Consider the following 57,671-nt stretch of genomic DNA (forward strand, 5'->3'; position numbering starts at 1 on the left):
CTATTGAGTCACTCAAACGTCCAGATGCTTTGACGTTTAAAGAGAAGCTATTACAGCTTCCAGCGAACCTCAACAAAGTTTCGAGCTTCAAGGGCTTGTCCGTTGACGATGTTATTGCGCTCAAACCGAAGCCTATGGCAGTGAGCACCGCAAATGACACAATGACAGACGTCGGCTCCTTCTTAGACTGGTGCGTGCTAAACGAGTATGCGACGAAGAATGTCTTTAAAGGACTCAAAGTTAAGACCAAGAAAAAGGCATCTGATGAGCGTTGCGAGTTCTCCAAGTCTGACTTAGAGACCCTATTTCAGCATCCGTACTTTCATGGTGGCGAGCGCAAGCATCCTCACTACTACTGGCTACCTGTTCTAGGACTCTACACAGGAGCTCGCCTCAATGAGTTATGTCAATTGCATGTGCGTGATGTTCGTCGAGATGATGAAAACAACTTGTGGACAATAACTATCACCAACACTCAAGAAGACCAAAACACTAAGAACTTCAGCTCAGTGCGCACTATACCACTACATCCAAAACTGATTGAACTAGGCTTCATTAAGTACGTACAGAGCCTTAATCATGAGCGCGTCTTCCCCGAACTGAAGAAAGGTCGTGATGGTTATGGGCAAGCTCCGTCCAAATGGTTTGGTCGCTTGCGTGACAGCGTTCTGCCTAACGCCAAGGACGAGAAGAAAGCTTACCACTCTTTCAGACATACTTTCATCAACGCCTTGAAGCAATCAGGCGTGTCCTACAGTCACGCAGCAGCTTATGTGGGGCACGGTGACGGAAGTGAAACGTTCGGACGTTACGGTAAAGCTTATGTCGCATCCGCTCTTGCGCCTGTCTTGGACTACATAACATTCGACTTCGACATAGAACCCTACGTACTACCTAACTAGTACAAATTAAAAGGTAACACCTGACGTCTACCCAAGTGTTACCTTTCATTTTACATTTTACCTTCGGCTGCTTGTCTCGCTAAGCAGTCTGAATGCTCATTACCTTTGACGCCAGAGTGACCAGCTACGTGCTCAACGCTAACACGTGGACGAATAGCTTTAAGCTCATCTATCAGCATCCATAAGTCCTGATTAGCGACAGGCTTCTTGCTTGAGTTGCGCCAAGCGTTACGCTTCCAGCTATCAAGCCATTCATTGAAGCCCCACACACAGTACTGACTGTCACTAAAGACATTGTCCCCCTCACCTGCTACAAGTAAGGCAATGATGAGAGCCAGAAGCTCAGCCCTTTGGCTGGTAACACCGCCAGTCCTGCGAACCGAGGATGAGTACTCATAGACGCATTGACCAAGAGCGTCGTAAACCGCGATACCAACACCCCCTTGAAGACACCCGTGCTGATTGTCTGGTGCTGAACCATCGCAATAGATACTTAGTGGGTGCTGAGCGTTGTGTAATAGATGTGTCGTTTGAAGTTGTGTATTCATATTGAGCCCTTAATCGTAAAGCCACACCGAAAGCCCCACATAGCCAACTACACCAACGAAAGACTCGTAGTGACTAGCTGACAGCATGGCTTTGCGGTTAAGCGTTGGGTTTGAAGTGAAGTAGACCTTGTGGTGGCCTATTGTGGGTTGTGGAGATCTGAGGGTTAATCAGGCAGCTTGGAGTGATAGCGCTGATGTGGCATGTATCGAGCGTTTAAAGGTAATGCTGTAGTTCGCACCTTCATCACCACCTAAACACACGATATAGCCGTGGTGGTCAAGCCGCTTTAGCGACTCTCGAATAGTACGAGGCTTGAGCCTTAGAGCTTCTTCAAGCGTCGACATCGACACGATAAGATACTTTGCCCCTTTCGGTAGCATTCGTTCAGCAACAGTAAAGACTCGCTTGTCGCTAACACTGAGCCTGTACTGAGACTCACTTTCAGGGATTGTTGTCTCATGACGAGGTATCCCATACATTTGTGCTAACTGAGACGCTACCTTACGGCAAACAGATAAGTACAACGCAATGGTGCGCTTTGAATACGACTCGCGGCTTAGTGCTTTGAGACTGACATTAAGACGCCTTTCGAGACTGTCATAGGTAAGTGTATCGAGCGTCTGAAGCAATCGAAAGATTCGGCTTCTAGACAGCCCTCGACCTACCCCAGACAAACGACAGGCGTTATCAAAGACGGCCATCTGGCGACGACTAAGGTCTGAGTACTCAAGTGCACAAGCAAGCTTAGCTTTCAGCTTTGAGTTGTTTACATACGTCATATCAAGTCCTTTAAAAACAATCAATTACAGAACAATCCTGCAAGACTGCAACATATATAAGAAAGGCATTGAGTAGTTACTTAGGGTTGGGTAGAAAGGACGATGATTGATAGGAAGGCGCAGAGCTTAAAGTCTCTCTAAGAACTACTTTAAGTTAAGCTCTAAGTAAGTGATTGTTATTGTTAATAACTACAATCACATCTTAAAGACAGACTTTAAGTATCCACGCCCTGCACCAGCACGTCTTACAAGCTTAAAGCTTCTCTTAAAGAGAACTCTTAAGCTTTGCGTCTGGTGCATGTGTTGCTCTTTGTCTCTCTGCTTGCCCAAGGCATTAAGACTCACTCTCTATGAAGCCGAGAGGTTACGAGGTGATGGCCTTGAAGCCCACTCAGTGCGTGACTCTGATATGTGACTTCTTGCTGTGGTTTGGCGGCTACAGTCCGCATTGGGTTTGTTCTTATAGGCAGTCGTAATTACAGGTTATTAACATCCTGTCAGACTCACCGTATCGGGCAGCGCCCTATAGGCAGTCGTAATTCGATTGGCATTGCGTTGAGACTCAAAGAGAGCGTAAAGGCAGGGGATGAGAGCGTTGATACCTCGATGGTTTGACCCAACTAAAACAGACAAGGGCAGGCGTTGCACCCGCCCAAGTGACCTAGATAAGCTCGGCGTTAACCTCCGCCATGTAAGGCGCTAAGACATTCTCAATGCCATTTGTAGCGTCCTCAAAGACACCAAGCTCTACTAACGCTTTAACATGTCCCCACACCTCTTGGTGAAGCTGCGAGTCTTGCGTTGTAAGCAGCGTTTGAGTATCAAGATGATTAGAGGCTTTAATAGTTAAGACGTCGTTCATATCAATGCTCCTTTGTGCTTAAGGTGAGCTAAAGATACCGAAACTCAACTTGGTTGTGTTATGTGTAGTCACTAGTGAGTGCAATAACTTGAATATGGTCACGCAAAAGCTTGCTAAGTGAGCACTTATTGTTCAATCAGCCGACACTTAGAACACGGTGCCAGCTTCAACCGCCTTCTTCTTCACTCTCTGTACGGTACTTGCATTACAGCCAAGCTCCTGAGCGACACCACGGATAGACTTTCCCTCAAGTAACAACTCAATGATACGCTGATGCTGCTTGGTATTAGCTTTGCGTCCTTGGAACTTCTCAGCCCACTTCGCAGGGTTAGCTTTAAGCGCTTGTCTTCCAGCCTCAGCCGACGCTAAGCGATTCTTACGCTCTGCCGCAGCCATAGCCGTGAGCATGGTAATCTGGATGTCAGTGACCATGTTCTGCATGTCATCATCTTTGTTTGAGTATGAGAACGTCAGACCTTGGTTGATAGTCTTAATGCACACACCCCTGTCGAGAAGCTCACGTATAGTCGATTCAGCGTCTCGATAGTCACGCCCTAAACGGTCAACCCACCATACGACTAGAGTATCTCCTTTACGTAGCTTACCAAGAAGAACCGATAGCCCAGCCCTCTCTCTAGCTGGCACAGTACCCGACACTTTCTCTGTCGTAATCTCCGCATCAGGGTAAAGCTTTGAGATGTCACTCAATTGGCTGTCCACGTTCTGCTCCTTAGTCGACACACGGACATAAGCAAAGACCATTGAGTTACTGTCATTGGATTGAGTTGTCATTGTCATACCTCGAACGAGTGCTTTAGGTTACTGTATGCTTAACTTATTGTGTGCATATCGACAAGTCAACACCTAAAACACACAAAAATAACACCCTTAGAGTGTATGCATTTGGGCATAACCTAAGACATACACCGAAAAATAAAACGTGGCACTGAGTCTAACTAGCAAGAATGACTACTTTCGCTAAAGGGGTTAGGGGGGGGGGATTTGAGGACAAGACATATAAACAATGGCTCCAGAAATTTTTTTTGCAAAAATTATTCGACCATCACACATCACTCCGTCACATTTTGATTAAAGCGCCAAGATGCATATAGTAAACCTTATGAATCACTCGTGAGAGCATATATGAACCTTGATGAATTCGTGAGCAATTACCTCACCAACCTATCCAGTCAGCTCGATGCATCAAACACCTATCTAACAATTTTTGCAGCAGTCCTTGGTGCTGTTCTAGGTATTGTGCTTTCCTTACTTGTTGGCTGGTTTGGAGGTAAGCTTAAAACTCTATCCTACAACCGTATTGTGCGTCAGCAATTAATAGGTCTCACTGAAGACAACCTCATGCGGTGTCGGGCTAATATAGGGGTACTCAACAACGAGTTATTGAGGTTAAGAGGCATAGACGGAAAAATGACTTTGAGTGGTATTGCTGCACTTATTGACTACCCCACTCAACTTCTGCACTTGCCTGCGAGCTTTCGAAGCTCTGAGTTATTCCTACTACGGATGCAAATCTCAGCCTTAAACGCCCATCATGCCCAACTCATCAACGTTGTACATTTGCGAGAAAGCCTTAGCATTGAAATCCGAAAAGCACCTGTAGGTCAGCAAGAATGGGAAATTGTGGGTCTTAGACAAGAATACAATAGGCACCTCAAAACGAAGTACTTGGAGATAATCGAATTTACGCAAGCCTTACAAGACTACCTAAGCATAGGGGCTTGGAAGCGATTCCTTATGAACTTCATACCCACACGTAAGTTTAGAAAAATGCGAGACTCTCAAGCTGCAATACCCACCCAAAACAACAACGCCTCCAATTCAACTCCCCAACAGGGAACTGAACCGAACTAGCAGTGTTCTACAAGGTGTGCTACATTTCGAGTAAACCACTGGTGTACCTTCCTTGTATATCAGAGACTTACAGAGGAAAAGGCGACGAACTCTCGAATCCCGCCAGCTCCACCAAACGTTTGGAAAAGGCCACCTCCGGGTGGCCTTTTTTGTATCAACAATCATATTGTCTTCTTTTCTCAGGCACTCATACTACCTGATGACTTATCACAAGCATTACTGCGTAACTTTACAACCTATGCTGATAAAAACTCGTTGAGTATTAAATAGCAGACTATACGCTCATAAGTACAACACCAACCACACATGAGAATTCAAAAGTACTCATTAAAAGATAGAAAGTGTGTACTTACTATATGCTTTTCAATTTAAAGTTTTCTAAGCTTTTGGAATATCAGGTACTTCATCCGGTTACAAGGTACATGCAGGTTTTGTAAATCTCTTCAATACAATAAAGCCACAACTTGCAGCATGCATCGCTGGTTATTCGAAAAAGAACATAAAAGCACCAAAGGTAATACACTGCGTAGGTTATAGTTTAGGTGGTGCTCTTGCTTCATTAGCAACAGATTGAGTGAGTAAAATAGTCTCTTCAATTTTGACCTTACTACGAATTTCAGGTTTGGTTCGTATAACCCAACAAAAAATGCGAAGCTATTTAAGCTTCGCATTTTTATTATGGATTAGAATTATTAGAAATATTAGAATCTATATTCCACACCTAAAGATGCTTGTTTAAAGTCTGTATTTGTATTCGCACCATCAAATACATTTTCTGCATTCAGTTCCACATCGTACCAAGTGTATTCTGCGTTAACTAAAAAGTTATCCGTTACTTTAAAACCTACACCAGCACCAGCAAATACCCCTTCGTCATCTTTGTTTCCATGGAATCCAGCAACGTTATAATCTGTCGAGTACCACATTTGGCCACCTTTCGCGTACACATCCACTCTATCGGTGATTGGAGCCGTCACTTTCAATGCTGCGGTATAACCATCCGTCTCTGCATTAGCCAAGTTGTTACCATAACTACCAAAATCAATGTAGCCACCTTCCAACGCTAAGTAACGGTTAAAGCGATACCCCACCAATGCTTGCATTGCATCGCTGTCGTCATCGAAATCATCTTGTCCATCAACTTTTAAATAACCGTAGTTCGCACCTACATAAACGCCATGATCTTTGGAGTCCGCTGCGTAAGATAAAGTACTAAACGTTGCTAGAGAAAATAGACCAACCAGAGTAACAACATTGCTTTTCATTTCGTTCTCCTAAATTAACTGATTATCGAAAGTTCCAATCATAAGTAGCAAAAGCAATGCCAATATTAAATTAATGAAAAACCAATTTATTTAATAAGATTCTGACAATTAGCTAAAAGCACTCGTACAAAAAACAAAATACCGGCTATTTATTTACCTTACACAAACAATATAAATTTAGGATAAATATAACTAATGAAAAAGCTTCTCGCTAATTTGTAGTTTTTTCAAAATAAAAATACACAGCGTGAATATTCTTGAGCCATTAAGCAGTCATTGAAATATCGCGTTGCGTGTTTACTAGAAAGGAAACCAATCACACATCCGTCGTGCCTTGCTTTGCTTAAAAGCACAAATCCTCTACTCTGTGCCTAAGCAAATTCAATGGAATTGAAAGAATGATAAAAGGCAGTGAGTACCCTTCCATTCGTGCATTGAGGACTTTTGTTGCTGTGGCTAACTATCTCAGCTTTTCTAAAGCCGCCGATGACCTATGCGTAACACAAGGAGCGGTCAGTAAACAGATGGCATCTTTAGAGCAACTCGTTGGGCTTCCTCTCATTCATCGAGGGTTAAACGGCGTGGAGCTAACAGAGGAAGGAAAGCGCTATTTACCCCAAATAACAGAAGCTCTGGAGCTCATTCAGCAGGCAACCGCCAGCCTAATTCAGACCAATACCGATCAAGAGCTGTTGGTTGTCGATGTCACACCCTCATTTGCCAGTCTTTGGCTGGTGCCAAATATCGATGATTTCCACCAGCGCCATCCAAATATTCGCGTGAAAATTCTTACCGGAGATGGCGCAGTTAAAAACATTCATGGTGAAAGTGATCTGCATGTGCGGTGTTTGCCTCTTTCTACTCATTATGAATATAGCCAGCTCTTATGTGAGGAAACCTTGTTGCTGATTGGCAACACCAACCTACCAAAACTGTCAGACAACCAAGCTATCAGCCATTACCCATTTATTCCGCAAACGACTCGCCCGCAGCTGTGGGAGCAATTCAAACAGGAGAACGATTTAGAGTGCCCAATCACCTATCACTCCGTCGGGTTTGAGCATTTTTATTTGGCGTGTGAAGCCGTGAGAATGGAGAAGGGCTTGGCTTTGCTGCCCGATTTTATGGCGCAATTTTCTATTTTACGTGGTGACATCCAACATATTGGGAATCTAAAGCTTCACAGCGGCTATGGCTATTATGTGGTGATCCCAAACTTCCGGTTAACGTCAAGAAAAGTGGCACTTTTTCATGACTGGTTAAAAGACAAACTTACCCATCATACATAAAGCTACCGATATGAAACCAGTACAAATATGAAGATTGTGCAGAGCCTATCACCTACCGCGCCTCAAATGTAAGTATGGTTAAATTTGTGGCATTCTCATCCATACTATTTGAAAAGGATAAATGGATAGTAGGATATGGACAGCAACACGCCAAGACTCTCTTTACGTACCATTGAGCCGACCGATTACCCAGAGCTCGCGGAATTAATGGACCTCGTTTTTCCTGATGTGGGCGGCTCATGGCCACGCCTGACCATCATGGATCTCATTCATCAGTTTCCCGATGGACAAATCTGTATTGAGGATAACGGCAAAATTGTCGGCGCTGCGCTGACGATCAAAGTGGACTACAACCGATTTTCACTTCCTCACCTGTACACTGACATCATCACCGAAAATAACGTCATTCAGAACCAAGTGACAGGCGATGCCATGTATGGCCTAGATGTGTTTGTTCACCCTGATTACCGTGGGCTTCGCTTGGGCCGACGTCTTTACGACGCGCGCAAAGAGTTGTGCCGCAGCAAAAACTTTAAAGCGATACTAGCCGGTGGCCGCATTCCGAATTACCACCAATACGCGGATGAACTGAGCGTTGCAGAGTACATCGACAAAGTAAAACGCCGCGAATTGCACGACCCGATCCTCTCATTCCAGCTTGCGAATGACTTTGATGTTAAACGCATCATGCGTGGCTATTTGCCAGAAGATAACGCCTCAAAAGGCTACGCCACGTTGCTAGAGTGGGATAATTTTTTCTACGAGGAAGACATTCAATCCGTTCACGACATCGAGAAAACCTTGATTCGCATTGGCGTGGTGCAATGGCAAATGCGCGCGATGAACGATTTGGAAGACTTGCTCGATCAAGCCGAGTTTTTTATCTCCTCTCTGGCCAACTACAAAGCCGACTTTGCTTTGTTTCCTGAGTTCTTCAATGCTCCGTTGATGGGATTGCAAAACGATCAAAACTCAGTTGAAGCTATTCGCTTTCTTGCTAGCTTTACAGAAGAGATCAAAAACCGTTTCTCACAAATGGCGGTCACTTACAACATCAATATCATTGCTGGCAGTATGCCGCTCATCGAAGATGGCAAGCTCTACAACGTAGCGTACTTACTGCAACGCGATGGGGAAATTAACGCTCAGTACAAAATCCACATCACGCCACACGAACAAAAAGACTGGGTAATTGATGGCGGTGATAATGTACAAGTGTTCGAAACCGATGCTGGTAAGGTCGGCATTCTGATTTGTTACGACAGCGAGTTCCCTGAGCTGGGTCGTATGCTCGCCGAGCAAGGCGCGCAAATTATCTTTGTGCCATTCTGGACCGATACCAAAAACGGCTATCAACGTGTGCGGATCTGTTCTCAATCTCGCGCGATCGAAAACGAGTGTTATGTAGCGATTGGCGGCAGTGTCGGCAACTTACCGCGCGTGGACAACGTGGACATTCAATATGCTCAATCAGCGGTGTTCTCACCTTCAGACATTTATTTCCCCCACGACGCCACATTGACGGAAGCCAGTGCGAATACGGAAATGATCATCTTTGCCGATGTTGACTTAACCAAGCTGAAACAGCTCAACACCGAAGGCTCGGTAACGAACTTGCGCCATCGACGCCTCGATTTGTACGGTGCGTTCACAACACCAAAAGAGTAGCCTGAGACCCAAGCCATGGTAATGGCCGCTCGCCGTCGCGAATCGAACGGCGAGCGGAATCCAGCGCAACAGCGCATCAGGTAAACACAATTATCAGAGGTATGTCAGTTTTTCTCGGGAATGAGAAACAAGAATTGACCAGAGAAAACAACAGGAGTATCACTCCAATTTCCTTCCGATTTTATTAGAGGAAAGCATTTGGAACACATTAACGCTTTACTCATATCCATGAAGCCTCTGCTGGAGCAGTACGGCTACCTTGCGCTTATTGTCAGCATCTTTTTTGAAGGTATTGGCATTCCCATGCCTGGGCAATCTTTGATGATCGCAGCGTCAATTCTGGCCTCAGAACAAGTCATGAATCTGAGTATGGTTATGGTTATATCTTGGCTCAGCTGCTTTTTAGGCAATACTTGTGGCTACTTACTTGGCTACTACTTTGAAGGATGGCTAGATAAAAAAGGTTACATCTCTGGCCCTAAAATGCAGAAGCTCCAAAGCACCATTCAAAAATATGGCCCTGCTTGTCTGGTGGTCAGCCGATTTATTGAAGGGATGAAGCAATTTATGCCTCTGGCGTGTGGGATAGCAAAAATGCCACGCAGAGAGTTTTTATTCGGCAACGCACTCGCTGCCACCATTTGGGTTTTGGTATTCAGTTTACTTACGCATTTTGCATTTGAGCACCTCAGCGCACTCAGCCATTTATATAGCCACTACAAATACGCAATCTGGGCGAGCGCCGCGGTTGTGTTCGCATTGATGCTCCTAGGCTTACTCAAGCGAAAAAAAGCAAAATCGTCGCTATAAATGCACTTTCAATAAAGGCTCATGGTATCAGTAAGATAGATGCCATGAGCTTTTTTCTTTCCTCCAAATACAAAAATTACGCAGCCATTTAGACGTCTAGACGTTGACAATAAAAGTCGGTGAGATTAGTCTGCTCACTTCTCTTATTATTATCTTTGTCGTTTACATGTCCGGTTCCCAACAAACTACTAAAACAGTTGCACCGTCTGCGGTCGCTCTGATCCCATTGATCGTATTCCTTGCGCTATTTATTGGCGTAGGCACGTACTTATCTTTGCAAGGCGTTGAATTTGCCTTCTACCAGCTGCCAGCACCAATTGCGGTATTACCAGCCATCATCATTGCGTTCCTTCTCAGCAAAGAGAAACTTAACCGCTCTATTGAACATTTTATGCGTGGTGTTGGTCATCAAGACATCATCGCAATGTGCATGATCTACTTGCTTGCAGGTGCGTTTGCTGCCGTTGCAAAGGCTTCTGGCGGTGTCGATGCTACCGTAAACTTAGGTCTATCTGCCATTCCGACCAGCATGATTTTGCCTGGTATTTTCATGATCTCAGCCTTCATTGCGACAGCGATGGGCACTTCGATGGGCACCATCGCTGCCGTTGCACCTGTGGCTTTGGGCATTGCTCAATCTGCAGGTATGAGCTTGCCATTAACCGCTGGTGTTGTGCTCAGCGGCGCGATGTTTGGTGATAACCTTTCTATCATCTCTGACACCACCATCGCGGCAACGCGCTCTCAGGGCTGTGAAATGAAGGACAAGTTCAAAGAGAACATCCGCATTGCACTGCCCGCAGCACTGGTTGCTATGGGTATTTTTGCGTTCAACAGCACTGCGACTCAAGTGCCAGAGACAGGCCCAATTGAATGGTTAAAAGTGCTACCGTACGTCACCATTTTGATTTTGGCGGTTTCAGGGCTTAACGTATTTGTTGTGCTGACTATCGGTATTTTACTGGCAGGTGGCGTAAGTTTGGTTTCGATTGACGACTACGGTCTAACGAACCTAGCACAAGACGTGTACAGCGGTTTTGGCAACATGCAGGAAATCTTCCTACTATCGATGCTGATTGGTGGTCTGAGTGAGTTGATGCGTCGTCAAGGCGGTCTTGCTTTCCTAACCAACTTAGTGAGCAGCATGATCCACGCGTTTGGCTCTAGCCATTCAAAACACGCGAACAGCCGCGCAAGTGAGCTAGGTATCGCGGGCTTGGTTTCTATGGTTAATGGTTGCACGGCAAATAATACGGTCGCCATCATCGTATCGGGTAGCGTGGCGCGCCAGTTGGCGGAAGAGAACAATGTCTCTCCTCGTCGCTCAGCAAGCTTGTTGGATATTTTCTCGTGTGTGGTACAAGGCATTTTGCCTTACGGCGCGCAAGTATTGTTGCTAGGCTCAGTATTTAACCTTTCTCCATTAGAAGTGGTTGCCAACTCTTACTACTGTTTCGCGCTGGCAATTGCAGCCATTGTGGCGGTGTTTATCAAACACCCAGCACGCCAACCCGCAGTGCAAACCGAAAACTAACGACAAATACCTAAAAGGCTCCGATGGAGCCTTTTTGCTTTCCGTTCTTCTTTATTTTCCTTGCTTCAAACAGATTCACTTTAAAACTGAACGCAAACTTTGCGCACTGTGTAAAGGAATCGCGAAGCGATGCGCCACATCGCGTAGAGCCTCCACCTGATCCGCGTTACTGATTGCTAATTCGCCTGCCACATCGAAGTGGTTATTCTCAAACCCCACTCTCACATCGAATCCAAGTAACATCGCACTCGCTAAACAGTCTTGCTCTCGCGCGCCAAAAGCACAAATGGCACATCGAATTTCTTCCTCGTCAAAACGCGCCAAATTCAAACCTCGTAAATCCCATGGCGAAGACTGTTGAGCTTGGTGATAACGCCCTAACACCACTAATGCATGCTGATACGTTTTAGGTAACACGCACGCATCGCGTAGTTGGAAATAACGTTCAATGTCGGTTGTATCGTAGAGAATAATTTGGCTCACGATGCTGTTCTCTGCCAACCAATGGAAAAAGGCATGCCCTTCTTTCTCACTTGCGCGATCGGGGATTAACTCCCTCAATGCGAAAGAAGCAGCTTCAGGTTTCACAGCTTTGACTAACGCCCGCTGTTGTGGCGGAGAATATAAACCCACCGCTTCTGTGGTGAGCTGAACCATCATGGTTTCTCCCACCGCTTCTTTCACGGCATGGTAAATTGCCATGTTGTCGTCGATGTCTAATGAATGACGTCCGTTGGCGTCTCTAGCATGCAAATGGATCATGGCAGACCCTGCCGTTTGACAAGCGATAGCCTCTGCAACCAGTTCGTCTTTTGTCATGGGTAAGTTGGCGTGATCGTGCTTAGTTTTTCTAGCACCGTTTGGGGCCACGATAATGGCGATAGGTTCTCGCAAATATTGGTTTGCTACTTCCATGTCTCCGCCACCTCTTTTAACGTCAGTGAGAGTTTACCGACTAGTTCATCAATATGATGAGACTGAATAATGAATGGCGGTGCGAGCAAAATATGGTGCCCATTAACGCCATCAATCGTCCCGCCCATTGGATAGCACATTAAGCCATTTTCCATTGCTCGCTGTTTGATGCGTTTGTCTGCCAATGAGGCTTTACTCAGAGGCGCCTTGCTTTCTTTATCCGCCACCAGCTCAATGCCAAAAAACAAGCCTTTACCACGAATGTCGCCAATGTACGGTAAATGGGCCAATGCAGAAGTAAGCTCATTACGCAGCAAAGCACTTTGCCGATTAACCGCCGTTAATAAGTCATCTTGGAAGATGGTTTGAATGGTTGCCACGGCAGCAGCGCACGCCACAGGGTGCGCCATAAAAGTATGACCATGTTGGAAAAAACCGCTTCCATCAGCAATAGCTTGGTAGACTCGATCATTCGCAACCACCGCACCAATAGGTTGATAACCCGCACCAAGCCCTTTAGCCATACACACCAGATCGGGCTCTGCCTCTTCTTGCTCAAACGCAAAAAAACTGCCACTGCGTCCAACGCCACACATGACTTCATCCAAGATCAATAACACATCGTATTGGTCGCATATTTCGCGAATACGCTTGAAATAACCTTGCGTTGCAGGCACAGCTCCAGCGGTGGCTCCCACAATAGGCTCGGCGACAAAAGCCATGACATTGTCAGCCCCCAACTCAAGAATTTTTGCCTCTAGTTCATTCGCCGCTCGCAATGAGTAACCCAATTCCGACTCATGACTCTGCTGATAACGATAAGCATAGCACGGGGCAATATGATGACTCGGATGCAAGATGGGTTTGAACGGTTCACGTCGCCATTCATTACCACCGACCGCCAGAGCTCCCAACGTATTGCCGTGATAACTTTGCTGACGCGCGATGAATTGCTTTTTCTCTGGCTTACCTGATTCTACAAAATACTGCCGCGCCATTTTTAGTGCCGACTCCACCGCCTCTGATCCGCCACTGACTAAATACACATGGTTGAACTGCTCAGGCATATGCTGACAAATCAATTCCGCTAGTCGCTCACTGCTGTCACTAGTAAAAAATCCAGTATGAGCAAACGGCACTCTCTCGAGCTGTTCCAACATGGCTTTTTTAACGGCTTGATGACTATGGCCAAGGTTTGATACCGCAGCGCCACCACAAGCATCGAGATACTGTTTTCCTTGTTTATCGAATAGATAAACACCTTCACCTTTATCGATGATTGGCAACGTGGCATGGCAATGACGGTGAAATACGTAAGACATTTGAGTCCCTTCCAATGTATAAGATTTGCACATATCATCAGGAACAAACCCAAACGCGACAAGGGAATAAATTTCACCCACCATGAGCTTTTGGAATACCACAACCCAAAAACAATAAAGCCTTTGATATTTAAACAATAAAACAAATAAAGGCCAGCTTTTTTAAAGGCTGGCCTATAGGTAACCAAAAGCTAAAAAAAGAATCGTTTTACGCGTTTAGTGCCTGTTCTAAATCGGCTAGGATATCGTCAATATGCTCAATACCCACAGATAAACGAATCATCTCTGGTGACACACCAGCTTGTTTTTGTTCTGCTTCGCTCAACTGACGATGAGTCGTCGATGCTGGATGACAAGCCAATGATTTTGCATCGCCAATGTTCACCAAACGCTTAAAGATTTTCAGAGCGTCATAAAAGCGCACTCCGGCTTCATAACCGTCTTTTAAACCAAACGAAAAAATCGCAGAAGGCTTACCTTTCATGTATTTTTCGGCGAGGTTGAAGTGTGCTGAACTTGGCAAGCCGGCGTAACTCACCCAACTGACTTTGTCATGCTGTTCCAAGAATTCAGCCACTTTGAGAGCATTCTCAGTATGGCGTTCCATACGCAGCGGTAACGTTTCTAGCCCTTGCATAAGCATAAATGCATTCATCGGTGATAATGCCGAACCGGTATTACGCAATGGTACGGTACGCGCGCGCCCGATAAATGCTGCCTCACCAAACGCTTCGGTATACACGACTCCGTGGTAAGAAGGTTCTGGTTGGTTGAAAACAGGAAAACGGCCTTTGTGCTGCGACCAAGGGAATTTACCGGAATCTACAATCACGCCACCCAATGTGGTGCCATGCCCTCCAACGTATTTAGTGAGAGAGTGAACTACGATATCCGCACCGAACTCGATGGGTTTGCACAGCACTGGCGTCGCGACGGTGTTATCCACAATCACAGGCACGCCTTGTGCGTGAGCAAGCTCCGCCACACGTTCTAAATCAATGATATTACCCGCAGGGTTACCAATGCTCTCGCAGTACACCGCTTTGGTATTTTCATCAATTAACTCGGCCAAACTTTCTGGCTTGTCATCTTTGGCAAACTTCACTTGAATACCTTGATTTGGCAGCATGTGCGCAAACAAGGTGTAAGTACCGCCATAAAGTTGCGGCGTAGAAACGATGTTATCGCCTGCTTGCGCTAAGGTCAGAACCGCATAGTTAATCGCTGCACTCCCCGCACTCACAACCAATCCAGCAATGCCGCCTTCTAACGCCGCCATGCGTTTTTCCAGAACATCGTTAGTCGGATTCATGATGCGAGTGTAGATATTACCCGGCACTTCCAAGTTAAACAGATCAGCGCCGTGCTGCGCGTTATCAAACTCGTACGCGACCGTTTGATAAATCGGCGTCGCGACAGATTTAGTGGTAGGGTCAGTTTCGTAACCAAAATGGATGGATAGCGTTTCGTCTTTCATGTTCTTCCTTGAGCGTCATCGAGATAAATCGTGGACTTATCATGCCGACTTTTTAACCTCAGAACCTCGTTATGGGTCACATTGCCCAAGTCCAGAAACGTTTATGAAATGGGAAAAGGTAACATTTTTGATATTCATCGGTAGGTATAACTTGCGCTTGATTGAAAGTCTTTAATCTTGTTGATAATCCTCCTTCAATATGAACTAAAGTGAATGTGACCTATTGAGTTCTCAAACTCATTGAGATGGGAGCAATAGGCAAAAAACTTACTCTGTATGGAGATGACCGATGAACAAAAACTGGATCCCCATTGCCCTATCTGGGCTTGCTTTAACGGGGTGTTTTTCTGAAGAAGCGAAAGAAGTAGAAGCCGTCGCCGAGCCACTCAAAGTAACCGCCGCAGACAAAATTTATTATGGTGGCGACATCCTAACCATGGCAGGCGATAAGCCAGAGTACGCCGAAGCCGTCGCGACATTAGGCGAGAAAATCATTTATGTCGGCAGCAAAGATGGAGCGATGGAACACAAGTTCGGTAAAACACAGTTGGTCGACTTAAAAGGCAAAACTATGTTGCCTGGCTTTGTTGATCCGCACAGTCATGTGTATGGTGTTGGTCTGCAAGCCATGGTCGCAAACGTGCTGCCATCTCCTGATGGCGAAGCCGATACCGTTGCGAAAATCATCGAAACTCTGAAAAATGCCGAGAACAATAATACGCAACGCCTATTCATTGAGAAAACCGGATGGATTTTAGGTTTTGGTTACGACGACGCCCAACTGGATTACTACCCTACCAAAGCGGATCTTGATAAAGTCAGCACAGATAAGCCTGTATTGATCATCCACACTTCGGGGCATTTGAGTGTCGCAAACAGTAAAGCGTTAGAGCTAGCAGGCATCACATCAGAATCGGAAGATCCAAAAGGTGGCATTATCCGCCGAATGGAAAACAGCCAAGAACCAAATGGTGTCCTAGAAGAAAACGCGCACTTTGCAATGCTGTTCAACCTCAATAAGTTGATTGATTCTGAACTTCAAGATCGCATGTTAGAAGCCTCGCAAGGTTTGTACGCGAAATATGGCTATACCACGGCTCAAGAAGGACGAGCAACATCAGAAGGTTATGAAGCGATGAAACGCGCGTCGAAAAACGACAAGCTGATGATCGACTTGGTTGCGTACGCCGATATGGTATCGAGCAGTGATTTTATGGACTCGGAATACAACACGCCAGAGTACACAAACCATTTCCGTATCGGTGGCGTAAAGCTGAACTTTGATGGCTCTCCACAAGGTAAAACGGCATGGCTAAGTCAGCCTTACTTCCACCCGCCACATGGACAAGATAAAGACTACGCTGGCTACCCAACCTTTGAAGATCAACAAGCTTACGATTACGTAGAAACGGCCTTTAAAAATGAATGGCAAGTGCTGACGCATGCCAATGGTGACGCTGCGATCGAGCAATTTATCAACGCAGTGACCAAAGCAAATGAAAAGCTAGGAAAACAAGACCGCCGACCTGTACTCATTCACGGCCAAACCATGCGCCAAGACCAAGTGGATCGCTTAGCGGCGCAAGGCATCTTCCCTTCTCTATTCCCAATGCATACTTTTTATTGGGGTGACTGGCATGTGGACTCGGTGCTCGGCCATCCTCGTGCCGATTTCATTTCACCAACTCAAGCGGTGAGAAAGGCAGGGTTAAAGTTCAGTACTCACCATGACGCACCTGTTGCGCTGCCAAGTTCATTCCGAGTATTGGATGCGACCGTCAATCGCACCACCAGAACTGATAAAGTACTGGGTGCAGATCAGCGCGTTGACACCTACACCGCGCTGCAAGCCATGACCATTTGGCCAGCTTACCAACACTTTGAGGAGTCGTATAAAGGTTCTATCGAAGTAGGTAAGAATGCGGATTTAATCATCCTCGATAACAACCCGATGAAGATTGAACCTAAGGCGCTAAAAGACCTAAACGTGGAAGAAACAATCAGCAGAGGTCAATCGGTTTATCAACGACAGTAATCCAAAATAAAACACCGCCGCTATCGAGGCGGTGTTTTCTATCTGACTCACCAAGCACTTTATCTATTTGCTCGCCACTAGCTTCGCTAACCAAGTAGGAAACTTTTCGTATTTAAGAATAAACCACACCTAAGCAAAGGAGGATTAATCAAAATCAGAAGGTCGTTTTGAGGGCGGCTTTAACAGCCTGATTCAACTTACTTAGCACCAATTCAAACACCCAACGAATAAAGGAATAAGTAAATTTGATCGCGATATTTGCACCTTTCCCCGCAAATACCAACATGTGGCCAAGTAAACCTTTTACGCGTTCAGAAAATTCGCTAGAGAGTTCTGAAATTTTGACGATTGAACGAGCAATCGCGTCATATATAGTAGCAATAGCAGAACCTACATTTTGCAGGGCAAAGACTGACGCCGCAGCCCCACCATCAACTAACAACGTAAGGAGCGCTGCCGAGATCTTATCTGCCCAATCAGCAGAAGGTGTGGCTTGAAGTCGATTCTCATAGTTTAAAACTACGCGTTTAAAAGTGGAGCTTGCCTTTTGAAAGCCAAGGCTATCCCAGGTTGCAGTCTGTGTATAAGAACTGTACTCCGCCATAAAATGTGCGCTAGGAAAAAGACCTTGAGCACGATTCAATATGTACTCCGAACCATCATAAGGCACATGATAAAAAGGCCATACTGGCGCTTTTGTTACGGGGTCCGCACCATTGACACAACGGAAGTGAGTCGATATTCGAGATGATGAGTTGATCGAAAAAGATTTCATTCCGACTCTTGGTGAGCCAAAAGTATATAAGTTAACTCTGCCTTTAAACTCTGGAGAAGCAGAAATCCAATTAGCAACCAGAGTCGCTAATGCACCACCTAAACTGTGTCCAACACAATGTATAGTACCGTTAGCGGTTACCGGATTATCACGAAGAAAACGAGTTAAACCTTTTCTCATAGAATAGAACGTAGTTTGGAATCCCGAATGGACGGTCTCTCCGGTATCTGTTCCTTTCCCGCTACACGTTAAGTCGGTAATCCCATCAGCTAATCCTGCTGTACCTCTAAAAGCTAAGACAAGGTCATTTTTATAACGCTCACTTTTTCCCTTTCCTAGCAGAGCAAACCCTGTTTCAGGACGAAAGAAAAAACCACCACTTGTACCTACCGCTACTTTCGAAAAACCAAAGTGATTATCAACAACAGCTGGCAGTTTCACACGTTCAAGATTGTGCTTCACTTCGTATGCAATATTACATAGTTCACTCGCCATAAATGGAGAAATAGTGCTCATTAGTTGTTTTTCCTTACTCTTTATTTTTTCAATACGTGGGTATCAGTAGTTTCGTCATATTCGTATGTATTTATTCTCTCGCTATTCCAATCACATACAGAATGAACAGGAGTTCGCCTTGTGCTTTCTGGTGAAATATCAACTTCGTGGATTTGCTTGTTGTTCGATAACTCACAGTCAATATTCATCAGCATCCATCTCAATGAGTCTGCGCCTTCTGTTGGCACCCACGCCCCCCAGACTTCTTTCTTTTCAGACTCGCAATCAACGCAGACATATTGATACACCTTCAAACTCCCGCCAAATATGTCTCCGGGAGCTCGTGACCGAACAGTAACGCCAGGAAAGAAAAACTCACCTAGTTCATTGGTTTGGGCTTCATCCTTTAGCGTTTTTCCTTTTTTATATCCTTCATAAAAAAGTTCTCGATGAACCGTTAGCCCAACTTGTGGTTTACCATCAAGCTTAATAACACCACGTACTTCTGGTGACATTTCCACATCGTATTTTTTAAACGGCCAAAACATTGCACTTGCTCCTACCGAAAATAGAGCTAGGACCAATATAAGCGAGTTTTTTTTAGCCATAGCCTTTCTCTATCCATTAGTTATTTTCTAGGATGATATGGAAAAAGATGAGTAAGAGAGAGAAGTTAATAAAGTGAAGATAATTTGTGGGAAGTGGCTCAAGATAATATGTAATTAAGAAATTTATTTTTATTATTTCTTAAACACTTAAATCATCGTCGTGACTCAATCTGCTTCAAAAGCCACTCTCTAAACCGCTCAGTTGACTGGCTTCTTGTATTCATGATCAAGTAATACCCAGCATTGGCAGGAATTGGGGCGAATGGAGAAACCAAACGTTTCGTCGTCAATTCATCCTCAATCAACGCCATGCGCGCCATCGCGATCCCGACTCCAGCTTCCGCCGCAGACATCGCCATGTCTGTTCGATTGAAAAAGTGACCGACATCGGTTTTAAAATCCAATCCCATTGCCGAAGCCCAATACAACCACTCATAGTCACGTGTCGCTTTTTCCCACGGCATCGCGTCGTGCAACAACGTAGCCGCTTGCCATTGATTCGCAGACATCGACGATGTTTGATCACCAAAAGGAGTTTTTAGCCACCGATGATCCTCAAGGTATTTAGGGCTCATCACTGGCAGCAATTTTTCATCGAGAATCAACTCGGCATCATGGTCTCGATAAGGGTGAAGACCGTAGTCAATGGCGACGTCATAGTCTTTCAAATCGCTGTTGACTAGCGCTCCTTCCGCAAAGATCTGCACTTGAATTTCTGGGTTCTCTAGTTGAAAGCTTTCGAGTTTAGGCACTAGCCACTTAAAGGCGAATGAGGGAGTGAGCTTCAAGCGAACCTCATTGATATGCTTTTCTACTCTCAGATCATCAAGCAACTTGCCTAACTCAGAGAAATGCAACTGCGTGGCTTGTTGCAGTTGTATTCCCTTTTCGGTGAGGCGGATCCCTCGAGAGTGGCGTTCAAAAAGAGTAAAACCTAACGACTCTTCTAAGTGGATTATTTGTTGGCTTACAGCTCCTGTCGTAAGGTGTAGTTGCTTAGCAGCCCCCGTAAAACTGGCATGTGCCGCCACTTGGTTAAACAACCATAAACCACTTATCACGTTACTTCTCATCACTAAGCCTATAGTTTTTCTAAACGCTGTATGTAATTTATATCGATTGTTAATAAAAGGTAAAGAAAAGAAACTAGCCGCTACTGATAAATGTGTGGAGTACCTCAATGGAAGTCATCGTATTAGGCAGCGGTGTTATCGGTTTAACCTCTGCTTGGTATTTATCTCAAGCAGGCTATCAAGTCACGGTCATCGATCGCCAACCAAGCAGCGCGATGGAAACAAGCTTTGCCAATGCAGGGCAAATTTCTTATGGCTACTCATCCCCATGGGCGGCTCCGGGTATCCCGCTCAAGGCGATCAAATGGCTGATGGAAGAACACGCTCCACTAAAAATAAAGCCGTCGCTCAGCACAGACATGATCAGTTGGGCAAGCAAGATGGTTGCGAACTGCACCTTGCCTCGCTATCAAATCAACAAAGCTCGCATGCTGTCTATCGCCAACCACAGCCGAGCTTGCTTAGAACAATTACGTAATGAGCACGCGATTGAATACCAAGGACGCCAGTTTGGTACCTTGCAAGTGTTCCGCACAACTCAACAGTTAACCGCAATCGAAAAAGACCTCAAGCTGCTTGAGCAAAGTGGTACTCGATTTGAGTTGATGGACGTTGAACAGTGCCTTCGACAAGAACCCGGTTTAGCGCTGGTTAAAGATAAAATCGTAGGCGGGTTGTATTTGCCTGATGATGAAACAGGTGACTGCTTTCAGTTTTGCCAACAGCTGACAGAACTTGCGAAAGCGCATGGTGTCACGTTTAAATTCAATACCGAAGTGAGTAATTGGGTTACTGTAGGCAAAAAGATCATAGGTGTCCAAACGAACCATGGTTTGTTTAAGGCAGACCAATTTGTCGTTGCTTCTGGTAGCTTTTCCACTGCGCTTTTAAAGCAGCTCGATATTGATATTCCAGTGTATCCGGTTAAAGGATATTCACTGACGCTACCGATAGAAAATGAAGAATACGCACCGCGCTCTACTGTCATGGATGAGACTTACAAAGTCGCTATGACTCGATTTGATGACCGCATACGAGTGGCTGGCACCGCTGAACTTGCAGGTTTCGACCCATCCTTGCCACAAAAGCGCAAAAACACGATTGAGATGGTGGTTCGCGATTTGTTCCCTCGCGGCGGTGATTTCAGCCAAGCAGAATTCTGGACAGGATTTCGCCCAATGACGCCAGATGGCACACCAATCATAGGTGCAACGCCATACGACAACCTCTTTACTAATACCGGGCATGGGACGTTAGGGTGGACAATGGCATGTGGTTCAGGGCACTTATTAGCCAATATCATGACAGGTGAAAAAGCCAAAATCATGGAGAACTCAGAGCTCAACTTACTTCGTTACGCGTAAATAATCGCACAAAAATCAAACAGACCTTTATTCCACATACTGCATAGTAGTTAGCATTTTTAACTCATCGAATATGCAGCACATTAAAATGACAACGTGCTGCATATTTAATCAAACCAATTAATTCCCCATCTAATTGCGCACAATAATCAACTAGAACCAAATTTTAACAACATCAAGCCATTCTGTGCCCACCATCACGCTATAAACGATTTATAGACAAAAAAGTTAACAATTGTATTACAAAAAGGGTAATGTATTGTTTGAAAAATAACCACAAACACAACTAACAGGGAAAATACTCATGCAGTCATTAGTTGATTTTCTGAATGGAATTATCTGGAGCCCAGTACTGATCTACCTGTGTCTTGGGGCGGGTTTGTTCTATTCGATCATGACACGCTTTGTGCAGATTCGTCATTTCTTTGAGATGTGGCGCTTGCTACTTTCGGGCAAAAGTTCAACCAAGGGGATCTCATCATTTCAGGCGCTTGCCGTTTCGCTATCTGGCCGTGTAGGTACAGGTAACATTGCCGGTGTTGCTGCGGCTATCGGCTTTGGTGGCCCTGGCGCCGTATTCTGGATGTGGGTTGTTGCCTTCTTTGGCGCAGCAACAGCATATGCAGAATCCACTCTCGCTCAAATCTACAAAGAAGAAGATGAAGGTGAATTCCGTGGCGGCCCTGCTTACTACATCGAAAAGGCAATGGGGCAAAAATGGTACGCATGGATCTTTGCTATCTCGACCATCTTTGCGTGTGGTGTGCTACTTCCTGGCGTTCAATCCAACAGTATTGGTAACGCGGTAGAAGCAGCATTTGGCTCTGGTGACATGATCGAAACCGCTATTGGTACCTTCAGTTTTGCTAAAATTTTCACTGGTACGGTTGTCTGTGTCATTCTTGCCTTCATCATCTTTGGTGGCGTAAAGCGTATTGCGAACTTCACTCAGATCGTTGTGCCATTCATGGCATTGGCGTACATCATCACCGCTTTCGTTATCATTCTTCTAAACATCGGTGAAATCCCACGCATTATCGGCATGATCCTAGGAGACGCGTTCACTCCTATGGCTGGTGTTGGTGCTGCCATTGGTTGGGGTGTTAAACGTGGTGTTTACTCAAATGAAGCAGGCCAAGGTACCGGCCCTCACGCAGCAGCGGCAGCAAGCGTTGATCATCCTGCACAGCAAGGTCTGGTTCAATCATTCTCAATCTACATCGATACACTACTAGTATGTTCGGCAACTGCGTTTATGATTCTTATCACAGGGGCGTACAACGTACACGGTGCGGTTGAAGGTGCATTCCTTGTGCAAAACCTACCAGCCGATATTGGGGCCAATGGTCCAGTATTCACGCAAATGGCGATTGAAAGTGCTCTACCTGGAGTTGGTAAACCGTTCATCGCTGTTGCACTGTTCTTCTTCGCATTCACCACTATCTTGGCTTACTACTACATTGCAGAAACAAACATTGCCTACATTCGCCGTACCTTTAAAGTGAACGGTCTGATGTTTATCTTAAAACTGGTACTTATCTCAGCCGTGTTTTACGGTACAGTAAAAACCGCAAACCTAGCATGGGCGATGGGTGATGTTGGCGTAGGTTTGATGGCTTGGCTGAACATCGTGGGTATCTTGATCATCTTCTTTATGTCGAAGCCTGCTCTGAAAGCGCTAACCGACTACGAAGAACAACAGAAGCAAGGTGTCACAGAGTTTACGTTCAACCCAGTTGCGCTAGGTATCAAAGGGGCAGATTACTGGGAAGAGAAATACAAACGTAAAACGGGTCAAGCACCAACGACTGAAACTACCGCAACAGACACGGTAGAACAGCCTTCGACCTAAGTTTCTTTCCTTAAAAATAAGAAAAAGCAGTGGTCCGTTCTTCGGACACAACAAAGGGGTTAACCAGTGGTTAACCCCTTTTTATATCAGTCAGATTTGAAATCTTACTTGGTCGGATACACTTGCTTCCAATCGTTTTTCATATCAGCGATTAACCAACCTTTCGCTTTCGCTTCATCCAATCCTTTATCTAGCTTACCAATGCTAGAGGTGCGGTCATATTTCCACTCACGTTGGTCATCCGTGTGATGAACGTACATTGCTAAACGAGGACCAGTACCTGACGTCGTCCATTGCAGCATTTGTAGGTCACCATCTGAGTTGCCAAACGAAGCTATTGGGCGCTTACCAATGCGCTGATAAATTTGCTGCGGTTTTTCCGCTTTGTCGTTATTCACTTCAATGCCCGGTACGCGCTTAACTTGGTAACTACCATCAACATTAACGAACTCTGTAGATAGACGAGTACCAATGATACGCTCGGATGGGATGTTGTAGACATCCGTCGCCCAAGCTCGCATAAAGGCATTGCCACCACCAGACACAATGAAGTTTTTAAAGCCATTGCTATCAAGATAATCCAACAGTTCTAACATTGGTTGATACACCATGTCGGTGTATGGGCGGCCCGTTACGGGGTGCTTAGCCGTACTTATCCAAGCCTGTACAATAGAAGTGAACTCATCGCTGCTCATTCCTGAATGCGTTTTTTGCACCATAGTTAGAACATCTTCTAAGCTCAGCTTATCTATCTGCCCGCTTAACACTAGTGAGTATGGTTTAGTCGTCTTCCAATCAGGGTGGCTAGCCGCTTGCTCTTTAATTTGGTCGAGCATAAACAAGATTTGGAAGTACATCGGCTTTTCTGACCACAACGTTCCGTCGTTATCAAAAGTGGCAATACGATCTTGAGGAGCAACAAAATTGGGAGAGTTAGCGTCAGTAACATCACTGACAAATTGGATAATTGCTTGTTTGGTTTGACCGTCGTTCCACGAAGGCAATGGGTCACTATTTTGCGCCAAAAGCGGAAATGAAATCACCGCGACAGCGAGCGTAAAAACATTCAAGAGGTAATTTTTCATCAGTTGTAAACTCTTTATATAGGGGAGTTTAATAATGGAGCATTCTCGAAGAAAAAATTCGCTCTTGGTCACAACAATGTCTTATTCGGAATATTCCTACTTGAAAGCCCAAAAGATTCATAAAATTCAATGAAATAAAAAAGCGGACCTATTGGCCCGCTTTTTCAATGAGTTCGATTTAACGCTTAAGCTGCGACTGCTTCAACTTTACGAGCGATTTTTGCTTTACCTACAGGTAGAACTTCACGACCAAATTCGTTGTTTAGTACTTGCGCCATTGCGAAGTAAATAGCGCTTGCGCCACAGAAGATACCTTCGAAGCCAGCGATAGCACCGATAACTTCGCTACCAGTGAAATCACGAGCAGCAAGCAAGAAGAACAGGATAGTTAGAGAACCAAATACCACCTGCTTCGCTGTTGGGTAACATAGAGAGCCAATGAACATGAAACCAGTGAAGATACCCCAAAGTGCTAGGTACCAACCCATAAAGCTTGCTGGGCTTGCAGGAAGACCCATGTGAGGCATTACGATTAGACCAACCAATGTTAGCCAAAATAGACCGTAAGAAGTAAACGCAGTTGTGCCGAACGTGTCGCCGCGTTTAAAGCACATGATGCCAACGATTACTTGGCTAAGGCCACCGTAAAAGATGCCCATCGCTAGAATCATAGAGTCAAGTGGGAAAAATCCTGCGTTATGAATGTTCAGCAGAATAGTGGTCATACCGAAACCCATCAGACCTAGCGGTGCTGGGTTAGCCAGTTTTGTCGACATGTACAAATACCTTTTTCAAAAATGTTGATAAAAAATGCGCGCGAATTTTAATGGACACCCAATCAAAAGAGAAAAGCCGTTATTGAAAACTTAGATTCCACAAATAAGCAACAGCACAAATAAAAAAGACCCTGCTAAAAAGCAGAGCCTTTATAAAGAGTTAAATTATTTATTGGCAGGAAATCTCATCCCAGAACCAGTTGCTCTGCGTTGGGCTTTCCCACACTCCAGGGCCGTTTTTTGCGACAAAGCATTTGTTTTGGTACGTCACTTTATCACCGTTAGCCACTTGAGTTACGCCTGGCTCCCACTGAATGAAGCTACCTGTTACTGGTGGCACTGGCTCAGTGACCGGAGGCTCTGGTTCTGTGACTGGCGGTTCAGGTTCCGTTGTTGGCGGCTCCGTAGGAGTGCCTGAAACCAACTTCCAAGGGTCTCCTTTCGTTGGCTCATTACCTTGTGACCACCATTTCGCTTCGTAAACAGCACCTTGGTAAGAAACTTGATCACCAGTGTTGTAGACTTTGCCTGAATCCCAAGCTGCCACGCCACCTACAGGCGGATCGACCGGATCTACAGGGTCTAACTTGTCAACCACACGAACTTCAGGCCAACCCGCATGAGATTGGTAGAAGTTAGTTACACACTTCTCGTAATCACCCGCAACTAGCGCAGAGTAAGCCGTTTGGAAACCAACCAGCTCACATTCAAACGAATGACCTCCAGGGCGATCTGAGTAGTATTTCCAGTTACCATCCCAGTTAGTGTAAAGCACGTCAGTTGCGCCATTTAGGTTTAGGCTGCCGTAAGGCGTTTGCTGCCAACAAGTGTTCTTCTCGTCAGCTTCAATTGGAATTTGGTAGTGTGCCGCCAAACCTTCCCAGTAACGGATACGGTTAACAGGCTGACCTTTATCCTTGTTTTGCTCACCACACTCAATACCACCATTGATCACGTTGATAGTGGTACCGAAGCCGTAACCAATGCCTGCATCAAGTTCACGTTGTGAAGGAACCCAAGTACGGTCAATTACATGTAGCATTGCTGGTTTAGGTGCTTGTGGGGTTAGGAAGAACCAGATGGCCGATGCCAAGTTCAGCCACGAATCCGCAACCAAACCTGGATTTTTCAGTAATACGGATGCATCGCCATCAAACATCACTTCAGAGAACGCGCCATAGTTAAAGTGGTAAGAAAGCTGTTTAGCACCACGTCCAAAGTAACCTTGTCCCGGTTCACATGGCCAACGTTTGTTTTGCCAGTCATTCTGACCACAACCTGTCGTGTAACCTTCTTGACCTTCTGACCAGCCCATTTCACGTACGTGAACCAAAGCTTGCTGCCACTCTTCCAATCCAAGAGGATTATCCGATACGTTATCAATCGAAATATGACCACCAGTTTCCTGTGCAAAGTGAGCAAAGGCTGTCACGATCGATTTTTTACAAATCGAATCCGAATCACGGCCATCAGTGTACTCACCACAGAATGCTGGGAATTTACCAATCGCACGTAGGAAACGCGTGTAAGTGTATTCTGGTGCTGCCATTTGAGTCAGGAAGTCCCACTCACTTTCAGGGAACACGCGCTCTACACGCTTCACGTTTTCTGGGTTGGTTGCCGCTCCAGGAACAATCGCTTCGACGACTGAGTTAGGACGCGTTTCTAGTGCTTGTGACCAAATGGCATACATAGGGTCAGAGGTTTTGCTTTGCTCCATAGCTTGAACGTCACCACGAGCAATGACATAACCATTCGGATTTTGCGGATCAGGCTGGATATTCATACTTGCATTCGCTTGTGCCGCTAGGACACAACTCAATGCAATAGGAAGATGTTTGAGTGCAAACATGTCTAGTCTCCGGGTTTAACAATACAATAGACAAGGAATAACTAGACATATAGTGGATCATATATAAAAAACGCCGAGCGAAGTGAGTTCATTCTGCGAGACAAAATGAATAAATAAGTCCTTGCACACATTTTGTCACAAGAAAAATGTTACCTTGACTCAAAAGAAAAGCGGAGGCTGACTACGCCTCCGTTTGATGATATTTCTATCTCTATTACTCTGCTGAAACAGACTCAAGTTGCTCGGTTGGCTTCTGTTTTGATAGCACATAGTAAATAGCTAACTGAGCGACAATCGCCGCAAGTACAATCACAGGTGAGGCAGCAACGCCTGCCAAAAGAAAGCACCCAAGTGCAATCAAGCCATTCAACATCGCGTAAGGCAACTGTGTACGGAAGTGCTCATACTGTTCACACCCCGCTCCTGTTGACGACAGAATCGTGGTCTCAGAGATTGGAGAACAGTGATCACCAAATAAACCGCCAGATAACACGGCACCAATGCAAACTAGCAAAGGAGCATCAATCGCAACGGCCGTTGGGATCACTAATGGCATCATGATGGCGAACGTGCCCCAAGATGATCCCGTAGCAAACGAGATAATACCGGCAAGCAAAAAAGCAACGGCTGGCAATAGCCAATACGGGAAACCGGCTTGAGCTTGTTCAGCAATATATGCAGCTGCACCTAATTCTTTCCCAACAGAGCTAAGCGCCCAAGCCAATACCAAGATAACCGCGACAGACATCATGTTTGACATGCCTTTGAGGTACACTTGGATACCATCGGAAAGCTTTCTGACGCCATAAAACGCCATCAGCGCAATTAGAGTGAAGGCCGCGAAGAAGTACGCCGAAGAGAGTGCAGCCCTAAACGTTGAGCCTGCCACTTTTTGAAATGGAAAACCGTGTGGCACCAGGATGGTACATAGAACCACCAGCATAACGAGCAAAGGTGCCCACACAAAACTGGATTTTGCATTTTTATGCGTAAACACATTCATCGACTCCTGCACTTTCCCAAAGTCGGAACCCTGTTCTGCTAACTGCTCAGCCTTCGCCATCGGTCCGAAATCTAACTTGAAGAAAGAGACAATCGGCACAATCGTGATCGCAAGAAAGGCATAAAACTGATACGGGATCGCGCCAATGAAAGCATCCCAGTCACTCATACTGACATTCAGGGCAGTAAACTCTTTTTGAATCAATCCCATGATGTAAACGCCCCACCCGATAAAAGGAATCAAGATTGCGACGGGAGAGGAAGTAGAATCGATAATGAAAGCTAATTTTTGGCGTGATACTTTTAACTTATCAAATAAAGGGCGAAAAACAGGGCCAACAATCAGTGGTGTACCAAGGTCTGAGAAGAAAATAACGACACCACCGAACCATGCTGATAGTTGAGCTTGGCATTTACTCGCCACCCATTGGGTAACCTTTTTAGCAAAGGCGACACCGCCGCCGGACTTTTCCATTAAAGCGACGAAACCACCAATAAACACTAATAACAAAATCACACCAGCGTTGTAGCTATCCGTAAGTTGCGGCAGTAGATAGCTTTTCATCAACGCACTAAACGAGTCTAGTGGTCCTTTTTCAACAAAGGTGCCTTCAAGCATAGCGACGCCACTGACCACACCGGCGAACAAACCAACGACGACATTTCTCGTAGTCAGCGCGAGGAAAAGAGTAATAAGGATGGGAATGAGAGAGGTAACGTCAGCCTGTTCCATAGCAATACCATTTTTAATATTCAAACAATAAAAATGAATATATATCTAATTTTAGCGCATGTATATATTTCTCAAGAAAAAGTTGAGCCACCTCTTCACAAATTGGAAGTACAAAAAAACCAGCCCGAAGGCTGGTTCTTGTAAACTCAACAATCTAGAGGAAAATTATTCCCACTCGATTGTCGCTGGTGGCTTACCAGAAATGTCGTAAACAACTCGTGAAATACCTTCAACTTCGTTGATAATACGGTTAGATACCTTACCTAGGAAGTCGTATGGTAGGTGTGCCCAATGCGCTGTCATAAAGTCGATAGTTTCAACTGCACGCAGTGATACCACCCAATCGTATTTACGACCGTCGCCCATTACGCCTACAGAACGAACTGGTAGGAATACCGTGAACGCTTGAGATACTTTGTCGTATAGGTCTGCTGCGTGAAGCTCTTCAATAAAGATAGCGTCAGCACGACGTAGCAAGTCACAGTATTCTTTCTTGATCTCGCCAAGAACGCGAACACCTAGACCAGGACCTGGGAATGGGTGGCGGTAAAGCATGTTGTACGGAAGACCTAGTTCTAGACCAATCTTACGAACTTCATCTTTGAACAACTCACGTAGTGGCTCAACTAGACCCATTTCCATATCTTCAGGCAGACCGCCAACGTTATGGTGCGATTTGATCACGTGCGCTTTACCCGTCTTGGAGGCAGCTGACTCGATTACGTCCGGGTAAATTGTACCCTGAGCCAACCATTTCGCGTTTTTCAGCTTCTTCGATTCTTCATCGAATACGTCTACGAACACGTGACCAATGGTCTTACGCTTGTCTTCCGGATCTGACTTGCCTTTCAGCGCGTCAAGGAAACGGTCTTCTGCGTCAACTTTGATGATGTTCAGACCGAACTTGTCGCCAAACATATCCATTACCTGCTGACCTTCGTTTAGACGTAGCAGGCCGTTATCAACGAATACACACGTTAATTTATCGCCAATCGCGCGGTGCACCAGCATAGCAACAACGGATGAATCCACACCGCCAGAAAGGCCCAGGATCACTTCGTCATCACCCACTTGCTCTTTAATGCGAGCAACGGCGTCTTCGATGATAGATTCCGATGTCCACAGACGCTCACAACCACAAACGCCAAGAACAAAGTTCTCCAACATTTGTAGACCTTGTTTGGTGTGCGTAACTTCTGGGTGGAACTGAACGCCGTAGTATTTCTTCTCTTCGTTCGCCATAGCTGCGTAAGGACAAGTCTCTGTCTCACCGACTTTTACGAAGTCTGCTGGAATTTCTACAACTTTGTCACCGTGGCTCATCCAAACGTCTTGAGTCGCTTCAAGATCTTTGAAGATCGCAGATTCGCCAGAAACTTTTACTTGTGCGTAGCCAAATTCACGTTCGTTTGAGCCAGCTACTTTACCACCTAGCTGTTCTGCCATGGTTTGCATGCCGTAACATACGCCAAGTACAGGAACACCTGAGTCAAATACATATTGAGGAGCGCGAGGAGAGTTTTCTTCTGTAACGCTTTCTGGGCCACCAGAAAGGATGATGCCATCTGGGTTGAATTCGCGAATATCCGCTTCTTCTACGTCCCAGCTCCATAGCTCACAGTAAACGCCGATTTCGCGTACGCGACGCGCAACTAATTGAGTGTACTGAGAACCGAAGTCCAAGATCAGAATACGTTGGTCATGGATATTTTTAGTCATTTTGAGCAGTCTTTTAAGGCTAAGTGATTAAAACCGAGGCGAGTGTACTCGCCTCTTCTTAATGCTTCAAGGAAAAAGCAAACGTTTACGTTAGGCTATTAGTTACCTAGGCGGTAGTTTGGCGCTTCCTTAGTGATCTGAACGTCGTGTACGTGAGATTCTTGCATACCCGCACCAGAAATACGTACAAATTCAGCTTTAGTACGCATGTCTTCGATAGTTGCAGAACCCGTAAGACCCATGCTTGAACGTAGACCACCCATTTGTTGATGTACGATCTCTTTTAGGCGGCCTTTGTATGCGATACGACCTTCAATGCCTTCTGGTACAAGCTTGTCTGCTGCGTTGTCAGACTGGAAGTAACGGTCAGAAGAACCTTGAGACATCGCGCCTAGAGAACCCATACCACGGTAAGCTTTGTAAGAACGGCCGTTGTAAAGAATCACTTCGCCCGGCGCTTCTTCTGTACCTGCGAACATAGAACCAACCATCACACATGATGCGCCTGCTACGATTGCTTTACAGATATCACCAGAGAAACGGATACCGCCGTCAGCAATTACTGGGATGCCGTATTCGTTAGCCACTTCAGCCGCGTCAGCGATTGCTGTGATTTGAGGAACACCAACACCCGTTACGATGCGAGTCGTACAGATAGAACCTGGGCCAATACCGACTTTCACTGCGCTCACGCCAGCTTCGATCAGTGCTTTCGCGCCAGCACCTGTTGCGACGTTACCGCCGATGATGTCTAGATCTGGGTACGCAGCACGAGTGTCACGAATACGTTGTAGAACGCCTTCTGAATGACCGTGAGAAGAGTCGATAAGTAGTACGTCAACGCCTGCTTCTACAAGTGCAGCAACACGTTCTTCGTTACCCGCACCAGCACCAACAGCTGCGCCAACACGTAGACGACCGCGCTCATCTTTACATGCGTTTGGTTTACGTTCTGCTTTGTGGAAGTCTTTAGCAGTGATCATACCGGTTAGTTTGAACTCATCGTTCACTACCAGTACTTTTTCAACGCGTGCTTCGTGCATTTTCTCTTGAACTTCTTCACGAGTTGCACCTTCTTTTACAGAAGCTAGACGCTCTTTCGGCGTCATTACCGCAGACACTTTCTTAGATAGGTCAGTCACAAAGCGTACGTCACGACCAGTGATGATACCCACTAGCTCGTTGTGCTCTGTTACTACAGGGAAACCTGCAAAACCGTGCTTTTCAGTCAGAGCGACTACATCGGCGATGGTTGCATCAGGATTCACAGTCACAGGGTCTGTTACCACACCAGCTTCGAACTTCTTAACTTTACGAACTTCTGCCGCTTGCTGCTCAATAGACATGTTCTTGTGGATAAAGCCAATGCCACCTTCCTGCGCAAGAGCGATAGCTAGACGGGCTTCCGTCACGGTGTCCATCGACGCAGAAATCATAGGGATGTTCAGACTGATGTTTTTCGTCAACTGAGTGCGAAGATCAGCTGTGTTTGGGAGAACGGTGGAGTGTGCTGGCACAAGTAGTACGTCATCGAATGTCAGCGCTTCTTTGGCAATTCTTAGCATTTGCAATATCTCACAATTAGAGGAGTAAAAAGAACAATCCAATCTCATCGTTTCGCATAATGAGGGTAACTGGTTTTAGGTAACAAGTTACATTTGGATTAGATATTGCGGAGGGATTATACGTTCAACGCAATCGCTTGACTACAAGTTTTTTAATTTTTTTCTTGCAATTACCCCCTTGATATGTATTATATTGCCGCTAATTTCCATACTCACGTCTAAGAGATTAGCTGTGCTCTCCAAGACCAATCAGAACATCTTCACTGTTTCTCGTCTCAACGCAGAAGTTCGTTTACTCCTTGAAAACGAAATGGGGATCGTTTGGCTTGTCGGAGAGATATCCAACTTCTCTGCTCCTGTTTCCGGTCACTGGTACCTCACCCTTAAAGATTCTCGTGCTCAAGTAAAATGTGCCATGTTCCGTGGTAACAATCGTCGCGTTACTTTCAAACCTGCAAACGGCAATCAAGTTTTAGTTAAAGCCCGTCTGTCTCTTTATGAGCCACGTGGTGACTACCAATTGATCATCGAAAGCATGCAGCCTGAAGGCGATGGTCGTCTGCAACAAGAGTTTGAAGAGCTTAAGATGAAGTTGGCAGCGGAAGGTTTGTTCGCTCAAACCAACAAACTGCCACTACCAGAGCATCCAAAGCGTGTTGGTGTCATCACTTCTAAAACAGGTGCGGCGCTTTACGACATATTGGACGTTTTAAAACGCCGTGATCCTTCCTTACCCGTGGTGATTTATCCGACTATGGTTCAAGGTGATGACGCAGCCATTCAAATTGCCCAAGCAATCGGTCGTGCGAATAGCCGAAATGAATGTGATGTATTGATTGTTGGTCGTGGCGGCGGCTCTCTAGAAGACTTATGGTGCTTTAACAATGAGATCCTTGCTCGCACTATTGCTGCAAGTCAAATCCCGATCATTAGTGCTGTGGGCCATGAAGTTGACATAACGATTGCCGATTTTGTTGCCGATGTGCGAGCTCCTACTCCATCAGCTGCCGCTGAACTGGTTAGCCGTGACAACAGCCATAAAGATCAATCGCTTGTAGCGAAACAGCATAAACTAGCTAGTGCGATGCGCTACTACTTAGCACAGCAAAAACAGCAATCTGCGCAACTTCTGCATCGCTTAGAACGCCAACATCCAAGTTATCAGTTGCAGCGTCAGTCACAGCAACTCGATGAGCTGGATATGCGTTTGCGTAGAGCTATGCAACGCTTCATCGATACACGCCAACAAGCCGTTGAGCGTAAACACCATCGTCTGCAATTAAACTCTCCTATTAAACACTTAGCACAACAAAAGTCGAGGCTTGAACGTGTTGAGCACAAGCTAATGGACGCAATGGATCGAAAACTACTGACGATGCGTCATCAGTTAGCGATTGCGGCAGAAAAGTTAGATACCGTCAGTCCCCTAGCGACACTCAAGCGTGGTTACTCCATCACGCAAACGGATCAAGGTAAGGTCGTTACAAGCGCAGATGATGTAAAAACGGGCGACCTTTTAGTCACCCGTTTGGCTAATGGTGAGATTCACTCTACCGTTAGTTAGCCGACTTTAAAATGAGCTTAGTCAGCTGATTTTCTGAAACTCAAATCGCACACGAGATTTGGATTTGAGTTCATTACAGGTATTGCAGAAATAATTCGCAGCCCCACAAGCCTGAAGCTTTTCTAACTCAGCACCACAGTCCGGGCAAAAACCTACTTTTTTGAAATCGGATTCACATTGGCCACAATGATATTGACCAGTCCATTCTAGTTCTACTTCGCAATCTGGACATTTGTTCTGTTGCATATCTCTCACCTTACTGTTTCACTCGCTCCAGTATTCACATTTTCTAACCGCTAACCTTGATGTATATCACCATATGCAAGGTAATGGGTTTACTTCACGAGAAGCTTACTTTAAGAAAGATCTTATTCTGATCATCGGATATTTACCATTTGATCAGCGATCACCCCCTAAAAGAATATTTATATAACCACACACCGAAAGCATAAGTTACATATTCTGCATTCCAATTTAAAGAAGCATAAAACACCAAAATAAAATTTAAAAAAAGAAAAAAACAGAATTTAATAAAAAGATCTAATTGGAAAAGCAAGCTATTACATCGGTGTGCATTTCAATCGTTTGTGAATCCATTTCGACCAACTTGACGTGTATCGAGCCAAAGTCACTCAAATGCTCTGCGTGCGTTCCTCCACAAGGGATCACGGCCAATTCTCCCTCTCCCAAGTCACATTTCCAATAACGAGAATCGGTCAAGTTGTCACCATGGCAGTCCATAATGATCGCCGCGTCTCTTTCCAGCCAAAGCTTCAATTGTGCATTCACCTGACTCTCTATTTTCTCTAAGTCTGACAGCATTTCTGCGCTGTTTAGGCCTCTTTTACGGAGTGTTTTACCTAAACGGTAAGTATCTAGGCACTTGTCTGGTGTTACAAAGCTGGCTTCTTGGGCATAACTATTAAAATCATAGTTGCCATGTGGGTCTTTACGATCAGCATCTTTACGCCAGTAACTGGCAGCGAGGACTTTATTTAGGGCTAAGTAGGCGAGATGACCTGCACTGTGTCCACGACTCAATGCTTGTTGGTACTCTTTATCCACTTTCAGCGTCACTCGTGTACCTTGAGATAGAATGTCAACAAGCGCTAATACATGTACGACAACAAATAACCAACCTTCTGTATCGCGCTTTACAGGGATTGCCGCTCCAACAAATAACTCTCCGGTTGCCACTTCAATGGCACCAACTTGACAATCAATCAATTCAAATTGTTGATCATTAAATACTAAGATGCCTTTATCCGCGGGATGATCAGGCCAGATATGGCTAACGGGATGAAACGGAGTCACGTCGGTGACTACGTAGGTCACTTCATTGTGGTTTTGAACGAGTTGAATCTGAGCGTCCAACTGCCAAGTTTGATGGCAGAAACGGGTTTGTGTCGCGGTAATCGTCATGCTTTGCTTATCTTTGTGAATGTAAGAAGTTAAGGTTGTGTGCTGAGCATTTGAAGATACAGGAATCTGCACGTCATCACTAATACCACTAGAGAAAAACCGCGCAGAAGAACATTGTGATAATGATGAAAGTAAGGTTTAGAAAAGGACACATCTCACATCACTTTTAGAGGTTGCAAAAAACAGATAAAAAAATACCCAAGTAAAAACTTGGGTATCTTCAAATGCTTAAATTATTTTTTGCGGTTTTTAACCACAGACATCATACGTTTACGCTTACGCTCTTGAGACAAGGTTAGCTTGTTCGCACGATTCTCAAACGGGTTTTCGCTATTCTGGAAGTTGATACGAATTGGCGTACCCATAATTTCCAGTGACTTGCGGAAGTAATTCATCAAGTAACGCTTGTATGAATCCGGAAGTTCACGAACCATGTTACCGTGAATCACGACGATTGGTGGGTTGTAACCACCTGCGTGCGCGTATTTTAGCTTGATACGACGGCCACGAACCATTGGCGGTTGGTGATCATCAGTCGCCATCTTCATGATACGAGTCAAAACAGAGGTACCAACACGTGTCGTTGCCGACTTGTACGCTTCTTGGATAGACTCAAACAAGTGACCAACACCAGTACCGTGCAGTGCAGAAATAAAGTGAATGCGAGCAAAGTCAACGAAACCTAGGCGGCGGTCTAGCTCTTTCTTCACGTTCTCTTTTACTTCGTTATCTAGACCATCCCACTTGTTTACCGCTAATACGATTGAACGACCGGCGTTCAATGCAAAACCTAGCAGGCTCAAGTCTTGGTCAGAGATGTTTTCACGTGCGTCGATAACCAATAGCACTACGTTTGCGTCTTCGACGGCTTTCAACGTTTTAACAACGGAGAATTTCTCAACCGTTTCGTTAATACGACCACGACGACGTACACCCGCAGTATCAATGATTACATACTCACGGCCATCACGTTCCATAGGAATGTAGATTGAGTCACGAGTTGTGCCTGGCATGTCGTATACCACAACACGTTCTTCACCAAGAATACGGTTGGTTAACGTCGACTTACCAACGTTTGGACGACCAATGATTGCCAGTTTGATTGGCTGTTCTTGTAGACGTTGGAACTCCGCTTCCGCTTCTTCTTCGGTGTATTCGTCTGGTGCAATTTCAGCGTCTTCAAATTCTGTCAGATCTTCAATCTCACCTTCTTCTGATTCACTTGTTAGTAAATCATCAAAGAATGGAGCTAGCGCACGCTCAAGCAATGCTGTAACACCACGACCGTGTGCAGCCGCGATTTGGTACATGTCATCAACACCAAGCTGCCAGAAATCAGCACACGCAGCGTCAGCATCAATACCATCAATTTTGTTTACCACCAGCATCGCTGGTTTTTCAATTTTACGCAGATGCGCCGCAATCGCTTCATCAGCAGATGTAAGACCAGCACGACCGTCAACAAGGAATAGCACGACGTCAGCTTCATCAATCGCTGCTAGCGACTGCTCTGCCATTTTGGTTTCCACGCCTTCTTCTGTGCCATCAATACCGCCAGTATCAATGACAATGAATTCGTGCTCTTCATCAAGACGAGCTTGGCCGTATTTACGGTCTCGCGTTAGGCCTGGAAAGTCCGCAACCAACGCGTCACGTGTGCGTGTCAATCGGTTAAATAGTGTAGATTTACCTACGTTCGGACGCCCTACTAGAGCAACAACAGGTACCATAACAACCTCTACAATAATCTTTCTTCTGTAGTTATAGGTAACGACTTGCCCGATGCCAAATCAAGCCAGCTTTTTACCTATAACCACGTCAGGGTTAAAAATTTCAAACAACAAAACGGCTCCTAACTGTCACCAGCCAGGAGCCGAATGTGAATTATATCACGATATTATTCGTTAATGGTTAGTTTCTTTACATCGCCGTTGCGAGTTGTAATGACATAACCATCAGACAATAGAGTCGGGCCAACCGCAAAACCACTGTCATCAACGAATTGTTGAGCTACGAACTCACCCGTCGAACGATCTAACCAGTGCAGGTAACCTAGGGTATCACCTAAAACTAAATAGTTACCGACGATAACTGGCGCAGTTAACTGACGGTGTTCTAATAGGCTATTTTCCCACAGTTCAGTACCGCTTCGAGCATCAACCGCGACCACGTGATCTTTTTCGGTGATCACAAAGATACGACTGCCATCCGTTGCGATATCGTTCGGTGACGAATAATTACGCTTCCAGATTGGGTTAGCCGAACGCAAATCAATAGCGATCAACTGACCATTGTATCCAATGGTGAAAAGAGTTCCGCCCAGTACAATAGGAGAAGAGTCAACGTCAACCAGACGGTCAATTTCCGTAGCGCCTTTCGGTGTGCCTACTGGTTGTTGCCAAATAAGCTGACCACGCTCCACAATCGCTGCGGCTAGTCGACCATTTGCTGTACCCCAGAAAACACCACCACCAATCGCAGTTGGAGTGCTGTCTCCGCGTAGTGTCAGGTTTGGAACTTCAGTACTTAGTGCCCAGCGCTGCTCACCAGAGCTTTCATCCAAAGCAATCAACATACCACGGCTGGTATTTACGATGATCAAGCCTGAATCCGCAACGGGTTTCGCCAGAACTTCACCACCGACTTTAATGCGCCAAATAATTTCACCAGTTTCTTGGCTTAGTGCAATCACTTCACCATTTTCAGAACCGATGTAAAGATGTTCGTACGCCGCAGTAATACCGCCAGACAGACGAGCAATCACGTCTTCTTCCAGATCGGTTTGCCATAATTGCTTACCATTTTCTGGATCAAGCGCTTTCACCAAACCATCACGGCTCGCGACAAACAACATGTCGTTTGCGTAGACTGGAGAAAGCTTTGAGAAGTAATGACCAACACCATCACCAATCGATGTGCTCCATTCACTCTTGGTCGTAAACTGACTATCTACCTGCGGTAGTGGTGCCATAACGATGGTATCTTCCTCGCCAGCACAACCAGCCAGGATGCCCACCGTTAATGCCCCTAACAAGGCTTTCTTAAAGACTCTTTTCATCCAATGCGGTCCTTATTATTTCGCCAAGTCGTCCAATTTCATTTGCAGTGTTGGGCTTGCATCTGCTGCTTGCTGCGCTTCTGTGTAAGCCGCGTAAGCTGCATCTTTGTCACCTTGACGAAGTGCAATATCACCACGCAATTCAGCAATGCGACCAGCCCATGCTGTATCTGTCACTTTGCCTAGCTCAGTGTTTGCAGCATCAAAGTTACCCATTTCTGTCTCGATACGAGCGATGCGGTAGCTAATTAGTGGAGATAATGCAGCATCTTTCGTATTGCTTTGAGCCCATTTAAGTTGCTCAAGAGCAGCAGCAAAATCTTTCGCTTCGACTTGTGCTTTTGCTAGTTGCAGAGCAGCCAATACTGAATATTCTTTAACTTCGTTCGATTCGATAAAAGCTTGCACATCTGATTGCGCATCTACGCCTTTTTCTTGCAGCGTATTCATTGCGGTTGTGTAGCTTTGCGAAGCTGTTTCACTCGCCTGAATCACAGTATCCTGGTAGTAACGCCAGCCAAATAGACCTCCTAAGCCAACAACAGCACCGATGATGACGGCTTTACCGTTTTCCTTCCACCAGTCTTTAATAGCTTCAACTTGTTGTTCTTCAGTATCGTAAAGTTCCACTTCCTGTCCTCTTAAAACATGTAAATGGCAGCAAAGCTGCCATTGCTCCTATTTCGTCGAAAGGCTCCGATTTTGGGAGCCTTATTGTTACGAACTAGGATTTAATCTTTAGCTTATTAAAAGACTTAAATCAGTGCTGCGATCTTCTCAGCAACTTCAGCTTGGCTGTAAGTCTCTTGCTCACCACCAACTAAATCTTTTAGTACAACGGTATTGTCGGCAACTTCGTTTTCGCCCAGAACCAATGCTACAACAGCACCTACTTTATCTGCGCGTTTAAACTGTTTCTTGAAGTTACCGCCACCGAAGTGATTCATCACGCGAACGCCTGAAATAGCTTCACGAAGCTGCTCTGCTAGCTTCATACCTGCCATCATGGTGCCTTCACCTGCAGTTACCACGTAAACATCCACACTGCGACGTACGTCTGTAAGCTCTAAAGTTTCCAACATAAGAACTAGACGCTCTAGACCCATTGCAAAGCCAACTGCTGGTGTTGGTTTGCCACCAAGTTGCTCAACAAGACCGTCGTAGCGACCACCGCCACACACAGTGCCTTGAGCACCTAGGCTTTCAGTGATCCACTCAAATACTGTGCGGTTGTAGTAATCCAGACCACGAACAAGACGTTCGTTAACTGTGTATTCGATACCTGCTGCGTCTAAAAGTTCACATAGACCTGCGAAGTGTGCTTTAGATTCTTCACCTAAGTACTCAGAAAGACGCGGTGCATCACCTAAAATAGCCTGAATGTCAGGGTTCTTCGTATCCAGAACACGCAGTGGGTTAGTGTGCATGCGGCGCTTACAATCTTCGTCTAGCACATCGATATGTTGTTCAAGGAAGGCAACCAGTGCTGTGCGGTAGTCTGCGCGATCTTCTTGAGAACCGATTGAGTTCAGTTCAAGACGCACGTGCTTGTCGATGCCTAATTCACGCCATAGACGTGCAGTCATCATGATAAGCTCGGCGTCAACGTCTGGGCCATTTAGACCAAACACTTCCACACCACATTGGTGGAATTGACGGTAACGACCTTTCTGCGGACGCTCATGGCGGAACATAGGCCCCATGTACCACAGACGCTGTTCGTCACGGTTGATCAGGCTGTTTTGAATACATGATCGTACACAACCCGCAGTACCTTCAGGGCGAAGTGTTAGGCTGTCTCCGTTACGATCATCAAAGGTGTACATTTCTTTTGAAACGACGTCTGTCTCTTCACCAACAGCGCGGCTGAATAGGTTTGTTTCTTCAACGATTGGCATGCGCACTTCGTTATAACCGTATGCGCTAATTACATTTTTCACTGTGTTTTCAAGTTTCTGCCACAGTGGAGATTGAGTTGGGAGACAATCGTTCATGCCTCGGATTGCTTGGATTGTTTTTGCCACAATACTTACCGTAATACTCGTTGAGATTAATCTTGTACTTTTATTTCAATGCGATTTTCGCTATCCATCATAGACGCTTTCGCACGGATCTTTGCTTCTAGCTGATTCACAAGGTCATTGTTATCGAAACGCTCTTTTTGACGTTTTCCGTCTTCATAGAACGCACTCTTCTTGTTGCTACCCGCAAGACCCAAATGGGAAACCTCAGCTTCACCAGGACCATTTACCACACAGCCAATAATAGACACATCCATTGGTGTGATGATGTCTTCTAAACGCTGCTCAAGCGCATTTACGGTACCAATAACATCGAATTCTTGGCGTGAACAACTTGGGCAAGCAATAAAGTTGATGCCACGAGAGCGAATACGCAAAGATTTCAGAATGTCGAAACCGACTTTGATTTCTTCGACTGGATCAGCAGCTAAAGAGATACGTAACGTATCACCAATACCTTCCGATAAAAGCATGCCCAAGCCAACTGCTGACTTCACAGCACCTGCGCGCGCACCACCAGCTTCAGTAATACCTAAGTGAAGCGGCTGGTCGATTTTCTTCGCCAACAAGCGGTAAGAATCAACCGCGAGGAATACATCCGATGCTTTAACGCTGACTTTGAACTGATCAAAGTTAAGACGATCGAGATGATCCACATGACGCATCGCTGATTCAACTAGGGCTTCAGGCGTTGGTTCACCGTATTTCATCTGCAGATCTTTTTCCAAAGAGCCGCCATTAACGCCAATACGGATCGGGATATTCTTATCACGCGCACAATCAACAACCGAGCGAATACGCTCTTCGTTACCAATGTTACCTGGGTTGATACGCAAACAATCGACGCCGTATTCCGCGACTTTCAGTGCGATACGGTAGTCAAAGTGAATATCAGCAACCAGAGGAACAGATACTTGCTGTTTGATCAGCTTAAACGCTTCTGCTGCTTCCATCGTTGGTACTGAAACACGGACGATGTCTGCGCCGACTTTTTCTAGTGCTCGGATTTGTGCGACTGTCGCTTCCACATCAGTCGTGCGAGTGTTAGTCATTGACTGTACGGCAATTGGCGCACCATCACCAATTGGCACATCACCCACATAAATACGCGTCGATTTACGACGAATAATTGGAGATTCGTGTTGCATAATTTTTTATAACGGTAGAGTGAATCTAGCTACTTTTCCTGAAGTATACCCAGAAAGGTCGACAGGTTCACTTGCAAATGTCATTGTTACACCTTCCGGTGCGCCTAATATCACTTTAAATGGCGCTTTTCCGGTAAGTTCTACATCTTGACCCGGTTTCTGAGTGCCACTTACGAGTGTTTTGCCGTTTGTATCTTTTACTTGGATCCAGCAATCTGCTTTAAATTTCATGGTGAGCAGAGTCATACCTTCTGGCACTACAGGAGATGCTTCTTGAACCTCTTCTGCTGCTTCAATCACAGCAACTGGTTCTTGAGTTGCTTCTGTTGTCGACTCTTCTGTTTCTGCAGGTACCACTTCATCAGTTTGCGCTGCATTGATGGATGATTCTGATGCTGTATTGTTTGATGCCGCTAGTTCTGCTGGAGTACTTGCGATCAGCTCTTCTTCGGTCATTAGATCAATATCAGCAATTTCATCGGCACTTGGTTGGCTTGTTTCAACATTAGCCTCTGCTACAACTTGAGCGAGACTATTTTCTTGCTGATTTTGCCACCACCAAGCTGCTGAGATACCAATGATGACAATGGCTATTACCCAAGTCAGCAACATAATTCGGCTGTTGTGTTTCTCGTGTTTGGTTTTGCGAGAAAAGCTTTGCATTTCGATTTCTTGCTCTTTTGGCTTTACATCTGCCGTTTGTTCTAGAGCAACCAGCACCACTTTCTCATCTAGCCCGACAAACTTTGCGTAAGAACGCAAATAGCCGCGAGTGAATGTCGCTACTTGTTGAGATTCAAATCGGTTGTTTTCAATATCTTCAATAACAGAAACGCGAAGTCTCAGGCGATCAGCAACTTGCTTTTGAGTCATACCTAAAGATTCGCGTTTGTTTTTGAGTAATGTGCCCGCTTCAATCGAAAGCGGTACTTCATTGGTATTTTCGTGTTCTGTCATAATGGTGGTATTTAATCTGTTTTAGTGGCTAACACGGTTATTTATTTTCGTTGTTGTTCTTAAGCCTCACTTAAAGATAGCTAGCCTGTTCGCGTTAACCAAAATTATATTTTTAAGAAATTCTCAACAATTGAGTGTGAATACCCGTTTTGCAAAAATCAGCAAAGCGTATGAGAAAAAATGTTGAGAATAATCGGTGTCTTCATGAATGTTCTTCACCATGATAAGCGAATGTATAACGAAGACAAAAACTCTTTCCACTCAAACTAACAGATAGCTCAAGCTTTTGTCCAAACTTTGACACAGTAAATTGAAATAAACGCCAAAACCATTCAATTTTAGGGGTTACTTTACAAATACAACAAACAAAATAGCCAGAGCAAAGGCTCTGGCTATTTTTAATTTGGGGCAAATTATACCGCTTTTACGTCGATGGTTTCTGCACCGCGCGCAGCTTTTAAAGCCGCAGTACGTTTAGTACGGTCAATAACGTCACCAACTAACTGACCACATGCCGCATCAATATCATCACCACGTGTTTTACGAACCGTCACCGTATGCTCGTATTGCATCAATGTTTTTTGGAATCGGTCAATACGCGAGTTGCTTGGCTTCTTGTAAGGAGAACCTGGGTACGGGTTAAACGGAATCAGGTTGATCTTACATGGTGTGTCTTTCATCAACTCAGCCAGCTCGCGTGCGTGATCCATGTCATCGTTCACATGATCAAGCAACACGTACTCGACTGTTACTTTGCCACGGTTTGCGTTCGAAGATGCGATGTAACGACGAACTGACGCTAAGAAGTCTTGAATATCCCAACGATCGTTGATTGGCATGATTTCACTACGTAGCTTATCGTTTGGCGCATGTAGGGAGATAGCCAATGCGACGTCAATCTTACCTGTCATCTGATCAAGACCAGAAACCACACCTGAAGTTGATACAGTAACGCGACGTTTAGAAAGACCAAAACCAAGATCATCAAGCATGATTTCTAGCGCAGGGATCAAGTTCTTCATGTTTAGAAGAGGCTCACCCATCCCCATCATTACGACGTTAGTGATTGGACGACGACCAGTTTCTTTTTGCAAACCGATTTCACGTGCAGCACGCCACACCTGACCGATGATTTCAGATACTTTTAGGTTACGGTTGAAGCCTTGTTGAGCGGTCGAACAGAACTTACACTCCAACGCACAACCTACCTGAGAAGATACACACAACGTCGCGCGATCCTCTTCTGGGATGTAAACCGTTTCTACGTCTTGGTCACCCACCTTCATTGCCCACTTAATCGTGCCGTCTGAAGAGTGCTGAGCTTCTGCAACCGTTGGGGCTTTAATTTCGCACTTGTGCTGCAGTTTTTCACGTAGTTTCTTGTTGATGTTCGTCATGTTGTCGAAGTCATCAACACCGAAATGGTAGATCCACTTCATAACCTGATCAGCACGAAACGCTTTCTCGCCTAGTTCTTCCGCGAAAAACTGACGCATGCCTTTGCGATCAAAGTCGAGTAGATTGATTTTTTCAGTAGTCATGTTGCCTCTCAATGACTGAAACAAGAATAAGGGCGCGAATTGTACAGCCTTTATGCAGCTACAACAAGAGGTCTAAAACCCTGTCTTTGCTAAGGCATTAAAAACACTTCGGTTAAACATTGAACAACCTAACCAATGCGCCTTCGAACTGTTTCGATAATAAAAAGCCCCGGAATTATCCGAGGCTAACTATCTTTACGAGCACAAACTAACTACCAATTAGCGAGGGCAAATTTCTGACTCAGGGAAGAAGAACTCAATCTCACGAGCCGCTGATTCAGGACTATCTGAACCATGCACAGAGTTATGACGCATGCTTAGCGCGTAATCTGCGCGAAGTGTGCCTGCTGCCGCTTCTTCTGGGTTGGTTTTACCCATCAATTCGCGGTAACGTGCAATCGCATTTTCGCCTTCCAACACTTGAACCATAATAGGGCCAGAAGTCATGAACTCTTTTAGTGGTTGGAAGAATTCTTTACCTTCATGTTCTGCGTAAAAACCGCTCGCCTGCTCTTCAGTCAGGTGAACCATTTTCGCAGCAATAATGCGTAGGCCTGCCTTCTCGATTCGATTGTAGATTTCACCGATCAGGTTTCTTTCCACAGCGTCAGGCTTAACAATGGAAAACGTTCTTTCTAGAGCCATAAAGTTTCCTTTTTGTACTTGTAATAATAGTGTTTAAAAGTGACTTACTTGACTACGGCAGCGCCTAACTGACGCCACCATAAATATTATTTTTCTGCTTGCTCATTAAGAAGGCGAGCAAGAGTGCGGACACCCATACCAGTAGCGCCAGCCGCCCACTTGTCTGATGCAGACTTACGGTAAGTACCAGCACAGTCGAAGTGCAACCAGCCTTTCTTGTAGTCTTCAACAAAGTAAGACAAAAATGCAGCAGCGGTACTTGCGCCAGGACTGTAGTCTCCAGAGCTGATGTTCGATAAATCAGCGAAGTTTGACGGCAACATACCACGGTGGAAATCAGCCAGAGGCAGTGGCCACAGGCCTTCTTTCTCTTTGTTTGCTGCTGTTAGCGCTTGATTAGAAAGTTCATCATCAAAGCTCATTAACGCGTGGTAGTCGTTACCCAATGCATTTTTCGCTGCGCCGGTTAACGTTGCGCAGTCGATGATCAACTCAGGGTTATGCTCGCTTGCATAGATAAGACCATCGGCAAGTACCAAACGACCTTCTGCATCGGTGTTCATGATCTCAACAGTCTTACCGTTTTTGTAGGTGATGATGTCGCCAAGCTTAAGCGCACGACCAGAAACCATATTCTCAGCACAACATAAGATCAGTTTTACGCGCTTGTTCAAACCACGCAAAATAGCTAACCCCAAACCGCCAGTAATCGTACCTGAACCGCCCATATCGGCTTTCATTGCACTCATAAAGTTTGAAGGCTTAAGGCTGTAACCGCCTGAATCAAACGTAATGCCTTTACCTACTAGACACGCGAATACTGGTGCGTTTTCATCGCCAGTCGGGTTGTAATCCAATTGCAGCATTGCTGATGTGCGATCCGAACCACGACCAACCGCATAGATACCTTCCCAACCTTCCGCTAGTAGATCTTTATCTTTAACAATACGAGCCGTTACTGTGCCTTCTGGTGCGACAGATTTGATGAACTCAGCCGCCATCGTAGCAAGTTGACGAGGTGCAACTTCTTCCGCCGTTTTGTTGATGATATCGCGCGTAAAATCGGTCGCTTTAATGCGAGCTTGAAGTTCAGTTTGGTCTTCTTCAGAAAGCGCAGTCCATTCTAGTAAACCGTGTTTTTTCGGGTTGCGGTAACCTTGATGGAAAGCCCAGATGCTTTCCAAATCCCAATGTTCACCAGAAAGTAGAACTGAATGAATTCCTTGGCCATCTAGCTGACGAGCTGCACGCTGAATTGCACCAAGATCATGACCTTCACCTAGATGAATCGTCGCACCGGTTTCAGAGAATGAAAGTAGTGCTTTCTCACCCCAGTGTGGAGCAGCAGAATCTTGACTTAAAAATACAGACATCTGTGTAGACATGGTTTCTCCTTGTCTTATATCGGCGTAGCCTACGCCGCTTCTTTTTAATAACTCACGGATGTTAGCATTATGTAGGGTAAAAATGTCAACTTGATAAAAAAACGGACCTAGAGGTCCGCTTTTTTTAGTAAGAATTGTTAACTCGGCTGCGTTTTACCGCCGAATTGAGCATCAGTCTGCTTCGTCCATCCAGCACATGATGACCGCTTCTAGGATCTTTTCGTTACAATGGTTTGGCTCATCGTCAAACTCATCTAACTCCATGATCCATTGATGAAGATCGGTAAAACGCACGGTTTGTGGATCCACATCTGGAAACTTGTCACAAAGCTCAATCGCGATATCGCGAGAATCTGTCCATTTCATTGCTCATCTTCCTTTTTCTTCGCCCCTATTTTGGAGCGATAGTATTAATGATCTTCTGACGCGTGGTTTAGCGTGTATTTTGGAATTTCAACAACCAAGTCTTCATCCGCAACTTTCGCCTGACAACCAAGACGAGACTCCGGCTCAAGACCCCATGCTTTGTCTAGCATGTCATCTTCTAGCTCTTCGCTCTCTTCAAGAGAATCAAAACCTTCACGAATGATCACGTGGCAAGTAGTACAAGCACACGATTTTTCACACGCGTGTTCAATACCAATACCGTTTTTTAGTGCTACGTCTAGAACGGTTTCACCCGTCTTCGCTTCCAACACTGCGCCTTCTGGGCACAAATCTTCGTGTGGTAATACAATAATCTTAGGCATAACTACTTTCTCTTATATATCGTCTACTGATTGACCTGACAATGCAGCTCGAATCGATTTATCCATACGGCGCGACGCAAAGTCTTGGCTAACTTTGTCTGTATCTTTGATGCCTTGCTCAATGGCATTTGCATCATCACCATTACGCAGCTCAATCAGTGCTTCAATGGCTTTTAATAGATCTTGTTTTTCTTGCTCTGATAGTAGTTCATCACCATCAGCTTGCATTGCAGCGATCAAACCTTCAATCACCCGGTCGGCTTCAACGCGTTGTTCAGCTAACGCACGAGCTTGCATGTCTTCTTTGGCGTGAGTCATCGAATCACGCAGCATGTTCGCAACTTCGTTATCGCTTAAACCGTAAGAAGGTTTCACTTGAATTTCAGACTGAACACCAGTGCTCTTTTCCATTGCAGTCACAGATAGTAAACCGTCAGCATCAACTTGGTACGTCACTCGGATGTGCGCAGCACCTGCCGCCATAGGAGGAATACCTTTTAGTGAGAAACGCGCAAGTGAACGACAATCATCCACCATCTCGCGCTCACCTTGCACAACGTGCACGCTCATCGCCGTTTGACCATCTTTGAAGGTGGTAAACTCTTGCGCGCGAGCAACAGGAATCGTGGTGTTGCGCGGAATGATTTTCTCAACCAACCCCCCCATGGTTTCAATACCCAATGATAATGGAATCACGTCAAGCAGCAGCATTTCAGAGTCAGGCTTGTTACCAGCAAGAATATCTGCTTGGATACCCGCACCAATAGCCACCACTTCATCAGGGTTGATGCTAGTGAGTGGTGTGCGGCCAAAGAATTCGCCTACCATTTCACGGACAAGCAAGGTACGAGTTGAGCCACCAACCATCACCACTTCAAGTACTTCCTCCGCTTCTACGTCAGCATCTTTCAGTGCACGACGACAAGACATCAGAGTTTTCTTCACGAGTGGGCGAATCAGATCTTCGAACTGCTCGCGTGTTACAGTGCCTTTCCAGCCAAACACGTCAACTTCTACGCTGTCTTGCTCAGAGAAAGCAATTTTGGTCGCCGTTGCAATGTTCAGTAATGCACGGTTTTTCTCAGCAGAAAGCGGCGCTTCTAGGCCAGCTTGCTCCATTAGGTAATCCGCTAATAGGTGGTCAAAGTCATCACCGCCAAGTGCAGAGTCGCCGCCTGTTGCTAATACTTCAAATACGCCTTTCGACAAACGTAGGATAGAGATATCGAACGTACCGCCACCTAAATCGTAAACGGCAATCACGCCCTCTTGACCTGAATCCAGACCGTAGGCAATCGCCGCTGCCGTTGGCTCATTAAGAAGACGCAGTACATGTAAACCCGCTAGCTTAGCCGCATCTTTCGTGCCCGCGCGTTGCGCGTCATCGAAGTACGCTGGAACGGTAATTACCACGCCCGCAAGCTCTCCACCTAGAGTTTCTTCTGCGCGTTTACCTAGCGCTTTTAGAATATCTGCAGAAACTTCAATCGGGTTTTTATCCCCTTGAGCAGTTTGCAGTACTGGTAAGCCATTATCACTCTCTTTAAAACGGTAAGGTAATGAAGGGTAGCGAGATTGAATGTCTTTTAGCGAGCGGCCAATCAAGCGTTTCACTGAGATAATGGTGTTCTCAGGTTCAAACTCTGCTTTGGCTTTCGCATCGTAACCAACCACTGTTGATTCTGCTGAGTAATTCACCACCGATGGCAAAATGCTACGACCTTGCTCATCATTTAATGTGGTGGCATCGCCACTGCGTACAGAAGCGACCAAAGAGTTGGTAGTACCTAAGTCGATACCAGCCGCTAACTTATGCTCATGAGGTGCCGAGCTTTGGCCCGGTTCTGCGATTTGAAGTAGTGCCATGATTGGTCCTTGTCACGCTAACTAGCCGAGAAGCTTATCTTCGACCAGTTCAATTTCGTTCTTTAGTTTGGCAATGAATTTCAATTTACGAACTCGGTCTGCGGCTTCAGCCCAAAGACCATCGTTAAGCTCTTGCTCAACGCTTGCCAAATGCTGCTTATACATTTTGCTGACCTTAGAATCGAAGTCAAAAAGCGCCGATTCAGGATCAGAGCAGTCAGCAATATCTTCTAGTTCTTCGCGCAGTTCCATTTGTTCCATCAGGAACATCGGATCTTGCATGGTTTGTTGCTCACCACGGATTTCCATTCCCTGCTCTGCCAAGATGTACTCCGCACGAGAGATAGGATGTTTGAGGACTTGGTACGCATCGTTAATTTGCGCAGCCTTTTGCACCGACATCAAGCGGTCTCGCTCAGAGGCGGTAGCAAAGTTGTCCGGGTGGAAGCGTTTTTGTAGTTCTCGGAACTTAGAAGAAAGAAGGCTACCATCCAGCTGAAACTGACTTGGTAGCCCAAATAATTCAAAGTGATTCATTAAGATCGGGTCCTAGTAAAGCCTTCCGGACTCGCTTGCCCAGAAGGACAATCAATTAGACGTTGAAGCTTTCACCACAACCACATTCACTTTTTGCATTAGGGTTGTTGAATTCAAAACCTTCATTCAACCCTTCTTTCACGTAATCCAATTCGGTACCGTCTAAGTACACCAAGCTTTTCTTGTCGATGATGATTTTCACGCCTGAGAAATCAAACACTTCATCTTCTTCGTTTAGCTCGTCAACAAACTCAAGTACGTAAGCCATGCCGGAACAACCTGTCGTCTTCACTCCAAGACGTAAACCGATACCTTTGCCTCGGTTATCTAGGAATGCTTTTACGCGACTTGCCGCTGTTTCTGTCATTGTGATGGCCATACTGCACCTTAGTCTGTCTAAATTACGATTGGAATGGGAGCGTTAAAGGCTCCCATTATATTACGGAATAATTATTCTTGGTGTTTTTTCTTGTAGTCAGCAACCGCTGCTTTGATTGCATCTTCAGCAAGAATTGAACAGTGAACTTTCACAGGTGGAAGTTCTAGCTCTTCTGCAATTTCAGAGTTCTTAATTGCAGCCGCTTCATCAATTGATTTGCCTTTTACCCACTCTGTTACTAGTGAGCTTGACGCGATTGCACTACCACAACCGTAAGTTTTGAACTTCGCATCTTCGATGATACCTTCCGGTGTCACTTTAATTTGCAGTTTCATTACGTCACCACAAGCTGGAGCGCCAACCATGCCGCTACCTACTGATGGGTCTTCTTTGTCAAATGAACCAACGTTACGCGGGTTCTCGTAGTGATCAATTACTTTTTCGCTGTATGCCATGATAAATTACCTCGAATCCTCTATTCAGTCCGTGAGATTAATGGTGAGCCCATTCAACAGTGCTCAGATCAACCCCTTCCTTGTACATATCCCATAGAGGAGACATGTCGCGTAGCTTAGTCACTGCAACGCGGATTTGTTCAATTGCGTAATCAATTTCTTCTTCTGTCGTGAAACGACCGAATGAGAAACGAACCGAGCTGTGAGCCAATTCATCATCCATGCCTAGGGCACGAAGTACGTAAGAAGGCTCTAGACTCGCAGAAGTACATGCACTACCTGAAGATACCGCTAGATCTTTTAGCGACATCAGCAGAGATTCACCTTCTACGAAAGCAAAACTGATGTTTAGGTTTTGTGGTACACGCTGCTCTAGGTCACCGTTCACTGTTACCGCTTCAAGGTCTTTCACACCATTAAGAAGGCGGTTACGAAGTGCTAGTGCGTGGTCGTAATCTTTCTGCATCTCTTCTTTTGCAATGCGGAAAGCTTCACCCATGCCTACGATTTGGTGAGTTGCTAACGTACCAGAACGGAAACCACGCTCGTGACCGCCGCCGTGCATTTGTGCTTCAAGGCGGATACGAGGTTTACGACGTACGTAAAGTGCACCGATACCTTTAGGACCGTAGACTTTGTGTGCTGACAATGAAATCAAATCAACTTTCATTTCTTGAACGTCGATTGGCAATTTACCAGCAGACTGAGCTGCATCCACGTGGAACACGATCTTGCGCTCACGACATAATTCGCCGATGGCTGCGATGTCTTGAATTACACCGATTTCGTTGTTTACGTGCATAATAGACACAAGCACGGTGTCATCGCGCATTGCCGCTTTCAGCTTCTCAAGATCGATAAGGCCGTTTGATTCTGGCTCTAGGTAAGTCACTTCAAAGCCTTCACGTTCCAGTTGACGACATGGGTCAAGAACCGCTTTATGCTCTGTTTTACACGTGATTACGTGTTTGCCTTTTTTCGAGTAAAAGTGCGCAGCACCTTTAATCGCAAGGTTGTCAGACTCTGTCGCACCAGATGTGAATACGATTTCGCGAGGATCTGCATTTAGAAGGTCAGCAATTTGCTCACGAGCAGTATCTACCGCTTCTTCTGCCTGCCAGCCGTAACGGTGCGAACGTGAAGCTGGGTTGCCAAATGTGCCATCCATTGTCATGTACTGAACCATTTTTTCAGCAACACGTGGATCAACTGGACATGTAGCGGAATAATCAAGATAAATCGGCAGTTTCATTCTCTACTCCAATGTAAAATGCTGACCGCTAAGAGCGGACGTTTACACCGATGGGCGCGGCGGTTGTATTTTTGTTTGAAAGCCCATGAGTTACCGCCAGATCAATATCCTGACGATCAGAAATTTCTAGCACTTCATTGTCTGTCATCAACTCACCAAGAGTGATGTTATTCAAGAAGTCACTAATGCGAGAACTTAGGTCACGCCATAGCGTATGAGTTAAGCAACGAGTCCCGCCTTGGCAATCTCCTTTGCCCTGACATTTGGTTGCGTCAACTGACTCATCAACGGCCGCAATCACAGTACCGATAGCGATACTATGTGCGTCGGCACCAAGTCGGTAACCACCACCAGGACCACGAACGCTGGCAACGAGACCTGCTTTACGCAATTTAGAAAAAAGCTGCTCTAAGTAAGAGAGCGAGATCCCCTGACGTTCTGAAATATCAGCAAGAGGTACAGGGTTTTGTTGCGAATGCAGTGCCACATCCAGCATGGCTGTCACCGCATATCTTCCTTTAGATGTAAGTTTCATACCACACCGTATCCACATGGTTTGTAATGGTTAAGATTTTTCCATACCCGAGTAAAATGGTCAAGTATTTATTTGACTAAATTACTCAAGTATTCATCCTTACACCTAAAAAGGTTATTTCTTTATTCAGAGCTTCTTTTCAATCGAGGTCAAAATACCGCGAAGAATATTCAACTCTTGAGTCTCTGGTCGTGCTCGAGAGAAAAGACGACGCAACTTATTCATCACCTGGCCAGGTTGTTCTTTGTTTATAAACTGGGTCTCTACGATGACCTTTTCAAGATGGTCAAAGAACATTTCTAGCTCTTTATGACGAGGATACTCTTCGACTTCAACTGGTGAGAATTGTTTCTGCTCAAGATTAAGATGAGCAACACGAACTTCATAGCTTAGCGTTTGAACCGCCATCGCTAAGTTCAGGGAACTGTATTCAGGGTTAGCAGGAATGCATACATGATAGTGGCACTTTTGTAGCTCTTCGTTAGTTAGGCCTGTTCTTTCACGCCCAAACACTAAAGCTACCGGATGTTTTTGGCCTTCAACTGCAAACTTTTCACCACATTCACGTGGCTCAAGCATTGGCCATTCTAATGTGCGAGAGCGAGCACTTGAACCTACCACAAGACCACAGTCTTCAATAGCTTCTTCCAGTGTGCTTACGACTTGAGCATTCTGAGCGATATCAGCGGCACCAGCGGCCAGTGCTAGCGTTTGTTCATCCACTTCACATTGTGGATCGACCAATACAAGTTGGCTTAAACCCATCACCTTCATTGCTCGGGCTGCTGAGCCAATATTGCCAGAATGTGAGGTACCTACGAGTACGACTTTTACTTGATCCAACATCTATGATTGCTACCTAAATTAAAACCGCAGGATGTTACCATAGTTTTTTAACACACCCTAGGGAGAAGCTGACTTCTATTCGCATTCTCATCAATTGTTGTGTTGTATGACGCGATATCAAAGATGACACTATTCATTAACGTCTAAAAAATAACCACTTCCTTTTTCATTTATCTTTGGTATACTCGCCGCCGCTTTTATTCGTTCTTTAACATCCGTTGGGAAATTTGTATGCATCCAATGCTAAACATTGCTATTCGCGCTGCGCGAAAAGCAGGCAATCATATTGCTAAATCATTAGAAAACACTGATAAAGTAGAATCTACACTTAAAGGCACTAATGACTTTGTCACTAACGTAGACAAAGAAGCAGAATACATCATCATCGATACTATCAAGCAGTCTTACCCAGAGCACTGCATCGTTGCTGAAGAACAAGGTCTTATCGAAGGTAAAGATAAAGACGTACAATGGATCATCGACCCACTGGATGGCACTACTAACTTTGTAAAAGGTTACCCACACTTCGCGGTTTCTATCGCTGTTCGTATCAAAGGCAAAACTGAAGTTGCTTGTGTTTACGATCCAATGCAAAACGAACTATTTACTGCACAACGCGGTGCTGGTGCTCAGCTAAACAGTGCACGTATTCGTGTTACTCCGCTGAAAGACCTTCAAGGTACTGTTCTAGCAACAGGTTTCCCATTCAAGCAGAAGCAACACTCAGAGTCTTACATTAAGATCGTTGGTTCTCTATTCACTGAATGTGCTGACTTCCGTCGTAGCGGCTCTGCTGCTCTTGACCTATGTTACGTGGCTGCTGGCCGTGTTGATGGTTACTTCGAGCTAGGTCTAAAACCTTGGGATATGGCTGCAGGTGAGCTTATTGCTCGTGAAGCTGGCGCAATCCTAACTGACTTTGCTGGCGGCACTGAGTACATGAAGTCTGGTAACATTGTTGCTTCAAGCGCTCGTGGCGTGAAATCTATGCTTAAGCATATTCGCGAAAATGGTAACAGCGCGATCCTCAAGTAAGATTTAAAAGTCAATTTAGCCCGTCACGCTGATGACTTTAAGAAGCCCCGCTCGTTGAGCGGGGCTTTTTTGTATCCAGACCCACATTGTTTAGATTCTATAAACTTGGGCTAGATTATAAAAACTTGATGTCCGCCAGACACTCTACTTCTTTGCTCAACGTCTAGATACAAAAAAACCGCTGAGAGTTCAGCGGTTTTTGTTTTCGATTCTCAATCAGCCTTATGGCATCTCGTCGAATTCTGCGCCTTCTTTCTCTACTTGCGGTGGCATCAAGTGCTCTTTCTGGATACCCAGTTTTAGAGCAAGTGCAGATGCTACGTAAATAGAAGAGTAAGTACCAACCGTGATACCCAACAACAGTGCCGTTGCAAAGCCGTGGATCATTGCCCCGCCCTGTACAAACAGTGCAATAACTACGAACAACGTTGTACCAGAAGTAATCAACGTACGGCTCAATGTTTGTGTAATCGAAGCATCCATGATGTCCGCTGGATCACCTTTACGCATCTTGCGGAAATTTTCACGAATACGGTCGAATACTACGATGGTATCGTTGAGCGAGTAACCAACAACCGTTAGCAACGCAGCCACGATAGTTAGGTCCACTTCAATCTGTAGGAATGAGAATACACCCAGCGTGATAATAATATCGTGCGCCAACGCCATTACAGCACCAGCTGCTAGACGCCATTCAAATCGCATTGATACGTAAATCAGGATACAGATGAGCGACACAAGGATCGCCAGACCGCCCGCTTCAGTTAGTTCATCACCAACGTTTGGACCAACAAACTCGATACGGCGCATTTCTACGCTTTCACCAGTACCTTCTTTGATCGCACCGATGATTTGGTTACCTAGCGTTTCGCCAGAAACGTCGTCACGAGGACGAAGACGCACCATCACATCGCGAGCACTACCAAAGTTCTGTACTGTCGCATCTCCGAAACCTTTTGCATCAAGTGCTGTACGGATTTCTTCAAGGTTAGCTGGTTTTTCAAAGCCAACTTCGATTAGCGTACCGCCCGTGAAGTCTAGACCCCAGTTCAGCCATTTGGTTGATAATGTGAAGATAGAAGCGGCAATCATAAAGATTGAGAATACGAACGCCACTTTTGACCAACGCATAAAGCCGATCGACTTCTCTGCTTTTAGAATTTGAAACATATTAATTCCCAGCCTTAGATCGACAATTTATCAACGCGTTTGCCACCGTACAGTAGGTTCACGATACAACGTGTACCAATGATGGCGGTGAACATTGAAGTTAAGATACCGATAGATAGAGTAACTGCGAAACCTTTCACTGCACCTGTACCAACAGCAAACAGAATGATTGCAGTGATAAGCGTCGTGATGTTCGCATCGGCAATGGTACTAAATGCGTTGGCGTAACCTTGGTGAATCGCTTGTTGTGGACTACGTCCATCTCGCAGCTCTTCACGGATACGTTCAAAGATCAGTACGTTAGCATCGACGGCCATACCCACAGTCAATACGATACCGGCAATACCTGGCAGCGTCATCGTTGCCCCTGGAATCATCGACATCACACCAATGATCAACACTAAGTTAGCCATCAACGCAATATTGGCAATCAGACCAAAGCCGCGGTAGTAAAGCAGAGTAAATAGCATTACAGCTACCATACCCCAAACACACGCTTGGATACCCATGTCGATGTTTTGCTGCCCCATTGACGGACCAATGGTACGTTCTTCAACGATAGAGATCGGTGCGATAAGTGCACCAGCACGTAATAGAAGTGCGAGGTTGTGCGCTTCAGCAGCAGAGTCAATACCTGTAATACGGAAGTTACGGCCAAGTGCAGATTGAATCGTTGCTTGGTTTATCACTTCTTCGTGCTTAGTCAGGATAACTTTGCCTTCAGGCGTTTTACGACCGCTGTCTTTGTACTCAGCAAACACGGTAGCCATTAACTTACCAATGTTTTTCTTTGAGAACGCCGACATCTTGTTACCACCCTCGCTGTCTAGCGAGATGTTAACTTGAGGGCGACCGTATTCATCCACACTAGAACTTGCATCCGTGATGCTAGCGCCGCTTAGGATGACACGCTTTTTAAGTACAACAGGACGACCATCGCGATCTTGTTTGATTTCACTGCCCGCAGGTGCACGGCCATTCGCCGCCGCAGCTAAATCAGCTTTATCATCAACTTCACGGAATTCAAGAGTTGCCGTAGCACCGAGAATTTCTTTCGCACGAGCTGTGTCTTGAACACCTGGCAGCTCAACAACGATGCGGCTAGCGCCTTGACGTTGCACAAGCGGCTCAGCAACACCCAGCTCGTTTACACGGTTACGTAGAATCGTGATGTTTTGTTCTACAGCGTAGTTACGAATCTCTTGCAAACGTTGCTCAGTAAAAGTGGCGATAAGAGCGTAACGACCATTCGAATCAGACTCGACAAAGTTCATGTCAGGATGATTCTTCGTTAGCGTGCGCTTCGCTTCAGCCAGTTGCTCTTCGTCACGTAGCAGTACTTCCACCCCTTCTTTGCCAGAAGGACGGATTGCACGGTAACGAATCTTAGCGTCACGAAGTTCACTACGGAAAGCTTCCTCTTGTTGACCAACAAGCTTTTCCATTGCTGCGTCCATATCCACTTCCATCAAGAAGTGAACACCACCACGTAGGTCAAGACCTAGTTTAAGTGGCGACGCACCAATTGCTTCTAGCCAATCTGGAGTAGAAGGAGCAAGGTTAAGTGCAACAATTTTGTCTTTGCCAAGCGCTTCGCTGATGACATCACGAGCACTAATTTGAGTATCAGTGTCGTTGAAACGAACAAGAATTGATCCATTCTCGAGAGCAATGGATTTATGAGAGAGATGCTCTTTATCAAGAGCAGTGGTGACAGCATCCAGCGTTGACATATCTACAGAGGCGCCACGCGCCCCTGTAACTTGAATAGCCGGATCTTCACCGTAGATATTTGGAAGCGCATACAATGCAGCGGTGATGATGGCAAAAAACACCATCAAGTACTTCCATAATGGGTAACGGTTTAGCACAGCGAGGACCCTTTAGCTGTTTTATAGAGACTTAAGCGTACCTTTTGGCAGCACTGCAGTGATGAAGTCTTTCTTGATTACAACTTCATTGTTCGCATTAAGCTCAATTGAAATGTAGTCGTTGTCTTCAGCGATTTTAGTGATTTTACCCACTAGACCGCCGCTGGTCAGAACTTCGTCACCTTTGCCCATAGAAGACATTAGGTTCTTGTGTTCTTTAACACGTTTCGCTTGTGGACGGTAAATCATGAAGTAGAAAATCACTGCGAACATGCCAAGCATGATTAGCATTTCGAAACCACCGCCAGCTGGCGCGCCTTCTGCTGCTGCGTGAGCCTGAGAAATAAACATTAAAACATCCTCATTATATTTTATTGATAATCCAACAAGTTGGGCTTTCGCAATTTAGATTCAAGTCTGAGAGTGACTAATAGAGATCGCTCTCTCAAAAATAACGTGCGTTAGCCTACTTTATTAGCAAAAGCCTCTGGCGACATGCCAAAGGCTTTAATTCTTTTAAGCTTTGCTTAGTGGTGGCACTTCGCGGTCACGACGAGCGTAAAACTCTTGAACAAACTCATCGAAACGGTCTTCATCAATCGCCTTACGAATGCTTTCCATCAGACGCTGGTAGTAACGCAGGTTGTGGATCGTATTCAGACGAGCACCTAGAATTTCGTTACAACGCTCTAGGTGGTGAAGGTACGACTTGCTGTAGTTCTGACAAGTGTAACAGTCACAATGCGGATCTAACGGCGTTGTATCCGTTTTATGTTTCGCATTACGGATCTTGATCACACCACCAGTCACAAATAGGTGGCCGTTACGTGCGTTACGCGTAGGCATTACACAGTCAAACATGTCGATACCGCGACGAACGCCTTCTACCAAGTCTTCCGGTTTACCTACGCCCATTAGGTAGCGTGGCTTATCTTCTGGAAGTTGTGGACAAGTGTGCTCAAGAATACGGTGCATGTCTTCTTTTGGCTCACCAACCGCCAAACCACCCACTGCGTAGCCGTCAAAACCGATCTCAGTTAGGCCTTTTACCGATACA

The 57,671-nt window shown here is 45.5% G+C and carries 53 protein-coding genes (2 of these 53 only partly in view); 12 read left to right on the top strand and 41 right to left on the bottom strand.

Translation table 11 applies throughout. The features are described 5' to 3' along the window. Nucleotides 1-902: the 3' portion of a site-specific integrase gene (locus NL646_RS17205; RefSeq protein ID WP_236253416.1), read on the top strand. It extends 832 nt beyond the left edge of the window; the window shows 902 of its 1,734 coding nt (coding positions 833-1,734); its start codon lies beyond the left edge, outside the window; its stop codon occupies nucleotides 900-902. A 50-nt stretch (nucleotides 903-952) separates the two neighbouring features. Here NL646_RS17205 and NL646_RS17210 read toward each other — a convergent pair whose 3' ends face one another. From NL646_RS17210 to NL646_RS17225, 4 genes are all read right to left on the bottom strand, one after another. Further along, nucleotides 953-1,450 carry an RNase H family protein gene (locus tag NL646_RS17210; RefSeq protein ID WP_253664479.1) on the bottom strand — a complete coding sequence of 166 codons (498 nt, stop codon included), beginning with the start codon at nucleotides 1,448-1,450 and terminating at the stop codon, nucleotides 953-955. 168 nt (nucleotides 1,451-1,618) lie between these two features. Next, the gene (locus NL646_RS17215; protein WP_024700124.1) at nucleotides 1,619-2,230 is read right to left on the bottom strand and encodes a hypothetical protein; all 612 of its coding nucleotides are present in this window, start codon (nucleotides 2,228-2,230) and stop codon (nucleotides 1,619-1,621) included. A gap of 661 nt (nucleotides 2,231-2,891) precedes the next feature. Continuing rightward, entirely contained in the window at nucleotides 2,892-3,092 is a 201-nt protein-coding gene (locus NL646_RS17220) for a hypothetical protein (protein ID WP_005479249.1), read from the bottom strand. Nucleotides 3,093-3,239: 147 nt separating this feature from the next. Then, complete coding sequence (locus tag NL646_RS17225) at nucleotides 3,240-3,884, bottom strand: recombinase family protein (protein WP_025624116.1); 645 nt, start codon at nucleotides 3,882-3,884, stop codon at nucleotides 3,240-3,242. Nucleotides 3,885-4,235: 351 nt separating this feature from the next. Between NL646_RS17225 and NL646_RS17230 the strand changes: the two genes are divergently transcribed. Together NL646_RS17230 and NL646_RS17235 are read left to right on the top strand one after the other, a co-directional pair. After that, nucleotides 4,236-4,964: a hypothetical protein gene (locus NL646_RS17230; protein ID WP_005483033.1), complete on the top strand. Its 729-nt coding sequence runs from the start codon at nucleotides 4,236-4,238 to the stop codon at nucleotides 4,962-4,964. A 391-nt stretch (nucleotides 4,965-5,355) separates the two neighbouring features. Beyond that, the gene (locus NL646_RS17235; protein ID WP_273977485.1) at nucleotides 5,356-5,538 is read left to right on the top strand and encodes a hypothetical protein; all 183 of its coding nucleotides are present in this window, start codon (nucleotides 5,356-5,358) and stop codon (nucleotides 5,536-5,538) included. Nucleotides 5,539-5,665: 127 nt separating this feature from the next. Here the strand turns inward: NL646_RS17235 and NL646_RS17240 are convergent, their stop codons facing one another. Continuing rightward, nucleotides 5,666-6,229, bottom strand: coding sequence for a porin family protein (locus tag NL646_RS17240; protein ID WP_005455971.1), 564 nt, complete (start codon nucleotides 6,227-6,229; stop codon nucleotides 5,666-5,668). A gap of 398 nt (nucleotides 6,230-6,627) precedes the next feature. On the opposite strand from NL646_RS17240, the gene NL646_RS17245 reads away from it, so the two are divergent. From NL646_RS17245 to NL646_RS17260, 4 genes are all read left to right on the top strand, one after another. Beyond that, nucleotides 6,628-7,518 carry a LysR family transcriptional regulator gene (locus NL646_RS17245; protein ID WP_031827804.1) on the top strand — a complete coding sequence of 297 codons (891 nt, stop codon included), beginning with the start codon at nucleotides 6,628-6,630 and terminating at the stop codon, nucleotides 7,516-7,518. 135 nt (nucleotides 7,519-7,653) lie between these two features. Beyond that, entirely contained in the window at nucleotides 7,654-9,186 is a 1,533-nt protein-coding gene (locus NL646_RS17250; RefSeq protein ID WP_005464264.1) for a bifunctional GNAT family N-acetyltransferase/carbon-nitrogen hydrolase family protein, read from the top strand. Nucleotides 9,187-9,408: 222 nt separating this feature from the next. After that, nucleotides 9,409-9,996 carry a DedA family protein gene (locus NL646_RS17255; RefSeq protein WP_253664491.1) on the top strand — a complete coding sequence of 196 codons (588 nt, stop codon included), beginning with the start codon at nucleotides 9,409-9,411 and terminating at the stop codon, nucleotides 9,994-9,996. Between the two features lie 166 nt (nucleotides 9,997-10,162). After that, a complete protein-coding gene (locus tag NL646_RS17260) occupies nucleotides 10,163-11,530 on the top strand; it encodes a Na+/H+ antiporter NhaC family protein (protein ID WP_005464256.1) in 1,368 nt (455 codons plus the stop codon). A gap of 75 nt (nucleotides 11,531-11,605) precedes the next feature. On the opposite strand, the gene NL646_RS17265 is transcribed toward NL646_RS17260, so the two are convergent. From NL646_RS17265 to NL646_RS17275, 3 genes are all read right to left on the bottom strand, one after another. Then, nucleotides 11,606-12,445 (bottom strand): 3-keto-5-aminohexanoate cleavage protein, encoded by an 840-nt coding sequence (locus NL646_RS17265; RefSeq protein WP_025579868.1) that lies wholly within the window; start codon nucleotides 12,443-12,445, stop codon nucleotides 11,606-11,608. Then, nucleotides 12,436-13,767: an aspartate aminotransferase family protein gene (locus tag NL646_RS17270; protein ID WP_253664480.1), complete on the bottom strand. Its 1,332-nt coding sequence runs from the start codon at nucleotides 13,765-13,767 to the stop codon at nucleotides 12,436-12,438. The genes NL646_RS17265 and NL646_RS17270 overlap by 10 nt, the downstream gene beginning before the upstream one ends. A gap of 208 nt (nucleotides 13,768-13,975) precedes the next feature. After that, nucleotides 13,976-15,244 (bottom strand): O-acetylhomoserine aminocarboxypropyltransferase/cysteine synthase family protein, encoded by a 1,269-nt coding sequence (locus NL646_RS17275; RefSeq protein WP_253664481.1) that lies wholly within the window; start codon nucleotides 15,242-15,244, stop codon nucleotides 13,976-13,978. A gap of 289 nt (nucleotides 15,245-15,533) precedes the next feature. On the opposite strand from NL646_RS17275, the gene NL646_RS17280 reads away from it, so the two are divergent. After that, nucleotides 15,534-17,279 carry an amidohydrolase gene (locus NL646_RS17280; protein ID WP_025579862.1) on the top strand — a complete coding sequence of 582 codons (1,746 nt, stop codon included), beginning with the start codon at nucleotides 15,534-15,536 and terminating at the stop codon, nucleotides 17,277-17,279. Between the two features lie 154 nt (nucleotides 17,280-17,433). Here the strand turns inward: NL646_RS17280 and NL646_RS17285 are convergent, their stop codons facing one another. From NL646_RS17285 to NL646_RS17295, 3 genes are all read right to left on the bottom strand, one after another. Beyond that, entirely contained in the window at nucleotides 17,434-18,570 is a 1,137-nt protein-coding gene (locus NL646_RS17285; RefSeq protein WP_005464246.1) for a lipase family protein, read from the bottom strand. 20 nt (nucleotides 18,571-18,590) lie between these two features. Further along, complete coding sequence (locus NL646_RS17290; RefSeq protein ID WP_017448840.1) at nucleotides 18,591-19,157, bottom strand: DUF6795 domain-containing protein; 567 nt, start codon at nucleotides 19,155-19,157, stop codon at nucleotides 18,591-18,593. 152 nt (nucleotides 19,158-19,309) lie between these two features. Next, complete coding sequence (locus NL646_RS17295) at nucleotides 19,310-20,230, bottom strand: LysR substrate-binding domain-containing protein (RefSeq protein ID WP_042779618.1); 921 nt, start codon at nucleotides 20,228-20,230, stop codon at nucleotides 19,310-19,312. Nucleotides 20,231-20,337: 107 nt separating this feature from the next. Here NL646_RS17295 and NL646_RS17300 point away from each other — a divergent pair, with 107 nt between their 5' ends. Beyond that, nucleotides 20,338-21,594: a D-amino acid dehydrogenase gene (locus tag NL646_RS17300; protein WP_005483093.1), complete on the top strand. Its 1,257-nt coding sequence runs from the start codon at nucleotides 20,338-20,340 to the stop codon at nucleotides 21,592-21,594. A 304-nt stretch (nucleotides 21,595-21,898) separates the two neighbouring features. Continuing rightward, nucleotides 21,899-23,446, top strand: a complete 1,548-nt coding sequence (locus NL646_RS17305; RefSeq protein ID WP_005464242.1) for a sodium:alanine symporter family protein — start codon at nucleotides 21,899-21,901, stop codon at nucleotides 23,444-23,446. Between the two features lie 104 nt (nucleotides 23,447-23,550). On the opposite strand, the gene NL646_RS17310 is transcribed toward NL646_RS17305, so the two are convergent. The 6 genes from NL646_RS17310 to guaB all read right to left on the bottom strand — a co-directional run bounded on the left by NL646_RS17310 (nucleotide 23,551) and on the right by guaB (nucleotide 32,178). After that, on the bottom strand, nucleotides 23,551-24,531 hold the full coding sequence (locus NL646_RS17310) for an HAD family phosphatase (RefSeq protein ID WP_253664482.1): 981 nt from the start codon (nucleotides 24,529-24,531) through the stop codon (nucleotides 23,551-23,553). 185 nt (nucleotides 24,532-24,716) lie between these two features. After that, entirely contained in the window at nucleotides 24,717-25,307 is a 591-nt protein-coding gene (locus tag NL646_RS17315; RefSeq protein ID WP_005460258.1) for a GPR1/FUN34/YaaH family transporter, read from the bottom strand. A 169-nt stretch (nucleotides 25,308-25,476) separates the two neighbouring features. After that, on the bottom strand, nucleotides 25,477-27,159 hold the full coding sequence (locus tag NL646_RS17320) for a chitinase (RefSeq protein WP_253664483.1): 1,683 nt from the start codon (nucleotides 27,157-27,159) through the stop codon (nucleotides 25,477-25,479). A gap of 214 nt (nucleotides 27,160-27,373) precedes the next feature. Then, nucleotides 27,374-28,894 (bottom strand): Na+/H+ antiporter NhaC family protein, encoded by a 1,521-nt coding sequence (locus NL646_RS17325; RefSeq protein ID WP_031430360.1) that lies wholly within the window; start codon nucleotides 28,892-28,894, stop codon nucleotides 27,374-27,376. Nucleotides 28,895-29,059: 165 nt separating this feature from the next. Then, nucleotides 29,060-30,613 carry a glutamine-hydrolyzing GMP synthase gene (gene guaA / locus NL646_RS17330; RefSeq protein ID WP_253664484.1) on the bottom strand — a complete coding sequence of 518 codons (1,554 nt, stop codon included), beginning with the start codon at nucleotides 30,611-30,613 and terminating at the stop codon, nucleotides 29,060-29,062. 98 nt (nucleotides 30,614-30,711) lie between these two features. After that, entirely contained in the window at nucleotides 30,712-32,178 is a 1,467-nt protein-coding gene (gene guaB / locus NL646_RS17335) for an IMP dehydrogenase (protein WP_005460229.1), read from the bottom strand. Nucleotides 32,179-32,410: 232 nt separating this feature from the next. On the opposite strand from guaB, the gene xseA reads away from it, so the two are divergent. Next, a complete protein-coding gene (gene xseA, locus NL646_RS17340; protein ID WP_025635590.1) occupies nucleotides 32,411-33,742 on the top strand; it encodes an exodeoxyribonuclease VII large subunit in 1,332 nt (443 codons plus the stop codon). A gap of 21 nt (nucleotides 33,743-33,763) precedes the next feature. Here the strand turns inward: xseA and NL646_RS17345 are convergent, their stop codons facing one another. The 20 genes from NL646_RS17345 to trmJ form a co-directional block, all read right to left on the bottom strand. Then, nucleotides 33,764-33,988 (bottom strand): zinc ribbon domain-containing protein, encoded by a 225-nt coding sequence (locus tag NL646_RS17345; protein WP_005460239.1) that lies wholly within the window; start codon nucleotides 33,986-33,988, stop codon nucleotides 33,764-33,766. Between the two features lie 294 nt (nucleotides 33,989-34,282). Then, a complete protein-coding gene (locus tag NL646_RS17350; protein ID WP_253664492.1) occupies nucleotides 34,283-35,164 on the bottom strand; it encodes an alanyl-tRNA editing protein in 882 nt (293 codons plus the stop codon). 233 nt (nucleotides 35,165-35,397) lie between these two features. Further along, complete coding sequence (gene der, locus NL646_RS17355; RefSeq protein WP_005496319.1) at nucleotides 35,398-36,894, bottom strand: ribosome biogenesis GTPase Der; 1,497 nt, start codon at nucleotides 36,892-36,894, stop codon at nucleotides 35,398-35,400. A gap of 167 nt (nucleotides 36,895-37,061) precedes the next feature. After that, the gene (bamB, locus tag NL646_RS17360) at nucleotides 37,062-38,222 is read right to left on the bottom strand and encodes an outer membrane protein assembly factor BamB (protein WP_253664485.1); all 1,161 of its coding nucleotides are present in this window, start codon (nucleotides 38,220-38,222) and stop codon (nucleotides 37,062-37,064) included. Between the two features lie 15 nt (nucleotides 38,223-38,237). Continuing rightward, complete coding sequence (locus NL646_RS17365; protein WP_005460236.1) at nucleotides 38,238-38,852, bottom strand: YfgM family protein; 615 nt, start codon at nucleotides 38,850-38,852, stop codon at nucleotides 38,238-38,240. Between the two features lie 125 nt (nucleotides 38,853-38,977). Continuing rightward, the gene (gene hisS, locus NL646_RS17370; protein ID WP_020904180.1) at nucleotides 38,978-40,246 is read right to left on the bottom strand and encodes a histidine--tRNA ligase; all 1,269 of its coding nucleotides are present in this window, start codon (nucleotides 40,244-40,246) and stop codon (nucleotides 38,978-38,980) included. 26 nt (nucleotides 40,247-40,272) lie between these two features. Beyond that, nucleotides 40,273-41,391: a flavodoxin-dependent (E)-4-hydroxy-3-methylbut-2-enyl-diphosphate synthase gene (ispG, locus tag NL646_RS17375; protein ID WP_005460234.1), complete on the bottom strand. Its 1,119-nt coding sequence runs from the start codon at nucleotides 41,389-41,391 to the stop codon at nucleotides 40,273-40,275. 6 nt (nucleotides 41,392-41,397) lie between these two features. After that, on the bottom strand, nucleotides 41,398-42,348 hold the full coding sequence (gene rodZ / locus NL646_RS17380) for a cytoskeleton protein RodZ (protein ID WP_020840137.1): 951 nt from the start codon (nucleotides 42,346-42,348) through the stop codon (nucleotides 41,398-41,400). 413 nt (nucleotides 42,349-42,761) lie between these two features. Then, nucleotides 42,762-43,889: a bifunctional tRNA (adenosine(37)-C2)-methyltransferase TrmG/ribosomal RNA large subunit methyltransferase RlmN gene (locus NL646_RS17385; protein WP_015296287.1), complete on the bottom strand. Its 1,128-nt coding sequence runs from the start codon at nucleotides 43,887-43,889 to the stop codon at nucleotides 42,762-42,764. Nucleotides 43,890-44,108: 219 nt separating this feature from the next. Next, nucleotides 44,109-44,534, bottom strand: a complete 426-nt coding sequence (ndk, locus tag NL646_RS17390; RefSeq protein WP_005460254.1) for a nucleoside-diphosphate kinase — start codon at nucleotides 44,532-44,534, stop codon at nucleotides 44,109-44,111. Nucleotides 44,535-44,620: 86 nt separating this feature from the next. After that, a complete protein-coding gene (gene pepB / locus NL646_RS17395; RefSeq protein WP_253664486.1) occupies nucleotides 44,621-45,919 on the bottom strand; it encodes an aminopeptidase PepB in 1,299 nt (432 codons plus the stop codon). A gap of 171 nt (nucleotides 45,920-46,090) precedes the next feature. After that, entirely contained in the window at nucleotides 46,091-46,285 is a 195-nt protein-coding gene (gene iscX / locus NL646_RS17400; RefSeq protein WP_005460231.1) for a Fe-S cluster assembly protein IscX, read from the bottom strand. Nucleotides 46,286-46,329: 44 nt separating this feature from the next. Then, complete coding sequence (gene fdx, locus NL646_RS17405) at nucleotides 46,330-46,668, bottom strand: ISC system 2Fe-2S type ferredoxin (RefSeq protein ID WP_005460237.1); 339 nt, start codon at nucleotides 46,666-46,668, stop codon at nucleotides 46,330-46,332. Between the two features lie 12 nt (nucleotides 46,669-46,680). Then, complete coding sequence (gene hscA / locus NL646_RS17410) at nucleotides 46,681-48,534, bottom strand: Fe-S protein assembly chaperone HscA (protein ID WP_025441331.1); 1,854 nt, start codon at nucleotides 48,532-48,534, stop codon at nucleotides 46,681-46,683. 21 nt (nucleotides 48,535-48,555) lie between these two features. Beyond that, nucleotides 48,556-49,071, bottom strand: coding sequence for a co-chaperone HscB (gene hscB / locus NL646_RS17415; protein WP_005460241.1), 516 nt, complete (start codon nucleotides 49,069-49,071; stop codon nucleotides 48,556-48,558). Nucleotides 49,072-49,126: 55 nt separating this feature from the next. Beyond that, nucleotides 49,127-49,450: an iron-sulfur cluster assembly protein IscA gene (iscA, locus tag NL646_RS17420; protein WP_005482998.1), complete on the bottom strand. Its 324-nt coding sequence runs from the start codon at nucleotides 49,448-49,450 to the stop codon at nucleotides 49,127-49,129. Nucleotides 49,451-49,521: 71 nt separating this feature from the next. Continuing rightward, nucleotides 49,522-49,905 carry a Fe-S cluster assembly scaffold IscU gene (iscU, locus tag NL646_RS17425; RefSeq protein WP_005483070.1) on the bottom strand — a complete coding sequence of 128 codons (384 nt, stop codon included), beginning with the start codon at nucleotides 49,903-49,905 and terminating at the stop codon, nucleotides 49,522-49,524. Between the two features lie 37 nt (nucleotides 49,906-49,942). Continuing rightward, nucleotides 49,943-51,157 (bottom strand): IscS subfamily cysteine desulfurase, encoded by a 1,215-nt coding sequence (locus tag NL646_RS17430; protein WP_005460179.1) that lies wholly within the window; start codon nucleotides 51,155-51,157, stop codon nucleotides 49,943-49,945. Nucleotides 51,158-51,185: 28 nt separating this feature from the next. After that, on the bottom strand, nucleotides 51,186-51,692 hold the full coding sequence (iscR, locus tag NL646_RS17435; protein WP_005381720.1) for a Fe-S cluster assembly transcriptional regulator IscR: 507 nt from the start codon (nucleotides 51,690-51,692) through the stop codon (nucleotides 51,186-51,188). Between the two features lie 126 nt (nucleotides 51,693-51,818). Continuing rightward, nucleotides 51,819-52,538 carry a tRNA (cytosine(32)/uridine(32)-2'-O)-methyltransferase TrmJ gene (trmJ, locus tag NL646_RS17440; RefSeq protein WP_005460175.1) on the bottom strand — a complete coding sequence of 240 codons (720 nt, stop codon included), beginning with the start codon at nucleotides 52,536-52,538 and terminating at the stop codon, nucleotides 51,819-51,821. A gap of 231 nt (nucleotides 52,539-52,769) precedes the next feature. Between trmJ and suhB the strand changes: the two genes are divergently transcribed. Continuing rightward, the gene (gene suhB, locus NL646_RS17445; RefSeq protein ID WP_005460178.1) at nucleotides 52,770-53,573 is read left to right on the top strand and encodes an inositol-1-monophosphatase; all 804 of its coding nucleotides are present in this window, start codon (nucleotides 52,770-52,772) and stop codon (nucleotides 53,571-53,573) included. Nucleotides 53,574-53,795: 222 nt separating this feature from the next. Here the strand turns inward: suhB and secF are convergent, their stop codons facing one another. The 4 genes from secF to tgt all read right to left on the bottom strand — a co-directional run. Beyond that, nucleotides 53,796-54,743, bottom strand: a complete 948-nt coding sequence (gene secF / locus NL646_RS17450; RefSeq protein WP_005460198.1) for a protein translocase subunit SecF — start codon at nucleotides 54,741-54,743, stop codon at nucleotides 53,796-53,798. A gap of 14 nt (nucleotides 54,744-54,757) precedes the next feature. Continuing rightward, nucleotides 54,758-56,614 carry a protein translocase subunit SecD gene (secD, locus tag NL646_RS17455; protein WP_005460193.1) on the bottom strand — a complete coding sequence of 619 codons (1,857 nt, stop codon included), beginning with the start codon at nucleotides 56,612-56,614 and terminating at the stop codon, nucleotides 54,758-54,760. Nucleotides 56,615-56,635: 21 nt separating this feature from the next. Beyond that, nucleotides 56,636-56,965, bottom strand: coding sequence for a preprotein translocase subunit YajC (yajC, locus tag NL646_RS17460; protein ID WP_005460204.1), 330 nt, complete (start codon nucleotides 56,963-56,965; stop codon nucleotides 56,636-56,638). 165 nt (nucleotides 56,966-57,130) lie between these two features. Continuing rightward, on the bottom strand, nucleotides 57,131-57,671 hold the final stretch of the coding sequence (tgt, locus tag NL646_RS17465; RefSeq protein ID WP_253664487.1) for a tRNA guanosine(34) transglycosylase Tgt. The gene runs 593 nt beyond the window's last position; the window shows 541 of its 1,134 coding nt (coding positions 594-1,134); its start codon lies off the right edge, out of view — the gene reads right to left on this strand; the stop codon is at nucleotides 57,131-57,133.

The organism is Vibrio sp. Y20_XG_PY13, assembly GCF_024181925.1.
GTDB classification, from domain to species: domain Bacteria; phylum Pseudomonadota; class Gammaproteobacteria; order Enterobacterales; family Vibrionaceae; genus Vibrio; species Vibrio parahaemolyticus.

Excerpts from the sequence above, each read along its gene's own strand:
- NL646_RS17270 (WP_253664480.1), bottom strand. The coding sequence starts at position 13,767 with ATGTCTTACGTATTTCACCGTCATTGCCATGCCACGTTGCCAATCATC.
- rodZ (WP_020840137.1), bottom strand. The coding sequence starts at position 42,348 with ATGACAGAACACGAAAATACCAATGAAGTACCGCTTTCGATTGAAGCG.
- suhB (WP_005460178.1), top strand. The coding sequence starts at position 52,770 with ATGCATCCAATGCTAAACATTGCTATTCGCGCTGCGCGAAAAGCAGGC.
- fdx (WP_005460237.1), bottom strand. The coding sequence starts at position 46,668 with ATGCCTAAGATTATTGTATTACCACACGAAGATTTGTGCCCAGAAGGC.
- NL646_RS17345 (WP_005460239.1), bottom strand. The coding sequence starts at position 33,988 with ATGCAACAGAACAAATGTCCAGATTGCGAAGTAGAACTAGAATGGACT.
- ndk (WP_005460254.1), bottom strand. The coding sequence starts at position 44,534 with ATGGCTCTAGAAAGAACGTTTTCCATTGTTAAGCCTGACGCTGTGGAA.
- NL646_RS17320 (WP_253664483.1), bottom strand. The coding sequence starts at position 27,159 with ATGTTTGCACTCAAACATCTTCCTATTGCATTGAGTTGTGTCCTAGCG.
- iscU (WP_005483070.1), bottom strand. The coding sequence starts at position 49,905 with ATGGCATACAGCGAAAAAGTAATTGATCACTACGAGAACCCGCGTAAC.
- NL646_RS17310 (WP_253664482.1), bottom strand. The coding sequence starts at position 24,531 with ATGAAAAATTACCTCTTGAATGTTTTTACGCTCGCTGTCGCGGTGATT.
- NL646_RS17295 (WP_042779618.1), bottom strand. The coding sequence starts at position 20,230 with ATGAGAAGTAACGTGATAAGTGGTTTATGGTTGTTTAACCAAGTGGCG.
- iscX (WP_005460231.1), bottom strand. The coding sequence starts at position 46,285 with ATGAAATGGACAGATTCTCGCGATATCGCGATTGAGCTTTGTGACAAG.
- NL646_RS17280 (WP_025579862.1), top strand. The coding sequence starts at position 15,534 with ATGAACAAAAACTGGATCCCCATTGCCCTATCTGGGCTTGCTTTAACG.
- secF (WP_005460198.1), bottom strand. The coding sequence starts at position 54,743 with ATGTTTCAAATTCTAAAAGCAGAGAAGTCGATCGGCTTTATGCGTTGG.
- NL646_RS17210 (WP_253664479.1), bottom strand. The coding sequence starts at position 1,450 with ATGAATACACAACTTCAAACGACACATCTATTACACAACGCTCAGCAC.
- NL646_RS17300 (WP_005483093.1), top strand. The coding sequence starts at position 20,338 with ATGGAAGTCATCGTATTAGGCAGCGGTGTTATCGGTTTAACCTCTGCT.
- yajC (WP_005460204.1), bottom strand. The coding sequence starts at position 56,965 with ATGTTTATTTCTCAGGCTCACGCAGCAGCAGAAGGCGCGCCAGCTGGC.
- NL646_RS17315 (WP_005460258.1), bottom strand. The coding sequence starts at position 25,307 with ATGTCGACAAAACTGGCTAACCCAGCACCGCTAGGTCTGATGGGTTTC.
- NL646_RS17290 (WP_017448840.1), bottom strand. The coding sequence starts at position 19,157 with ATGGCTAAAAAAAACTCGCTTATATTGGTCCTAGCTCTATTTTCGGTA.
- guaA (WP_253664484.1), bottom strand. The coding sequence starts at position 30,613 with ATGACTAAAAATATCCATGACCAACGTATTCTGATCTTGGACTTCGGT.
- ispG (WP_005460234.1), bottom strand. The coding sequence starts at position 41,391 with ATGCAACACGAATCTCCAATTATTCGTCGTAAATCGACGCGTATTTAT.
- NL646_RS17215 (WP_024700124.1), bottom strand. The coding sequence starts at position 2,230 with ATGACGTATGTAAACAACTCAAAGCTGAAAGCTAAGCTTGCTTGTGCA.
- iscA (WP_005482998.1), bottom strand. The coding sequence starts at position 49,450 with ATGGCCATCACAATGACAGAAACAGCGGCAAGTCGCGTAAAAGCATTC.
- NL646_RS17350 (WP_253664492.1), bottom strand. The coding sequence starts at position 35,164 with ATGACGATTACCGCGACACAAACCCGTTTCTGCCATCAAACTTGGCAG.
- guaB (WP_005460229.1), bottom strand. The coding sequence starts at position 32,178 with ATGCTAAGAATTGCCAAAGAAGCGCTGACATTCGATGACGTACTACTT.
- NL646_RS17385 (WP_015296287.1), bottom strand. The coding sequence starts at position 43,889 with ATGACTACTGAAAAAATCAATCTACTCGACTTTGATCGCAAAGGCATG.
- NL646_RS17275 (WP_253664481.1), bottom strand. The coding sequence starts at position 15,244 with ATGAAAGACGAAACGCTATCCATCCATTTTGGTTACGAAACTGACCCT.
- NL646_RS17250 (WP_005464264.1), top strand. The coding sequence starts at position 7,654 with ATGGACAGCAACACGCCAAGACTCTCTTTACGTACCATTGAGCCGACC.
- NL646_RS17245 (WP_031827804.1), top strand. The coding sequence starts at position 6,628 with ATGATAAAAGGCAGTGAGTACCCTTCCATTCGTGCATTGAGGACTTTT.
- der (WP_005496319.1), bottom strand. The coding sequence starts at position 36,894 with ATGGTACCTGTTGTTGCTCTAGTAGGGCGTCCGAACGTAGGTAAATCT.
- NL646_RS17240 (WP_005455971.1), bottom strand. The coding sequence starts at position 6,229 with ATGAAAAGCAATGTTGTTACTCTGGTTGGTCTATTTTCTCTAGCAACG.
- hscA (WP_025441331.1), bottom strand. The coding sequence starts at position 48,534 with ATGGCACTACTTCAAATCGCAGAACCGGGCCAAAGCTCGGCACCTCAT.
- NL646_RS17230 (WP_005483033.1), top strand. The coding sequence starts at position 4,236 with ATGAACCTTGATGAATTCGTGAGCAATTACCTCACCAACCTATCCAGT.
- NL646_RS17325 (WP_031430360.1), bottom strand. The coding sequence starts at position 28,894 with ATGGAACAGGCTGACGTTACCTCTCTCATTCCCATCCTTATTACTCTT.
- NL646_RS17430 (WP_005460179.1), bottom strand. The coding sequence starts at position 51,157 with ATGAAACTGCCGATTTATCTTGATTATTCCGCTACATGTCCAGTTGAT.
- NL646_RS17260 (WP_005464256.1), top strand. The coding sequence starts at position 10,163 with ATGTCCGGTTCCCAACAAACTACTAAAACAGTTGCACCGTCTGCGGTC.
- NL646_RS17225 (WP_025624116.1), bottom strand. The coding sequence starts at position 3,884 with ATGACAACTCAATCCAATGACAGTAACTCAATGGTCTTTGCTTATGTC.
- NL646_RS17265 (WP_025579868.1), bottom strand. The coding sequence starts at position 12,445 with ATGGAAGTAGCAAACCAATATTTGCGAGAACCTATCGCCATTATCGTG.
- NL646_RS17305 (WP_005464242.1), top strand. The coding sequence starts at position 21,899 with ATGCAGTCATTAGTTGATTTTCTGAATGGAATTATCTGGAGCCCAGTA.
- NL646_RS17285 (WP_005464246.1), bottom strand. The coding sequence starts at position 18,570 with ATGAGCACTATTTCTCCATTTATGGCGAGTGAACTATGTAATATTGCA.
- pepB (WP_253664486.1), bottom strand. The coding sequence starts at position 45,919 with ATGTCTACACAGATGTCTGTATTTTTAAGTCAAGATTCTGCTGCTCCA.
- hscB (WP_005460241.1), bottom strand. The coding sequence starts at position 49,071 with ATGAATCACTTTGAATTATTTGGGCTACCAAGTCAGTTTCAGCTGGAT.
- NL646_RS17220 (WP_005479249.1), bottom strand. The coding sequence starts at position 3,092 with ATGAACGACGTCTTAACTATTAAAGCCTCTAATCATCTTGATACTCAA.
- iscR (WP_005381720.1), bottom strand. The coding sequence starts at position 51,692 with ATGAAACTTACATCTAAAGGAAGATATGCGGTGACAGCCATGCTGGAT.
- bamB (WP_253664485.1), bottom strand. The coding sequence starts at position 38,222 with ATGAAAAGAGTCTTTAAGAAAGCCTTGTTAGGGGCATTAACGGTGGGC.
- trmJ (WP_005460175.1), bottom strand. The coding sequence starts at position 52,538 with ATGTTGGATCAAGTAAAAGTCGTACTCGTAGGTACCTCACATTCTGGC.